This window comes from Bacillus sp. CR71 (assembly GCF_003429245.1).
GTDB lineage: Bacteria > Bacillota > Bacilli > Bacillales > Bacillaceae_G > Bacillus_A > Bacillus_A thuringiensis_S.
The window spans coordinates 902,143-959,813 of sequence record NZ_CP031748.1 but is presented as its reverse complement, the minus strand read 5'-3'; the positions used below and the strand labels follow the sequence as shown (position 1 = coordinate 959,813).

Here is a 57,671-nt window from a genome sequence, read left to right as displayed (position 1 = left end):
AACAAAACAAATGAAATTTTATATAGAAAATATGAGTTTATATTATTTTTATTCTCTTCACTTAAATTTTCTTTTTTAATGAAAAATGTTAAAAGGAATTTCCCCTAGTGTCTTCTTATATTTTATGTAATCTACATATTTGACCTTTTCTACGCTCTTTAATTACTTACTGAATATAGTCATACAGATTTTTCGCTAACAATAAACAAGTTACTGTAATGAAAAGAGCACGAACATACCCACTTCCTTTTTTTATAGCGAATTTGGAGCCGACAATTCCTCCAGCAATTTGAGCAATCCCCATTATGAAGCCATACACATAGTTTACTTGCCCTACGTACATAAACATCAACAATGCACCAACATTACTTCCTAAATTAAGAAACTTCGCAGTACCTGCTGCTTTTAAAAAATCATACCCAATAAATAAAAGAGAAAACATTAAAAACGAACCTGTGCCAGGCCCTAGAAATCCATCATAAAAACCAATAGCAAAAATAAAAAAGGTAAAAATAATGACGTGTCGACCAGACAATTTCTTATGAGTGGAAATACTTCCCCAATCCTTCTTGAATATCGTATAAATAGCGACCACACCAAGCATGATCAGCATTAATGGCTTCAGTACTTCTGGATTCATTAAATGAACGGTCCATGCCCCTATTATGGAACCTATGAAAGTGATTGGAAATAATTTAAACGCCGATTTCAAATCAAGATTACCAGAACGATAAAACACAATATTACTAGTTGCACTTCCCATTGTCGATGCTAGTTTATTCGTAGCTACTGCACTTGCTGGATTCAGTCCTGTAAATAATAAAGCTGGTAAAGCAATGAGTCCACCACCACCTACAACTGAATCAATAAATGCAGCTACAAATCCAAAAACAATCAAAATCATTAATACGGATGGGTCTAAATAAAAATCCATATTGTTAACCTCCCCTTTAGTCACTATTGTAATAGTAACTACCAATTTGCTAAATGTAAAGAGTTATTGTAACGTTGAACCAATCGGGCTTTTACGGGCAGTTGATTCCCACCTAACTTCTTTGCTTCCGCTGAATTTTGAGGTGGGGGTCTTACTGCCCGTTAAAGCGGGATAAAAGCAAACATCGGAGGACGAAAAAAGTGGACTACATAGTGCAACAGCTTAAAAAAATTGGTTTCAATGAATATGAAGCTAAATCTTATGTATCTCTTGTTAAACAAGGGCCTGTCACAGCCTACCAAGTGAGTAAGGATTCGGGTGTCCCAAGAGCGCGAATTTATGAGATTTTAGGTAACCTTGTAGAAAAAGGAATTGTCATGAAGGAAGAAATAAATGACACCACTCGCTATTCACCTCTACCTGTTGAAATCTTTTTACAGAAGGCGCAAACAGAATGGCAATCTACTTACGAAGGAATAAGTGATTCATTAAAAAAACTAGAAACTTCCGAGGAAAAAACGAATAATCGAGTAATTACTTTAAAAGACAATCAAACAATCATTAGCTACTGTCAGACATTAATAAAAAAAGCAGAACGACGTATTGTCATTTCAATGTGGGATGAGATGTATGAAGCGTTAAAAGAAGATCTATCTGAAGTAGCTGATAAAGTTACAATACAAGGTATTACCCTACATGTTGAAAATCCCATTAAAAATCTAGAAGCCCATCGCATAACACCTTATACAGAAACCTTGTCTACAGAACATTGGTTTATTTTATCGATAGATTCTAAAGAGATGATTTATGGACCATCACTTGAAGAGCGTAATATTGCTTTTTATACAGATGACCCCGTTCATATATACTTATTAGAGGATTATGTATGGCATGATGTTTTAGTAAATCGACTTGTCCGACGTAGCCAAGATGACTTGCAGCAATGGATTACTGCAGAGAGAAGATCTTTCTTTATGGGGAAATGAGGAATATATTCAAGAGCAAACCAAAAGATTTGCGTATTAAACCTAACAACTTCTCCGTACAAAAATAGCCGACTATTATATAATAAATATTCGGCTATTTTTGTATAAATTTATACAGACGCTGCCGTTACCCCAGCGATTAATGAGATAAACGCTTCTCCCACTCTTTCACCTTTTCAATTGTTACATCTAATTTTTTAGCTATTTCTTCTACACTCATTCCTTTAAAGAGCATTCCAGCTGCCGAAAGTGCTTTATCAATTTCTTCTTGCTTCTCTTGTTCATATAAACGACCCACTTTTGTCATCCGTAACCACTCCTTTACCTTTTTCGCGTAGTCTTCATCAATAAATTTATCTGTAGCTACAAGAATCCCAGCAATAACTTGAATTTGTTCTTGCTCATCGGAGATACACTTTGCTACTTCTATCGTTTTTTCAATTAAAATTTGTCTTTTCTCTCTACTATGCATAAGTGGTACAAGTATTAATTTCATGGTTTCTTCATCCGTCAAAGATTTTCCTTCTTCCATTTTTCTAATAATCTTTTGAAGAATGGCATCACCATTGTATTCATTTAGTAAGACCGCTTTAGAATTTAAACGTATACTACATACATCTATTTCTTCTATAGGATTCATTACCTCACTTGTATAAATAACTACGATTCGAATATCCGGTAACTCTTTCCTCTTATTATAGTAACGATACATAATTTGATTCGCATAATCCATATACTTCAAATGGTTTTCGAGGAAACGGGTATTACTTTCATACTCTAACATTAAAATTGAACCATCTTCCATTTCAAATAAAGTATCTGAGCGCCTTTGATCTGCACGAACTCTCGAAAATTCATTTAGCAACAATTCTTTTATTCTTGGATAACCTTTTAACCCATATGCTTCAAGCCCTTTATCCCTATAACATTCACTTAAAAACTTCATCAGAATATCTTTATTATGATAAGAAATATCATTCCCTGCCAATAGCTAATCCCCCTTAACTATTAGTTACCATTTTCTTTATTATATAACTTATAAAATTAGCGTTACAACTTTCGTTCACATGCAGATACTATTTTCAAAACAACTTGCCCTTTCACTACTTTACCCCCTCCACAAACTGCCCAAACTCCTTCAAAAATCTCAGCTTAAAACTACCAACAGGTCCGTTTCGATGCTTCGCCACATGAATCTCCGTCATCTCCTTCTGCTTCGTTTCCTTATCGTAATAATCCTCACGATACATAAGCATAATGACATCCGCATCTTGCTCAATTTGTCCCGTCTCTCTTAAATCAGATAAAAGAGGTCGCTTATCTTGTCGTGCTTCTACCGAACGAGATAATTGCGATAACGCTACTACACAAACATTTAATTCCCGTGCTAATACTTTAAGCTTACGAGAAATTTCACTAATCTCTTGAAATCGATTACCCTTATGCTTTGGATCACCCGTAATAAGCTGCAAATAATCTACAATGACTAAAAGCTTTTTATCACCGTGCTTCCTCTTTAACTTACGAGTTTGCATCCAAATATCTTGTACCGTAACGCCTGCATTGTCGTAAATCTCAAATGGCAACTCACCAATCTCCGCAAACGCCTTACTTACCTTCTCCCAATCTTCCATCGCAAAACGATGCTTCGGATTTTTCAGCCTACCCCCTGACACTTCACCTATGCAAGAAGCCATCCTTTTTAACAATTGCTTACTACTCATCTCTAACGAAAACAATCCAACCGCCACTCCAGACTTCGCCGCATGCAATCCAACATTAAGCGCAAACGCAGTCTTCCCCATAGAAGGACGCGCACCAAGAACGACAAAATCACCTTCCTGCAATCCGCACGTCATTTTATTTAACGATGTATAACCAGTCTCAATACCAGTAATCTCTTTCACATCTTGATGAAGCTCCTCATACAAATCAACTAACGCATCCTTCAAATCAAACTCACATACAGAGTCTTTCTCCTCTAATTCACAAAGTGCCGTAATCGTCTCACCGATAACTTTCTCACTCTTCTCCGCAATAAGACGCTCTCCCATCTTGTGCCCGAGAACACCAGCCTGATACATTTTCCACGCACCTCGAACAAGCCCCTCATAATAAGAGAAGTTGGCAGTAGTAGGCACACCATCCATTAACCCTATAAAATACGCCATTCCCCCGATCCCCTCTAAAAACTTCGGATCTACCCGAGAAATGAACGTCACAAGATCAATCGGTTGCCCCTCTGATTCCATCTTTCGCATTAACTGAAATATAGACTTATGTACTGGCATAGAAAAATACTGCTCCGTCAAACGGCACTCCTTAATAAGCTCTCCATCAATTAATAGAGAACCTAACACCGTCTTCTCCGCCTCCACATTTTGAATACTCATGGCCGCCACCCGCGCTCCGCTAAAAAGCGCTGCAACTCTTCCTCAGATGGCGCATTCTTCTCCCACTCCTCACACCTCGCCAAAAACTCCTCCGTCTCCCCCGTACTAACAGACGACTCCTTCTTCCTAAAGCACGCCGTATCCGCCTCAACCTCAGAAACTTTCGTAAAACCTTTCCCATGCCAACCTCTCAAAATGCCCTTCACATAAGCAATCGTTCGCTTATTATTCTCAAACGCAATTTGAAGAGCCTTCAGCACAAGCTCCTCCGACAAATCATCCATCCACGCACTCAGTTCCTCCACCGCAAAAGGAGACAAACTACCGAAATGTTGCTCATAAAAAGAAAACACACGACTTCCCGTCTCTTCCTCTATAACCTCTTCTTCCGCCTCTATCTCCTCACAAACTGGCTCAACATCATCCACAGCCAAATCACTCGGCATACCGAAATGCGCTAAAAGCATCGGAACATTCAGCTCTTCCTCAGCGCACTTCTGAAGAAACATATGTACAAACTCCTTATTCTTCACACCCTTAAGCTCACGAAGCACGCACTTCTCCACATTCGTATTCGTCACCGGATTATAACGAAGCCAATTCAAAACGAATAACTCCCGCGTATCCGCATCATAAAGAATCTTCCCATAATCAATGAAGCGCTGCACAAGCTTATCAACAGTCTCCCGATTATAACCAGTCTCCATCTCAGCTAACCGCTTTGGAAAAGGAAAAATCCCACACTGCGTCGTCTTCGAACAAGTTAACAAATACACATAAAAATACCGCTCCTCCGGCGTCAAATCCAAAACAAAATCATCCTGCCAAAAATTCACCTGCACCGTACGATACACCGCCATCCCAATTCCTCCCGTCTCCGTTCAAAAGTGAAAACCTCTTCATAATATATATGGGAGGATGGCCGGGTTTTTGGCGTGTTATTTCAAAAATTTTTTCGACTCCTACTACGGTGTTTGTTGGTGTTTTTGTTTTGTTGTGCTTTTTCTTAGTGATTTATTACTTGGTAGGGGCTTGTAAGGGGCTTAGGAGGGGCTAGTTATCGGTTACTTCGATTAGGAAGACTCGATCTGAGAAGCCGCCTCTTTCTCCTGCTTTCTTTTTACGGATGTTGTTTATTTCTTCTAGTACTCTCTGCCAAGTAGCTATTTTCGATTTCCTTAGATTTAAACCTCATAAATAAAAAAGAAGACTTTGACAAAATCACGTCTTCATGTCTTAGTCTTCTTAATTTTTTATTGAATTGGCGGTACTTTAATCATCTTTATAGTTTGTTTTGATAATTCTCCTGTTGGTAATAAGAATTTCCCTCGAACGAAGCATTCTCCTTTTCCTAAACCGTGGAGCAATACTTGATCTCGCCTTTCTAAATACAGCTTCTCCGAAACACCTTTAATATCACTATCAATTGGATGAAAATAAATCGAAGTCGTAGCGTTTTCAAGAGCACTCATTTCTGTTGGTTTGAAATTAACAAATGATTGTGTTGCAAACCAAGCTGTAATACCAAATTTGCGTCCTTCACGAAGGATTTTATCCGAAGGTGAACCTGATTTAAAACTTAAATTTTGTGCCTCATCTAGAACCACAGGCATTGGTTGCTCTTCGTTTCCACGCTGTGCGTAATACCAAATTTCCCAAAGTAATAACTCTGTCATTAACTTTTTAATATTATCCTGATCGAATCCATCAAACTGGATAATAGAGATTTGTCCTGCTTTTTTATAATAATTATCCCATGTAAATTGCTCATTATAGTCGAATGGATCAATATCAACAAATTGCTGGAGCTTGTTTACGATAGAAGCTAACGTTGAGCCAGAAACGTCTTCTATTTCTTTTAACTCCAACATGAGTTTCTTCATTGTAAAAGCCTCTTCGTATTTATCGATTCCTTCTTTGATAGCCGTATAAATTGCATTCGCTTGCTGTGGACCAAAGTTAAATACCGATTCAAAAATAGCAGCTATTCGCCCCGCTACCTCATACGATTTTTCAACACGAAAACCATGGTTTGTGTAAAATTCACGTCGTAGAAACGGATTAATTGGTAACTTGTCATCATACACAATTCTTTCGTGAATACGATCACCCAAAACCTTAATAAACTTCTCATCAAGCTTTGATTTGGTATAGCTCGCTGAATAGTCAATAATTACCGAAGATTGTCCTACTTTAGCTAATTGAAGCAGCATAGATTGAATAAAATACGTCTTCCCTTCTCCTGAACGCCCACCAATGATTAAATGACGATTATTTAATTGTGGATGACCAAACTCCCAATAAATAGGGTCTTCAGTAGATTGCAGATAACCAAATAAAGGTCTAATCTCTTGAACCTGATCTTTTATTACAACGGAGTGATTTACATTCTCATTTTTTATTTCTATTTTATTAACTGCATCCTTTTCTTCTATTTCATCTATACTGACAGCAATTTCAGTTGCAGTAGTCCCCCCAATCGTTTCAATTCCAATATTATTTTTTGCTACGTCACCAGAATCAATTGCTATTTTTTCTTTTTGAGTTTCATAGCAACCACCAATCACGTTAGATGAATGTATGAAATCTTTCTTTAGCTCATTTGTCCCCTCTGAATTAGGCATATTTCCAACTAGCAACTCTGGTGTCGGTAAATATTCTGGTAAATCCACAGTTTGTTTCTTTCCATCTTGAATTTGATCAATTAAGATTATATTACTGTAATCGTCCCTTTTCAGCTCTTCAATCGTCATCCCTATTGCTTTATAGGCAATTCTTTCTGGAATATCATAGACCATTACGTCATTATACTTTTCCTTACATTTAACGTGCGCATCCTTCCTAAACGAAACAACGGCTCCAATGTTGAATGTTGTCTGATGATCTTCCGTGACAACAAATTTATCATTTAGTAATAGTTCAATTGTTTTTTCATCTAACTTATAACTCTTTTCTGGCCAAAATGCATTCACTTCCATTTTACGTGCATTAACAATGAATAATTTAGCAAAGAAATTACGTAGGAATTTCGCTTCAAATCCTGTATTTATTATTAGTTCTTGGCTTAAAATTTTCGTTAAATTCGTTACTTGTTGTGTTCCCTTCCTAATTATTTCATTTGAGTTATTACCAATTTTCACTTCTATCGGATAAAAATACATATAAAGCTGATCCTCATATCGCTTGACACCAATCATTAATAAATCATCACTTAGTGATCCTTTTTGACCTATTAATTTGCTTGAAAAGATTCCTTCTTTTTTGTTTAATCGTATATTCCCAGCCACTCGGACAATTTCTTCCATTGAAATAGGGACCCATATAATCTCTTGCTGTTCGTCTAATTCAATCATCATAAACTTAATTGCTGCTACAATACTCATTTTTTCACGTTGATCATGTCCTACATCCTGTACTGCTCGTAATAGCCATTCCCCATTGAATGTGTTAAATGCCTTTATAACTTGATTTATGTTCTTTTTCGGGAAAGCAATTCCATGTCTCATAAAAAATTCTTCGATTACGTTATAGTATTGTATTGACTTATTTGTCACTGTAATGGCATCATAATGATTCGATGAAGATAATTGATCAGAATAATGTACAATCACTAAGTCTTCTGATGTTTCTTGAAAATATTCTAAATCAACCGCTGGATCAATAAAAACGAGCCAAATCGATTGATCATATAGATTCCTCAAAAAATTCTCATCATCTCGGTCAATATGAAGACAAAGCATTTCATCTTTATGATAAGCATTTGCCCCTTTGTTTCTACGATTTGCACTCAGTTCATTAACTTTTGTAGCAAATCTAGTAAGTTGTGAACGTTTCTCATTTGATCCACCTATACCAAATCCACTACGATATCCCCCCTGTTCTGTACGCTTGGATGTTGGCGTGACATACAGCCCATCTAAATTCAGTGAGTTCGGAGCTTGCCTTACATTTTGTGTTGAAATGGATTCTTTACTCAACATTTTATAAAATTTCAAATGACTATATTCAATTGGCTCGCTAACTAATTTTTTTATAAAAATTAATTTCCTTTGAATAACTTGAAATACATCAATTCTATCAAAATTCGCCGTTTTACAATCAATATCAAACTCTGTTTTAAGTTTTTCTGCGTCATTCATGATATTAAATGCTTCAAACGCTGTTAAATTATTCTCATCACCATAGTAACCAACGACCTTAATATATGGTAATCCCTGAAATGATTTTCGACGCTTTATTTCATGCTTAAACCACTGTATAATACCCCGTAAAATTTCAACATCATTTTCTATATTAATAATATCAATTACAATTTCCGGCTCATTTGTTAACGAGAATAAATAGTCATAATATTTGAAGAACTGCTTCAATTTTTCTTCTACCACTTGTGCAAGATATTTATTCGTCTCGCCAATGGACACTTGAGTTTTCGGACGAAATTCATGCCATTCTGCTTGTAAACCGTTGTTACTTGGCTTATACACCTCGTCTAATTCATTTATTAAATAAGGGATTAGATATGCTGCATTTAGTTTTGACAATATATGACGATCCACTTCACTACCTGCAAGTTCATTAGCTAACATTAATTGATAAACCACATTTAACGGAGAAAACGGTGTCATATATAACACATCAGAATCTTGTAACGTGCCTAGATATAAAATGTCTCGCACTTCTTGGGACATATTCTCAGCTTCTTGAATTGAATCAATTGCTTCTACAAACGCTTCCACATACTCATTTGCTAGTACTACAAGTTCTTCATTATAAAAAGAGAAAGACGGGATTGTGTTGTTAATTTTAAAGTATTCTAAAAATTTATAGTAACTTGCCGCTAAACGTTCAGGCATTGCAATTTCTTTTGCATGTAGTCCTAATAAGTTCTTCTCTATTGTATGCAACCCCTCCTTTACCCACTTCTCTTCTATTTCATACAAATAGCGGAATTCTTTTTTTATTACTAATGGCTGACCACCAATCATAATTCGCTGATCGAAAGTTGTATATTCCACATTTGTTTTTTTTGACATCTTTCGCTGCCAAATTTGGAAGGCAGTCGCAGGAAAAGAACTTAAACCTTCATCTTCAATTTCAACGATAAATTCTGCTGCCTCAATTCTGACTTTAAAAGCTAACTTAGATGTTTCTATATCTAATATGTCTGGTGCAAATCGTAGCTTAAGACCTTCTTCAGGAATCTCGACTATCTCGTCTTTATTTTGCAACTCAAATTCAACTTCAGGTTCTTCACCAAATACTAAAAATTCGTTTTTCAGCTCCAATATAAGATGCCCTTTTGTATTTAATGAAAAACTATTTTCATGTACCATTAAACTTCTCATAGTAGTTGGTAGTACTAGGAACCTAAAACTATAATCACCCTTTGTCAAATTCTCATGCTTATAGTCCGCTTTTACAAATGTTGAACCATCTTTCAGCTCAAGTAATACTTCAAGTGAATGTCCCATTTCCTTAGTGAACTTTTTAGATTTATCTTTTATATATTCTTGCCTTGTATTTGCAGTAAATGGCAACTTAACTTTAAGTTTTTGTCCAGCCTCCGCCTCTGGGATAAAAATAACAAAATCATGCGTGCGGATACGGCTTTCAATTTTCCAATATTCCTTTACTAAAACTTCCTTGCCGGCTTCTTCTACTCGCCAAACCTTTACCTCTTCCGGCTTATATGCAATCATTTTTAGCGACTCAACTTTTTCCTTTGCTTTGATAATCTCTTCAAAGGTAAGTGAATCGTCATCTTTGAAAAGCTTTCTCCCAATTGAAGAATCAAATTTCTCCTTCAATAAATCCTCACCATTTCCTAATTCACGTATGCGTGTAACGTCCTCGAATAGTATTTGATTATCATTTAAACGCTTCTGGATTATTCGTTCTTCAGCATTATAGTCCCTAGAATTTTCTTCATATATATCACGTTTATTAATTAATATTTCTAACTTTGGATCTTGAAAATAATTAATCATTTTAATATCTTCAGTAGTCATTTCTTCCTGATTCACCCAAGTTAATAATTCCTCAAAATCTAAAAATGAAACATTTTGAATATATTGTATATCCTCTCTTTGCTTTAAATAGTTGTACAGCATTTCTTTATTATGTTTAGGTAATTTACTATTAGTTATCATTGTTCGTATATTACCAACCATACTAGAACTATGTAGTGGGAATCCTTCTGCAGTTAAATTAACACTACCTCCGCGAATAGAATCTAACTTCTTATTTGAAATCATTATAATTGAGGCATTCTCCCAATCCCCTTGCTGTTCACTCATCTTATTTCTTAATGTTACAATAAAATCCACATGTGTATTATCTAGTGTAGAAGCAATTACAAATTTGGCATTGCCATAACGTAATGCAATCGTTTTGTATTCACTTTTACCATCAGGACTTTCATACGAATAAGCTGACGCCTCTTCCAATACTTGTAACGCATCCACAACTCTCTTTATATACTCTTCAGAAGGTAACTCTAAATAATAACGACCGACCTCTTTATTTAAAGCTTTATGTTTAAAAAATATTTGTAATTGTTCCGCAACTATTTTATAAAATGGACTTAACATATTGTGCATCCCCACTATCACTTTTTTTATCTAAATAATTCAATCTATCTAATAATTCCATTATTTCCTGCTTCGTATCATCATCAACTTTGACACCTCGCTTATCAAACTCAATCCACAATTGATTTAGCTCAATACGAGGCTTATTTCCAACAGCAACAGCTGTTAATAATAATAATTGCTTCAAATTAAGCGCTAAAATTGTCCCTAAGGACCCGCCATTTTTCCTATAAAACTTTGAAATAAAGGCTGTATAGGCCAATGCATAACGCGAGAAAATTTCCGCACTAATTTTACTACGGATTTTCTCAAACATATAGCGATATGCTGTATCTATATCCTGACCATTGTACGCTTCTAACTCACCTAATCCATGGTAGCGATTAAAAACTTCATTAATCCATTTATATAACGATTCTATATATTCAATTTCTGCATCTCTACCCACTTTAGATAAGATTTTTTTGTAATCATGATAGTAAAGGTTTTCATCTGTTGTAAATGTATTTAAAGCTAAAATATTTAGTAAATGTTCATGTGTATAAAAATTCAAAATCTGATCTCTCACACGTAAAAAACCTTCCTTATAACCAAGTCTCCACTTCGAAGCTTTTTCTTGATTCATTAAAAATGGTAAACTATGTAGTTTTATTTCATCGAAATTACTAAACTTGTTCAATTGAAAAATAATTTGTGTCATCGCTATAAAAGTATAATGAATAAATAAATCATCAATATGCTCAACCATAAAACCTGGATTTTTGACTAAAGCTTTTATATCCTCTAAAAATGTTTCTTGATACTGTTTAAATATTACAGGGAATTTCTGTTTTAAAGAATTTTGCACCTTAGGAATTTCAACATTCAAAATATCATACATTAATCCCTCCGGTTGTAATTCACTCAAAATATTTTGAATTTCATCTTGTTGATCACGAATATAAATATCATAGAAAAATTGAATAATTTGCATTTGTCCTTTATATTCTGCCTTTTCCTCAGGTAATGCAATATACTTCAAATTTTGAAAAGAGCTCACATTATTCGTATCTTCATTCCTCAATTCATACATTAAAAACTCTTCAAATACCGCTTTCGATTCAGCGGAGTCATATTCTCCTCCATCCAAAATGCTATTTAAAACATTCTCAGCTGTTGTAAATTCTAATGTTTCGTTATCTATTAAGCGTAATAATGCTGCAGTTATCGCTGAGAATCCGCCTTTATAGCCTGCTCTGTCACCTGTTCGTGAAGGCAGTGGTAAAACTCTAACATATTTTTTCCGTTCAAAACTATATTTATCATTTTTATCTGTCACAAAATTCTGTATACTATTAAAATCTAATGTGTATGTCATTATCTTACCTTCTCCACCTCAAATTTTACTGAACCAAAGCTGGGCTTCGTAATTAAATACTTTGATTTATCAGCACTTCTTACAATCATAACTTCCTCACTATCTCGCTCCGCAGTACTTAATAACTGCTTATAGAAATCTTCAAATTGAATTGCTATATTCATTTCATTTTTATTAGGGCGATAGCCACCTTTTACTTTTAACAACAGCTCATACAGCCTTAAATCTAAGTTGAATTCTGATTTACAAAAGCCCAAGGTTATATAGTTATCAAATTGGAAAATTACTTTATTTGATGCCTGTGCACCAAACGTTTTCCCCACATACTCCCTTAATTTCAATTGAAACGCTAAGCGATGTGATCGACTTAAATCATTCGATACAAAATAATAATTCGGTTGCGGTGATCCCTTCCATTTAATAAACGCTTCTTTTACAACAGTAAATAACTTCACCATTAACTTATTATCACCTGTATGGAAGCAGTATAGATACTTAACGAAATCATGGAATGTTTCATATACGGTAGATTCTGTTAAATCCTTCATTCTAATAATGAATTTAGATAGCTCTTGTAATTGATTTTTTTCAATTGCCTGCTGGTACATATTCCGGTAAATATCAGACTGCCAATCTATTTCACATTCATTAAAAATATTTTGAATAAACACTTGTTTTTCCGATAATATATATAAATTAGAAATTAACTCATCATTTTCTTTTACACGTATGTGTAATGGGTCTATTGTATAAATTTTTTCAAGTAAGGGTGAACGATCCGGATGATTAAATAAAAGATTTGGCAATGTATTCTCAATGCTAAAACCGGTCTTTTTTTGATTCAATTCTAACTCTGCTGGCACAATTATCGTGAAAATAAAGTTATAGAACGCTCGAGTAGATAGCATAATCTTATCCCGCAAAATTACATGGTAAATCTTCTCCAGTACACGAACACGAATTGTTTCATTTTGTAAAAGTTGATAGTTCGCATGTGCAATTGTCAAAATACCCTCCTCAACATCTTGTTTCCATGCCTTATAAATTGGATTCCCACTATTTCCCTGTACAATTTTTGTAAAAATTGATTCTAAAAAAGGAGACCTTGCTCCCTCAGATGTTAATGTAAAAACTCGTTCGGTCGCAAAATTGTACAATTGAAATCTTTTGTCGTAGTTCCTTCCAGTGAGTAATGCATTTTCATCAAACACACCATTATCATCAATAAACTTCCTTAATTGTACAAATTGACCTTTTTCCATTTGAGAAATATAAAAATTATGCATTACCCCAAGATTAATCGCTACTATTGTATGCTGAGTTGGAATATGTCCATCATTAAATCCTTTTAAAATTCTCTCTAATGTTTCAATAGAAGATTCATTTGGATTGTATGATTCCGTCGCATCATTATGTACAAAAACATTCGAAAATAGCGAAGGATATGCTGAATTTAAATATGAAAGCAAATGTGACTTTCCATCGCCAACAGACCCACACAGTAAAATTAACTGTTTTTCATCCTGCTTCTCCAGACTCTTTAATGCCTCAATGATTTTATCTTCAATCGTGCGCTTTGTATGCATATATTTTGCAAAAGATGAAAATGTATTCGTATGGATAACTGTCTCTTTTGATGAACTTTGTAACATTTTTATTTGATTTAAAAATTTCGATTCTGAACTCGGAACTATATTATTCATTACATCCTCCTTAATTTCATTTATGAATATTTTACCATTATTTGTTCGTTAAATAGCAACATAAAAACAATTCAATTCTGAATTTATTTGTCCAAAAGGATTTTCTATAAACTAATTCATTTTTATATTTAACCTTATTGATAATATGTTCAGATTGTAAACCCACATTATTAATAGATTAAATATGTGGCAATTAATTAACTATCCCCCTTTAAAGAGATTCGCCCTATAAAACTTATTTACAAAAAAACAACGCCTATTTCAGCGTTGCTGTCCTTCTTTCAAAATATGTATGAAGACGATATTCACATATCTCCTTCGTCCATTCGAATAAGATCTCTTCATCTTCTTTTCTAACATCCATATTTAGAGAAAAGAAGTTTTCATCAAATGATAATAAACCTTTCGAACTACCACTCCATTTTGTCATTGGCATTGTAGCGATTAGTTTACTAACTTTTTCTTCATCATATTCCCACATACGTTGTGCTTGCTTGTCACTAAAATCTATTTTCTTGCGGTATTCTTTTTCCATTAAAAACTGATAGAAGAATGGTGCAACTTCTTCTGATGAGATAGGATGGTACCATCTTTCTTTTCCACGTTGCAACATCGCCAACAATAATAGCATTTTATAACTTTTTGCCATTCCTGTTTTTTCAACTTCTTGCAACCACGCTTCACAATGTAAAAACACTGTTTTTTCAAGTTCTGTTAATTCATCATTCCATGCTAAAAAGCCAACATATGATTTAAACTCTTGGCGATATTCTTTACTCTCTTCTATACCAAGTTTATGTAATTCTAAATATGTAGGTCGACGTCCAAGATCCATTTTTACAGTTTGATAGCTATGCTGCAATTTTTCTTTTCTCGGCATTTTCTTTTTCAGTAATTCATCTAATAACTGCTTTGCTTCTAATTCAAATTCTACTGTACATCCATCTGGCAATATATTTTGTGTACCATTTCCTTTCGTCTTTCCATCATCCACTCGAAGCATTTGCATTTTTATATCTGCATTTCGATAATTTGCAATTAAATCAATTACAACACAATACTCCTTATGCTCATGCAATCGTAAACCACGACCAATTTGTTGCGTGAAAATTGTTAATGATTCTGTTGGGCGAACAAATAAAAGTGTATCGACAGATGGAATATCAACACCTTCGTTAAATAAATCTACTGTAAAAATAGCATCTAGTTCATTATTATCCAGCTGTTTAATCGCATCTTCTCTGGAAATATGTTTTGTTTCCGAATGAAGTGAAATTGTACTATAACCGCTCTCATTAAAATATATAGATAAAAAGACTGCTTGCCTAATACTAGAGCAAAAGACAATTGTTCTAGTTTTTTTATATTTCTTCCAAGCTTCTAAAATATTTAAGGCGAGTTCCTCTCTCAACTGCACTTGCGCAAGTTCCTCACGATCATACTTATTGCCTATCCAACGTATTTGTGAGTAGTCAGTATCATCATGTACTCCATAATAGTGAAATGGAGATAACCATCCACGCTGAATCGCTTCCATAAAATCAATTCGATATGCAACGTTCCCATCACAAATCGAATAAATATCACGAAAATCATTTCGATCTGGTGTTGCCGTTATTCCCAATAAGAAGTTAGGATCAAAATAATCTAGTACTCTTTGATAACTGTTAGCTGCAGCATGATGGAACTCGTCTACAATAATAAGGTCAAAATCATTAGGTGAGAAGTTTTCTAAGTGACGCTTTCTACTCAACGTTTGAATAGATGCAAAAACAACATCCTTCTCGCCTTCCTTTTTCTTTCCATTATAAATCCCCGTAGTCTTATTATCGATTACACGTAGAAAAGATTTTTCTGCTTGATTTAATATTTCTTCTAAATGCGCAATAAATAAAACTCGCTTAAAACGTTTTGCAAAAAAAGCAGCTAAATAAGTCTTACCAAGTCCAGTTGCCATAACAACCATCGCTTTGTTGTATCCTTCTTCCAATACATTCTCTAATTGTTCCAATGCAGGTAATTGTGCAAAGCGTGGTACAATCTTTGTTTCATATACAGCTGATTCCTCTAATTCAATTTCTACTCCTGATCTCGCAGTATAATCCTCTTGTCCCGAGGGAATCATCATTTCAATCTCTTCTTGCTTTGTCCAAGTTCGGACTAAACTTGAATGAGTTGTATGAAATTCTTCATACTCTTTACGATATTGTTTAATTGTTTCTATATTAATAGGCTGAGTTGCTTCATTCATATGAATATGTAAAAATTGATCAATCGCCTCCGAAAAAGCTCCCTCTCCAACACTCTCTTTCACAAGCAAGCTCCATTCCACACCACTTGTTAGCGCGGAACGAGACATATTAGAAGAACCAACAATCATAACTCCTTCGCTCTCATGCTCAAATAAATAAGCCTTCGGATGAAATGATTTTCCTGCACTCCTCCACAGTCGAATATCAATATCAGGATGAATTTCATACAATTTCTCTAAAGCATCTGGTTGCGTAATATACAAATAATCTCCTGTACAAATCTTAATATCTACATTCTTTTCTGCTGCTTTCCGCAAAAAAGAGGCTAAGATATCTACGCCTGATTTCATAACAAACGAAGTTAAAATATATATCGATTTTGCATCATCCATATAGCGCTCTAGCTTATGGATCAAATTATTCGTAACGAGCTGTACATTAGTCATCATGTACCTCAACTAAAAAAATTCTCTCCTGAAAACCACCACGTTTTTCAGCCTTCTGTTTACGTACCTGCTCAACAGCCTCTAACGTTACACCTTCATATTGTGCTAACGCATTCACTAGCTCTAATAAATCAGCTAATTCTTCTACTTTATGTTCTTTACTTTCAGCCTCTAAATACTCAGCTAACTCCTCTTGTGTTTTCTTACTCACTTCTTCTATATATTCTTTTTCATCTAGTATTCTAGTTGTGAATGTTTTTCCATTATTCTCGATAATTTCTGGTATGCGATCTCTTACTAATTTGTTGTAGGTTGGCATTTGAATTCCTCCATGGCTAATATTGTAACTTTTTGATTATATTATACAAGATTTAGTACTTTTCTTTCTATTTGCATACAATAAATATTTAAACAATATATTATAATTCAATAAATAAGGCCATATCAAAAACATACTCTGATGTTAGTTTGATACAGCCTTATCTTGCATATAGATATTACTTTAAAAACTCAAACTTCTTTTTATTATTTTAAAGTAATAATATTATTGAACTTTTAATCTACCTACAAAACATTACTATCCTTTAAATAATCATAGAGCTTATTATCCACCGATTTCTCCATAATCATATTCATCGTAACAACCGGCAGTTCTTTTCCATTTTTATCTTGCATTTCAGTTTGTTCTACACTTGTTTTATCAGGTCTCGCTTTTCCTAAATAGTAAAAGTCGCTTCCCTCGTCATCATCTTTTTTCACAAAAATATGGACGTCAATATTATTTTCTTTAGCATCAATAATTGTTTGAACTTCCTTCGATTTTAATGTTCTATTACTTCTTGTATACCATTTAAGAACATCTTGATTAAGGAATTCATCACCATAGTTCACACTCGATTCTACCTCATCGTTTTTATGATATGTGACAAATATTGGGCAAGTACCGTATTTGGTTTTATAGCCATACATAGTTGAAGTCTCATCAATGTGCCAATTTAAAAGTTTACATGCATCTTTTCTTGAATATTTTTTATATATAGTAAGGTTACTATCACACTCATAGTTTTTGTTTTTTTCTTTCGCACTTTTAATGATGTCCATTACCATGTACTTGAAGTATTCATTCTGTTCTAAACTTTCTCGGATTAGATCATTAAACATGTACTTATTATCTTCTTGTAACGCGAGAATTGGCTTTTCACCATATTTTTTCTGGTTATTCTGTGTGAAAAACGATAACTCAAAAACCCGCTGCACAGAAGTAATCGTAGCATCATCTGTTAAGCAATTAGATTCTTCAAGTTGTTTTATATACTCATCCTTATCAACTTTTTCTTGCTTTAATAATAAGTCTAACAAAACGATTTCGTTTTTACGTTTTCCATTTAATACTTCCAATGAAAACATCGTTAAAACTTTATTTTCGTACTCTGTTAATGCAGGGAGATCCTCTTTCATTTTCAATAAAAACTGATAATAGTTCGAATACCCTTCTACAAGTACAACTGGATCAATAGAATGGTTTACGATAAAGTCATATAGATACGGAATTCTTCCTATTCTATTTTTCAACTCACCAAAAGCTTCCTTTAATACTTTCATAGCTGTTAAATTGCTTTCGTTAATTGCTTTAAAGATCTGCTTTTTCGCTATCTCTTCAAAGTTAACTGTTGAAATACCTTTAATATAACTCGTGTCATTTGTATATCTACGTATATTATCTTTATTTTGTGATTTATCTCCGGAAAGGGCAATCGGAATTAAATAGTTGTTTTTATAGTTTCCAATAAAATCAATGATCGTAACAAAATCTTTTGAATCGTGTTTTCGAAGTCCACGCCCCAATTGCTGTATAAAGATAATACTCGATTGAGTTTGTCGTAACATAACAACTTGATTCACACTCGGAATATCAATTCCTTCATTAAATATATCCACCGTTAAAATATAATCAAGTACGCCATTTTCTAATTGATTCACGCGCAATTCTCTTTCCTCTTGGGAATGATCTCCTGTTAATGCAAATGTGCGAAAACCTCTATTATTTAAGGCATGTGATAATTGTTCTGCCTCATCTTTTCGGCTGCAAAACATTAGTCCTGTTACTTTCTTACCAGAAAAACCGTAATATTTTACTTTTTCAACTATATGATCCACTCGTTCTTCCGTAACAAGCTTAGATAAAACAGTAGTGTCATCTATCTTTTCACCATTATATTCAAAATCAGTAACTCCAAAATAATGAAAAGGACAAAGCATATCTTCTTCAAGTGCTTCTTGCAATCGAATTTCATAAGCAATGTTGTAATCAAATAGCTCATAAATATTAAAATTGTCTGTACGTTCAGGTGTAGCGGTCATTCCCATTAAAAATTTCGGTTTAAAATAATCAATGACTCTATGATAAGAACTAGCACCAGCTTTATGAACTTCATCTATTAAAATATAATCAAATAACCCAGGATCAAATTGATGTAAATTTTCTTCCTTTGAAATAGTCTGGATTGTCGCAAATAAATATTTAGCATTTATTTGCTTATTTGATCCTGATAAAACTCCAAAGTCCTCATCGGCTCCACCAAGAACCTTTTGAAAATCTGATTTTGCTTTATTTAATATTTGCTCCCGATGAACAATAAATAGCATCCGTTTAGGTGCAAAATTTCTAACATCAAATGCCGAAAGATATGTCTTACCCGTTCCTGTTGCGGAAATAACTAATCCTTTTGCTTCTCCAGCGTCTCGAATAGCTTGTATTTCTTGTAGCGCAGCTTGTTGCATTTTATTTGGCGTAATTTTCAACGCTTCTTCAATTGCATTATGATATTGACCAGGTAATTCTATAACTCGATCTAGCAACTTATTCTCTGCAACTTGTTCATATATTGTTTCGTAATTTGCAATCAACTCTTCAGTTAATACTTGAGAATGCTCCCAGACTTCTTCAAATTGATTTTTAAAATGCTGTACTATCTCTCCATCTTCATGCGATGTTAACTTAACATTCCATTCATAGTTTACCTTTAAAGCATGTGCAGTCAGGTTTGAACTACCAACAATTAATGAACAATTTGTTTTGTTATCAAATATGTATCCCTTTGAATGAAAACCAGATAAATTTGTTAATCTTACTTCTACATTTTCAAGTTTCATTAACTCTCTAAACACTTTTGGTGTATTAAAATTTAAGAATGTAGATGTTAATATACGTCCTTTAACTCCTTTTTGTTTAAGATCAAGGAAATGCGATTTTAAAGTCGCCAGCCCACTTTCCGTAATAAAAGCTACTGAGAAAATAAAGGATGTACTATTTTCTAGCTCCTCCAACAATGAACTTAAAACATTTTCATTTTTTTTCGTATTGTTTACTAGTAATTTAGGCTTATATATTCCAGGATGATTATGTTTTTGATCAATAAACCCTTTATATAAAGACCCTTCTAACTTTTGAATAAAATTCTCCATATGATCACCATTTATGACAAATTTTTATACTAATTGTATTACTCACTGATTTAAAGTGCAAATTTATTACAATAAAAAAACTATCCGCCTAAAACGGATAGTTTTATCAAATTACTTTATCAGCGATTCTTTTGATAACTTCTCAATAGTTGGGATATCCGCAGGTGCCCACTCTAAAGCTGCTAGTTCATTCGGATGTAACCATTTAATTGCTACGTGCTCAGTTAGAACCGGACTTCCTTCAACAAGTTTACAATAGAAAGTTTTCAAATGAACAATACCAAAATCATACTCATAGGCTGTATAATCAATTTGCTCACCAATCTGCACGCTACAATGCATTTCTTCATCAATTTCACGCTTTAACGCCTCTTGAGGTGTTTCTCCCTCTTCTATTTTCCCACCTGGAAATTCCCACATAAGGGGTAGCGATTTAGATGGTCCTCTTTGTGCACATAAAATTTTCTCATCTTGAACAATTACTGCTCCAACAACATAAATATTTTTCTTCATTATGTCCTCCTTAAATCTCACAGAAACTCTATACTTTATGTTTCCACACTTTATAGACTGAAAAATGCCTTTTATATCTTTTAACGACTAATATATTTTTAATCAGTAAGCTAGATTTTATCTATCCCTATCTAGCCCTTTTAATACAATTAGCCTAACACTCTCATCTCTTTTATATTATATAGAAGTAACTACAAAAATAAAGCCTGATTGAATACTTCCCTCTTAAGCCTCTTTTTTCACCATTTCCTCATACCTAAAATGACACTCCTCCAAAAACCCCATACTCTCCCCACTATCCTTATAAAAACTCTCCCAACCCCGCTCCCTCAAAATCCCCTTCCAACTATCACTCTCCACCATCCTCTTAATAACACTATCCCAATAAGCAACCTCTTCCTCCGTCATATCTTTCGGGCCCATAATTCCTTTCCAGTGCTGGAAGATGACGTTGATTCCTTGTTCTTTCCAGGTTGGGATTTCTGGTAGTCGGTCTAGGCGTTTTGGTGCGGATACGGCTAGTATTTTTATTTTGCCGGCTTTGTATTGTTTTTCGGCTTCGGATAGGGTCATGGTTGCGGCGCCTATTTGTTTGTTCGTTAGGGCGTTTATGATTTTTTCTTTGTTTTCGTAGACGAAGAATTGTAGTTCGGCTGGGTTTATGCCGAAGGCTTTGCTTACTTGTACGAATGATAGGTGATCGTCGTTTCCTAGGCCGGGGGCAACACCGATTTTGAAGTTTTTCTTGTCTTGTTTTAGTTGTTCCATTAGTTGTTTTGCGTTTTCTATGTTTGATTCTTTTGATACGACAACGACTTCCCAGTCCGATGCGAGTGTTGCGAGCGGTGTGAAGTCTTTATATGTTAGTTTACTGTGGCCTAGTAGGTTGTTCGTTATGAGTAAGCTTGAGTTAATTGCCAGTACGTGACCGCCTTTTTGTTTCGTATATTTCCATCCGACATCACCGCTGCCACCTACTTTGTTTGTGACTGTGATTGGTTTTGTGAAGATTTTTTCTTCTGTTAGCGTTTTTTGCATCGCTCGTGCCGTTAAGTCCCATCCTGCTCCTTGGACGTTCGGCGCAACGATTTCTACTTTGTCGATGTTCATTTTATTCGTATGGGATTTTTCTGAGGCACAACCAGCTATTACTCCTGTCATGATCCATATACATAGTAATAATCGTTTTTTCATAGTCCTCGTCCTATTCGATACTTTCGTTCTGGTCGTCCGATAATGCCGTATGTGTATTCTACTGTGCATTCGTTTGTTGCTACTAAGTATTCTAAATATCTTCTTGCGGTTGTTCGGGAAGCCCCCATTTGTTCTCCCATTTCTTCTATTGTAATTCCCTCTTCGAACCCTTTTATAATTCCTTTCACCTTTTGCAGTGTTAACGGATCAACACCTGTCGGTAAGTTTTTCATATGTTGTATTTGCGAAGTGCCGAAAAAGTTATCGATGAGTGCTTGATTCACTTCATTGTTACTATGTAATAATTGCTTCTTTCTCTTATAGTCTTCAATGGTACGAACAAATTTTTCTAACGTGACCGGTTTTATAAGGTAGTTGCTTACGCCGTTTCGAATTGCTTTTTCTAACATATGGTTTTCATTCGCCGCTGTAACCATAATTACGTCAACGTTTGGAAAGTCGGCATGGATTTGTGGTAATAAGTCGGTTCCAATTCCGTCTGGTAAGTAATTATCTAATAGAAGCAAATCGATTTCTTCCCTTTGTAGTAGTTCCATCGTTTCTTTTGCGTTCAACGCTTTTCCGATTACTTTTACGTCCTTTATTTTTGATAAAAACTCCTCTTGAATTTGCGCGACGCGGAAATCATCTTCTGCAATTGCAACCTTCAACATATGCCCATCCCCCTGTTTGTCATGTACTTTCTCTCAATGTTTTCGGAAGGTAAATTGTAAAAATAGCTCCCCCATTTTTCTCATTTTGAATTTCAATTGTTCCCTCTAGTAGATCTACCATTTCTTTCACATTCGCTAATCCGTAACCACGATCATTTCCTTTCGTTGAAAATCCTTTTTGAAAAATAGTCGTGATTTTTTCTGCCGGTATCCCTGCTCCACTATCTATTACTTCAAATACAATGTCATGTCCAATATCCGTAACGAAGAAGGAAACATTCTTCTCCTCTCGTTCACTAACCGCATCAAACGCATTGTCGATTATATTTCCAAGAATCGTAATAAGGTGCGAAACTTTTATATGGTCTGGTAACGGATGAAGCGCACTATCTCCTTCAATATGAAAATCGATTTTCTTCTCAGATGCTGTTCCGATTTTCCCTAATAAAATAGCTTGTACTTTCGCATCATGAATTTGATGGAATAAAATATGATTTTGGCTTTGATGAATGTTAGATTCTTGCTGGATAAATTCAATCGCTTCTTTGTAATGTCCTAACTGAAGTAATCCCGATAAGACGAACAGCTTATTTGTAAATTCATGTGTTTGAGCGCGTAAGTCCTCCGAATACTTTCTTACCTCAGATATTGTGTTCACTAAGTTTTGCAGTTCTGTTTTATCTCTAAAACTACATACAACGCCTACCGTACTGTTATTTTCAAGTATCGGTGTCCTATTTAAAATAAACACTTTATCTTGAAACGCGATTTCTTGATCGTTTTCTAGCACTCTCTCCATATTAAATTCTGGTAAAACTTTTGAAATGTGCTGCTGCATATAATCACCATTTACATGTAGCATCTCTTCTGCAGAGGTGTTCATCATCGTAATCAAACCATTTTGATCAATGGCGATAATCCCTTCTTTTATAGATAGTAGTATCGCGCTTCGTTCCCGGTATAACGCTGCGATTTCATTCGGCTCTAAACCGAGTGTATCTTTACGAATGCTACGCGCTAAAAGAATGCCACCAACAATTCCGGCTAATAATACCGCTACGGAGAAGAGTATAATTTCTTTCGTTCTGCTCAATATGTTAGATTCAATGCCTTTTATTAGAAACTCTACTGTCACAACGCCTACTACTTGATCGTAATCTCCGTTATGAACAATAATAGGTGCCTTCGCCATTAAAGCTGGACCATTTGTACCATTTCCTTCGATTGTATAATAGCCACCAAAAGTAAGTGCCTCATAGTTATACGGGTTGTTACTCTTTGTTCCAATCAACTCAGAATTAGAATGGGAATACATAACCCCATAGCGATCTTCTACAATGACGTAATCTGCACCAGCTTGCTCACGAACTTGTTCCGCAATGGATTGGATAGTACTTTTATGCTCGTTATATTGAAAAGCCTCTTTTATCGCTGGCATAAAAGAAAGAGATTTAGCCGTTTGCAGTGCTAACTGTTCTACTTGGCTCTTCGTATCAACGGACTGAATGTAAACAAATATTCCCGCTAATAGGAGAACGACAAATAAAATTAACGTAATAATTAAGCTTACTATTTTCGTTTGCAATGACACTTTGCGTGATTTCTTCATGCTTCATATCCTTTGATAAAATATTCAAAACTATCAATCTCCTTTTTCTATTATTATGACAAAACTAATAATGAAGCAACTATTAAAACTCTCCATGTACATAAAGTACAAAAAGAATAAAATTGTCATAATATTGAGATTTCATTCTATAAACAGTACAATTCAACTACAATGAACACGCTTTCATATATACCTTTTATTACTAAGCAAGAGGAGGAATGATTATGGCTCAAGCAAAATCTAATCGAGTCGCCGGCAATATTTTCAAAGGTTCTGTCGGCAATTTAATTGAATGGTACGACTGGTACGTTTACTCTGCTTTTGCTGTTTATTTTTCAGCAGAGTTCTTTCCTAAAGGTGATCCAACGAGTCAATTACTGAACACAGCAGCTATTTTCGCAGTTGGATTTTTAATGCGCCCTATCGGCAGTTTGCTAATGGGACGATATGCAGATCGGCACGGACGCCGGGCAGCATTAACTCTTTCCATTACGGTTATGGCCAGTGGTTCTTTAATTATCGCCTGTACACCTAGTTACGAAAGCATTGGGATTATGGCGCCGATCATCTTAGTTCTTGCCCGTTTATTACAAGGATTATCACTTGGCGGAGAGTATGGGACTTCCGCAACATATTTATCTGAAATGGCTAGTAGTGGCCGCCGTGGTTTTTATTCAAGTTTTCAATATGTAACGCTCGTTGCTGGACAAATGGTTGCGTTAGGCGTTCAAATTGTTCTTCAACAATTACTAAGCGAACCAGATATGAAAGCTTGGGGATGGCGTATTCCGTTCATTATTGGAGCAATGGGCGCAGTAGCTGTATTATGGCTTCGCCGCACGATGGATGAGTCGGAGCAATTCTCAAACATAAAATCACAAAAACGCGAAAGCGCAGGAACCATTAGCGCTCTTATGAAACATCCGAAAGCTGTATTAACAGTAGTCGGCCTAACATTAGGCGGCACTGTCGCATTTTATACGTACACAACATATTTACAAAAGTTCATGGTAAACACAGTCGGCCTTCCGAAAGAAGTTGTAAGCTGGATTAACTTTGTCGCACTACTTATATTCGTCGTACTTCAACCGATTGCAGGACTACTATCCGATAAAATCGGACGCCGTCCACTATTAATGGCTTTCGGTATTCTCGGAACGTTACTAACAGCACCGATCTTCTTCTTCATGGAAAAAACGACAGAACCAATCGTAGCATTTTTACTCATGATGGTCGGCCTCATTATCGTTACTGGTTACACATCAATTAACGCAATTGTAAAAGCCGAACTCTTCCCAACTGAAATTCGCGCACTTGGCGTAGGTTTACCATATGCACTAACAGTTGCGATATTCGGTGGAACAGCTGAGTTCATCGCATTATGGCTAAAGAGTATCGGAATGGAATCACTATTCTACTTCTACGTAGCTGGATGTATTGCAATCAGCTTTATTACGTATTGGCGTATGGATGAGTCATCGAAGACTTCGCAGATTGAGGCGGAGCTTGGTGGTGGGGATACACTAGCTAGTAATAAATCTAGTTAAAATTATGTATTCTATGTTCTTCGTTTATCTGAACTCGATTTGCTTTATATAAAAAGCATAATTCATTCATATATAATTTAAAAACCTCTACTTATATGTAGAGGTTTTTGTATGACGAAAAAACACGTAGTTCCATTGTTATTTTACAAACCCAAAATTCTCCCTCCTCATTAAAGTGGACAAATTTATTACTTAGAGTGTCTAATAAGTGTATTCCTAATTTGAAAGTAAAAGTTGACTTCCCACCAATTCCCCTAATATCCTCAAAATACACAACAAAAGTATACATTCAAGATATTGAAAATAAAGAGATAAAAGATATGAAGTAAACCCTCAAACGTCATTGTTCCGAACGGGACTATATTCTGTTCCTATCTACTCCTCTCATAATTAAGTATGAGAATTATTCATTTTAACTATTGAATTTAATAAAAAATCCTCTATGAATGATAATTCATAGAGGATAACATAACACACAATTATCAATATTTTTATTTATCTTCTATATTTTTAAGATAATTATCTAAAAACTTTTTATCAATTTCATTATCGGGAGTAATACCAAGATATTTGTATTTCCATATTATCTCCCTTTCTGTAGGATTATGTTCAGGGGATAACACATCTGTATAATCATATTCTATTTTGAATTTTCCTGAATCATGTAGAATTAATGTTAAGTTTGTCCATAATTCTTGTTCATTTTCCTTAAATTCTTCACGTAATTTCTCTAATGCGTCATATAGTTCGAATAATAAGTCATCATAAATCTCCTCATCTACATCATATACTTTTGGAATATTATTCGAATAAATAAAACCATCTTTTTTAGGAGTAGTAAAGAAGAAGTACGCTTCTGTTGAATCCTCTAATAATTCAGCATATAGATAAATTTCGTTCCATTCCCCTGGTATAATTTCATCTATTTTTGTACCTATTTCTTGATAAACTATTTCCATTTTTTCAGTTTCCATACTTATCCTCCAGATTGATTTTTTATCCTAATTTTTTTAATTTCTCCATTAATCTCATAAGCTATTTTAAATTGAGAAGGTCTTATACTATCATCCGAATATATAGGCTCTATTTTTACTTTCACCGTTTTTCCATCCGCTAAAGCTTGCGACCACTTTTGTTCAAGACTATACCATTTACCTCCAGAACGATTTATTTGTGAATTCATTGCCACCAAATTATCAATATCACCAGATCCCTCAAACATACTTGCGATTAAATGACCTCCATCATCATCTTTTAATCTATCATTTCTTCCATTCGGTCCATTTTGTCCAGCTTTTCGTTGTGCATAAGGATTTCTTTTAGCATCTCCTATTTTTAATTCTCCTTCTACACTAGTAATTCGCCTCTCACTATCAGTTTTATATGTATGACCTGATGGTGATTTATACTCTACATCTGGTGCAAGTACTTTTCTGCGTTTAACTCTTTCATAATGAGCTCCATATTATACTTTAGCGGATAAAAGCGTATCCTTTGCTTGATTAAACTCAGGTATATTAAACCTGGATTGTCCACCACTTCCGCCAGCAAAAGCAAATTGGTCTTTCAATGGTATTTGATTCGAAACGGAAGAGATACCTTCTAGACTTTTGCTAGATTCGCGCCTTCACCGAGTGTAGTTATTTTCCCTACTCAGCCTATCCCTTTATCCCCAATCCATCCTATCTCAACTTCCATAAAAATACTTGTTCCCGATTTTGCACGACTTTCTGCATCACCATGCCAAAAATCATTCACAAATGAATTAGAAAAAGTATTATACGCAGTAGATGCTGTCTCTAGGGGATGACCTATAGCATACTTAATATTTTCTTTTGTTACTGTATCATCTAGTGAATTGAATCCTTCTACAATCCCTCCGATAACTTGCCCAGAACCAACGTATATACCGTCCCAAACTTTTCGAAGCATAGATTTTTCAGGGGGGGTATCATACATTGTACCTTCTTCGATATTATCATCTGATAAATTGCTATTTACAAAATTGTCCGCTTCGTGTGCCTTAGCTTCTGTCATTTTTTGAATGGAAGTCGTCCAGTCCATATTCAACCCCTGTGTACTAAATGTACCACTTACGGGACTAAACCCTTTCCCACTTTGAACTTCCGCAAGACCTGCAGCAATGCTAGTTGCTAATTGAATTGCTGTACTATAATTATTACTAGAGGTCTGATTGAATTGATACAAATGATCCGGCTTTTCTTGCAGTTTTTGCCTCATAACAATAAAAAGATTTACCATGGCATCCATACCCGGGATTGGCATAGCTTGATTAACAGCTTCCATACTTGTTTTCATTCGGTCAATTTCTCGAATTTGTTCTAATATCTCGTGTTCAATTACATCTCCCTGAGCTACCTGTGATTGAAATTGACTTGGAAAGGCATTGTTTTGTCGGATTAGCTCTTCACATAAGTAAATGATTCCTTGCGCTAAAGGACGAAAGGTTTATACAAAAAATGCTTTTGCACTGCTATATGTTTGCCCTTGTAAAACAACCACTAAGAACTACTAAACATAAAACAAATAAAATTGTATTTTTAAAAATTTTCAACATCATTCTCCTTTCTATTCACAATAAAAAATTCACCACTAAACTTATAAAACAACTATAATAAGGGGTAGCATCAACATAGACTTATATTCTCTATAAAACCTGCTATAATAGGTTTTTACACCCTTAGCATACAATTTTTCACTTTCGGTAATGTGCCCCCTATTTGAAGGGTAATTGAAATATTAAGACCAACTGATAGAGGTGTTTATGTGGAATTATTTGAGTATTATAAAAAGAAAGGGAAGTTTAAATTTTTTATTGGAATTGGTGTTTTTATTTTGGCACTATGTGCTGTATATGAAAAGTGGGGACATATTAATTGGGGACAGGTTATTTTTATTGTTATAGTTTCGTTTGTTTTTTTAGGAATTGGTTTTTTGCAATTAAGAAAAGGGAAGTTATTAGAAAAAAATATTGTTAAAAATAGTATAACACTTTGGGATACTAATACTTTTGTATTATTAGAATTACCAGAAGGTAATAAACATTTTGGATTATATACTCCTGATGGAGCTTATGTAGCAGGAACAAAGCTAATTTCAACTGATATGATGACAGTATCTTCTTTAAAAAATAAACACGTTGTTGGATTGGAAGCAAGTGATGGAGAAATTCTTGCATACTTTCATAGTGAAGTTGAAAATTATGATTGGGCTATTTATGATTCGAATTATAATTGTGTAGGTATGTTTAAAGAAAATATGATACAAGGATTTGGAATGGTACGTGGTTCTTTGATGAATGAAAAAGAGATAAAAATTTCTGAGATAGAAGTGGAATTTGATTTTTTCGAAACGTCTTTTCGTACAATGGATGATCGTATATTAATAAACTGCAAGAGGGGATATATGCCTTTAGAATGGAGTGAAAGATTTGGCTTAAATGTACCTATTATTAAATTAGGTAATAATATTTCTAATACTGAAAAAATATTTGGTTTAGGTATTCTTCTTTATATTTTAGAAACAATTAAAGTAAGAAAAAGTAGGATTTTTAATGATTAGAATTAAATATTTACATTATAAAATTTATTGAATCTTTTATTAGGGATTACATCGCTGAAAGTAAAATATTGTATACTTCTGAATTACTTTACGTTCACTTCTTGAAATTGATGAGCATTTGTTATGCCAGAACCAACTGGAAATGGAAACGGCAAGCGAGTATACTCCGCTTGCCGTTTTTTCATAGCTTCGTATGTATTTGAATTCCTTTCGCTTTCTCTTCTTCACCCTTCACACGTACAATTAAATCATATGATCCGGATTTTGGCGCTTCAAAAGAAAGCAAACCTTCTTTTTGAGAAGTGACTTCTTCTTCATAAATGACCTTATCGTCTTTTGTGACTTGCAATAAAATCGTACCTTCTTCAACTGCTGCCTCATAAGGAATTTCCACATTTCCTTTTTCAGCTTTAAGCGTTTGTACATCGTAATACCCCTGCAAAGAACCAATTGTTAAAGTCGTTTCGCCATTTTTTTGAACCTTTGTGACTTTTGTTGCTGTATTACATGCGCTTAACAATACAACAAGAGTGAAAATGAGAAATGAGCGAAGTAATTTCATAGAGAGTCCCCTTCCTTTAAATATATATGTATTAACATTCATCCATTAACTATTTCAAAAACACTAACAGCTTAAAAGAATCACCGTTTTTCTTCAACTTCTTTTTTAAATAATTTTTGAAACTCTAATTCTGTTTCATTAATAAAACCAAGATGTAAAACACTAGAAATATCTTCATGATTCAAAAAGAAATTATACTCCGAAGAAATATTACCATGAGGAAAATAACAACATACATAATCCCATGTTCTTTTCGTTTCAGAATCCATCTGTTTTCTTCCATAAACCATTAATGGATGTTCCCAATCTTTAAACATTACAACAGAACCTATTGGAAGTAATTCTAACTCTAAATTTTGTACCATCTTAGTTTCCCCTTCTTAAAATAGCCTTTTTTATAATGAAATAAGTGACAGAAAACAACAAACAAGTACCAATTGTACCAAAAACTGCAACCGAAATGTTACCTGCTAATGTTTCATTTGGATCCAATGCATTAGGTAAAATTGTACCAAAAATTGCAATACAAGCTAATATAATCATAAGATATTTAAAATTTTTCACTTTTTTATTCATACTAATTATCTCCTTTATTCCTTAACACTAACTTCTAAACCAAATCCCCATAAACCTACACCAGGACCAAATGGTGCATGGAATTTGAATCCACTTTTTCCAGCTTCAAAAGATCCCCCGAGTGTTCCAAGCGATGCAGATCCCCCAATTTGTAACTTTTTATCCATAAATGGAATAGGAATTTTTATAGCACTCTCATATTTTACTAGAGTAGCTTCAGCTCCTATATGTAAATTTCCATTTTCCACATGAGCACCTAACTCTGCAGAAGCAAGCGCTACTTTAGCTTCAGCTCCAGCTCCAAAAACAATATCCTCTTGTTCTATTCCAGCTTGAGCTACTGTAAACCCAACTTTAGGTCCATAAGTTTGTTCCCTCTTTTCTTTATCTTTTACATTAAATTGATCATAAGTACGAGAACTTACAAATGGCTCTGCTTCAAGTGTAAGACCTTTAATAAATATACCACCATATCCCTTTTCCTCAGTAAATGATTTTTCATACTTTTTACCATTTATTATACTACCAATTCCTTTTACAACTACTCCAGTAACTGTTGCTACTCCATTAGCTGTTTCCTTTACCTCTTTTGAATCCATCAAAAACCAATCATTTTTAACAGCTTCTTTTTCAATTTGAACAGCATGAACTTTATCTTCTGATTTTTTTTGAATAGCTACTGTCCATTCCATATTTAATTCTTTCACACTAAATATCCCTGTTAAAGCATTAAAACCTTTTCCACTTTGGACTTCCGCAAGACCTGCAGCAATACTCGCTGCTAATTGAATTGCTGTACTATAATTATTACTAGAGGTCTGATTGAATTGATACAAATGATCCAGCTTTTCTTGCAGTTTTTTCCTCATAACAATAAAAAGATTTACCATGGCATCCATACCCGGAATTGGCATAGCTTGATTGACAGCTTCCATACTTGTTTTCATTCGGTCAATTTCTCGAATTTGTTCTAACACTTCTTGTTCAATAACATCAGTTGAAGCTACCTGTGATTGAAATTGACTTGGAAAGGCATTATTCTGACGGATTAGTTCTTCACATAAGTAAATAATTCCTTGTGCTAGAGGACGAAAAGTTTGTACAAAAAATGATTTTGCACTGCTATACGTTTGCCCTTGTAACACAGTATCAATTGCAAAAGCATCAATCGACTGAATCGCTTGTTCCATACCTTGAATGGTGGCCGTACATACAGCATTCATACTTTGAGTTTGGTTCTGTACTTCTCCCAAATACATATTTAAACTCATGAATTAGCCTCCTTTACTAATTGTTGTTGCTGATATGAAAGGGCGTTTTCTAAATCACTAAGATCTCGTTTCTCTTTAAACAATGTTTCTTTTTTGTTTTCCAATTCAAATGTGACTTTTCGTTCAATATGTTGTGCATCTTGATACGTATTCATAAAAAACTGGGACATTTCTCTATCACCATGCCAAGTTCCTAAAATTCGTTCAAACAAACGACGATTTCGACTCCTACATTCATAAAAATCTGCTTCCGCTTGTTCCTGAGCTTGAATCGCGAATTGATTTCGGTCCTGTTCTTCAAATACATTTCGTAACTTTAGATTTAACTCTTTAATTTTATTTTCAATATCTCGACCCATCTTTTTCCTCCTACTATTTTACTTTACGTAGGTTGTCACATCAGCGAAAAGTATTGTGAAGTTCGTTATCCATTCTCTCAAATTCTTTAGCTACCGAATGAATATTATCAACCGCTTGCTGGAAGGCAGCGGAAAATTGTTTCGTCAAGTCTAAAACTTGCTGATTCGCTTCTTGTGATTTGAAATTAACAGACAACGTTGTACGCGCCGCCTTTGTTATAGAACGACTGGTTGCACTTTGAATCCTATCAGAGGCTGATCCCATTTTCGTAGCAATTTGCGTTGCTGTTTGTAAATTACTTTGAAATTGTCCCATTCTTTCAAACCCTTTCTATAAGTTTTCCAAACGCATCAAAGAAATCTCATTAAATATATATCCCTATCAATCGCTCGCTAGGCATGCAATCAAATGAGCCATACAATATAAGCTGTATGGCTCATTTGAAATGCTTGTTATATAGAATAAAGCGTTTTTAATTCAAACCGAAATTACGTGATAATTCTTCATCATGAGAAGCAACAGCCTCTGCAGTTTTATTAAGCTGCATATTAATTTCTTGTAATAGCTGTGCAAAGTTTTGTACCTTTGGCTTTAATTGATTGAACTGTTGGTCAAAACCTTCAAAAGCACGTCCTTCCCATTCTCCTCTTAATTCATTTTGTAAGTTTTGTAGTTGACTTAAAATGTCCTCAATTTGATTTGCACCTTGTCCATATCGAGCCGCTTTCGATTTAAGCTCCTCTGGTGACATACGAATTTGTCCAGCCATTTTCATTTCCCCTTTAATACATAATGAGCAAAATATATATTGGTTAATTTTACTAAACATATTATAATCTATTATTCTGAACTTTTAAACGTTTTATCTTTCTATTGAATATTAGAATATGAATATTCAATTCTAATCATTAAATATCCTACTTTTTCTTGCTTTACAAGATTTTATAAAAAAATACCATCAAAAGGCAGTCTCTCAAAACTCAATCCCATCCCGCGCTCCACTACTTTCTCATACAAATAATTCGCAACGATAATATCTACTACAGCCAAACCAATTGATTTGAAAATAGTAATCTCTTCATCATTTTCGTGACCAGCTTTTCCCTCCTTATAATTCAACCAATTTCGGCGTGGAGATTGCTAGTTTTATCAAAATTTGAAAATCACCTGTTTCTAGATCCTATTCAATTAAGCTATCCTATAAATGCCTCTTCTTCCTCATCTATAAAACCTACAAATATAATTCCTTCAATATCCTCATGATTAAATACACATGTATAATCAGGATCAATATATCCTTCTGGATAAAAACAGCCAATTTAGTCATACATAACAGGTTCTTCAACCATAAGTAGTTGGTTTCTCCCGTAAATTACAACCTTTTTTGTCCCTCCTATTTTTTCTATCCTTTAACCAACTATAAGAAGAATGCGATTATATACTTGAAATGCAACAAATCCTCTTTAAAAGCCTATACGTATTTTCCCTCCATCTTCTATATGCTTACGTAAATAATAATACTTATGGAGTTCTATAATCATATAAAACAAAGCAAACGAAAACACTGTGCATGCAGACATAAATACAATTGCCCCCATCTGTTGTGTTGCAATGCTAAGAATTATATTAGCAATTAACTGCCCCAATCCCGCTGCAATAGCTGCTACTTTTACACCACCAGTTCCTTTCGATGATTTTGATTTTTTTCTTGGTTCCTGAAGCTTTTCAATATGATTTTTATAAAAATGATACAAAGCGAAACTATACAAACCAAATGAAAGAATAAAATAGATGGGAGTTTGTAATTGTAATACTTCATAAGCATATTTTTGAGTTATAACTAATAATCCGACTGAACATATGGCGCCATATACTCCTCGAAATAGAGTGTATTGTAACTGTCGTTTCCGAGGATTGATAGCAATCCATATCGCCCACAAATTTAAAAAAATAACTGGAGGAGTTACTATATATACATAGAGTAATCGAAAAGGATTCGCAAAAGCAGGCAAAAGAACAAACACATCTGCCCCCAAAAGGACAAGACCAATTACGTGGACTCTTATTTCATTTACAGGATAAAGAGCCATATAATGTGCAAAAGCTTTCTTATTAAAATCTAGACTTTTTTTCATGTTAATTAAACCACCCCGCTACTGTTCCAATCAGTAAAAGTTTCATAACTATTCATTCTCTCCCCCTAAATTTATCCATAATATTATGAGCAACTATATTCCATAGTAAAGAAAGTACGGTAACAAAAAGTACAGCTAAAGAAAAATAAATCCTATCCTTCCATGTATCATGTACAATCATGCCTAGTATAATCATTATTAACGCACCAACACATATAACTATTTTTGAAAATTTTCGCATTCTATTATCTCGCTTCCTTCTCAAACTTAAATGAAACTCCTGCGGAATCTATAACCATACCCACCTATTACAATCTCACCTTTGGAACTTATATCATAATCACCTAATACAGGTATATAATTAGGTATCTTAATTTTAGTAATTTCCGCTTCATATGTTTGCAACACTATCAACGTTTCAAATGTCCTTTATACATTCCTTATTTAACCCCAAAACATTAAAATATGAATATTATAAAAATTAACTATCTACTTCCCATCAAAATTACGGTAATCCTATTAAGCCTGGGATTACTCCTTCTACCTTCGCCCATTCAAACGAGCACTCAACTAACATTTGATTCTTACACTTAATTCTTAATAAACCTTCTTCTATCGTATTTATTTCAAAATAATCAATTATATTTTCTGTCCCTAAACCTTTTATTGTTAAATTATGAATAGTAAAGAAAGATATCTCTACATAAATTACATCCCACTTATCCCATCTTTTTGGCTTGTTTTCAACATTTTCCTTTGTCATCAATTGAATAACTAAAGTAGGACCATCTCTTTTAAGACGCACATCTAATAACTCTGATTCTTCAAACTTTGGTATTTTCCCAAAAATACTAATTAACGCTTGTGGATTTAAAAATTTAAATTGATCAATCATTTTTATACTTCCTATTTTCTATTTCTCTTCTCAAAATAATAATGATCCTCCATACGATCTACCTGTCCTGTTCGTGTATTGTATTCAGGTCTTACATTATGATGCGGTGACTGATCTCCAATTCCACCTTCTCCAAACTTATGACCCTCTGAATGATCTTGATTGACCTTTTACTTCATATGTAAATTCTCGAGTTATAATAGGCTGTTTATTATCATTTAATATCCTTTTACCATTACTATCTGTTAATGGTACCATTTTTTTACTAATCGGGTGTTGAAATCTAGGTATATTTAATTGTCTTTTAATTTCTTTTAAACTAGCCCCCCTAGATTCATGAGAATTTCCCCCCTCAATCTTTTTAACTTTGAGATAATATTAAAAAGACTTATGCGTAATTCACATAAGTCTTACTTTTGTTACTCATAATTAATTATTCGTCCTCGTCTTCAAACTCATATAAGCTATCAAGTAATTCTGCAAAAGATGAACAAACAGGATAGATTGATTCTTCCATTTCTTCTTCCTCATGGTCCCAAAATACGACTGTTGGTGACTGAGGATTATTTCGGTAATCAAAGCATAGAAGGTTACCAAACGGGTCTCTAGCAAAAGGATATACTTTATCTACCAATCTATCTTTTATACTATTATATGTTTGCAGCATAGAAATTTTTCTCTCAGAGTCTAAGGATAAAAGGTTATTAAGTGAATCTTCATCCCGATTAGGAATATTGAATGTATCTGGAGTAGGATAGCCACCATCATATTTCTTTACACACTCAATAAAATCATTAGGAAATTTAATACCAAAGTACTCTTCTAATTGTTCAATTTGTTCATCTGTAACTTTTTTCTCACTTACATTAATCCATGTAATGTTGTTCATAATTATAAACCGCCCTATCTTTTCCTCAAATTTTATATCCACCTGTATGACCAGTATCGTGATGTATCTGATAATCTACAAGTTGTATTCGACCAGGTTCCTGATTATGAAAGATTTAAAATTAATTCTGCTAAACTATCACAGATTACTTCGAAGCTTCGGCTTTCATAATCTTCTAATTTTACTTGTCCATTTTCATTATCTACAACTACCAAGAGACCATTGAATTCCATACCAATAGGAATATTATTCAGTTGATTATCATGTGCGCCTTGGTACCCTTGTAAAGATACATAAAAATCATGCAGTTCAATTCCTGGTATAACAGAATTTAATTCAAAATCATAACCTAAATAATTACCTCCTAAGTCTAAAAACCAATAAGAATTATAATATTCTTTAATTGAATTATATAATTGTATCCCCAAATCTTTTTCTATATTAGAAAAATCATGAATTATATTTTTTTCTAACGGTTTCCAGAATACGTATCCCTCTATATCTGGTTCTCCTTCATAGATAAAAGCCTCTGCTTCTTCTATCCATAAAGATTTTGGCAATGAATTATTACAATCTTGCCACTCTCTAATTATTTTATCAAAACAATTTTTCATTTCATTTTTCATTTTTTTATTTACCGCCTAATGTATGATGTTCAATAAATTTCTGAAGCATTTCTACATATCCTGCATCTTTTCCCCCATGCTCCAATCGATTTTTCTGCGTTATGAATCCCTCCAAAACCAGGATGTAGTGGCAGCGGAACACCAACAGCTTGACCACCACCAATATGGTGATGGACTAATTTAGTTCCACGTAATCCAGTAAAATCATCTTGTAGAAATTCCCCTCTAAATCATTAAGGATTTAGAGGGGAATTTCTTTATCACATAAGTAATATCATTTCTTATTAAATTTACTGTGTATCAGTTCAAAGAATTTATTTGTACCAAGTGAAATTGCGCCAATAATAAGAACACCAATAATAAAATAAATCTTTTTAAATAAGTTGTAAGGAGATAAAATAGCAACTACAAGAAGTATTATAATTGCAACGAATGTGACTAATTTCCCAACTTTAAATGCTTGCATATCAGCTTTCCTCCTTCTGGATAAAAACAGCCAATATAGTCATACATCACAGGTTCTTTAACCATAAGTTTTGTTTCCTTCCATAAATCACAATACTTAAAATTCAATAAACCTCTTTAAAAGGTTTCATGTGTTCTACCCCCATCTTCTATATGCTTCCTTAAATAATAATACCTATGGAGTTCCATAATGAAATGAAACAACATAAACGAAAGCATGGAATATACACACATTAATACAATTGCTACCATCTTTTGTGTTGCAAAACCAAGACTGATATTAGCAATGAGTTGACCCAATCCTACAAAAACCACTACTCCAAAACTAGAGTTTTTTTTCGATGATTTTGATTTTTTGATTGATTCCTGAAGTTTTTTAATATGATTTTTATAATAATAATGCAAAGCAAAAATATACAAACCAACCGAAAAAATAAAATAGATAGGAGTTTGTAATCCTAACATTCCATATGCAAACTTTTGGGTTATAATTAATAATCCTACTGAACATACGATGCCAAATACCCCACGAAATAGAGTGTATTGTAATTGCCGCTTCCTAGGATTTATAACAATCCATATTGCCCATACATTTAAAAAAGCAACTGGTGGAACTATTATGTACATATATATCGGTTGAACAGGATTCGCAAAAGCAGGTAAAAGCACAAATATATCTGCTATCCCAATCACAAGAGTAATTATAGTCGATCTTATATCATTTACAGCATAAAGAGCCATATAATATTCAAAAGCTTTCTTATTAAAATCTATACTTTTTTTCATGTTAATTAAACCACCCTGCTACTGTTGACCAAGTTTTTTTCATTTCCCCTTTAATACATAATGAGTAAAATATGAATCGGTTAATTTTACTAAACATATTATGAGATTTTGTCGCGAATTTTCAAACATCAAATCTTTCTATTGAATATTAGCATATAATCAATTCTAGTCATGAAACATTCTACCTTTTATAATGATTTTGGATAAGTTATAAATAGTCTCTACCTATTAATATTGTATAATTCAATAAATTTGTTAAGACTATCTTCTAATCTCTTAATTGTGTTTGGATACTTTTTTGAATAATCCTCACACATTTTTTTAAAATAATGATAAAATGTTTGATAATCAATTATTACCTCATCACCACTGTATAATACAAATTCTACCCCTTCAAATGAATCTCCATTGGCAATATCATACTCATCCAAATCTCCTGGAAAAGTACATGCGCCATATTCCTCTCCAAATCCTACTCCTTCACAAACTGAATTGATTACCTTTAAAAATCTTTCATCATCTACCATATTAAACACTGCTTGTATAGGAAAATGGGTTAAATCTAGTAAATCCTCATCTTTTAATCTAAATTCTCTTTGCATACATATCTCTCCTCGTATATCTTTAATTTATTCTGGAAAAAAAGAAGAGATTTCTCCACCTTTATGGTATCCTCTCCAAGTTATTTCTTTACCGTCAACACCCGCCCCTTCTCTCGAAAGAACTCCATCACTGGTTTTTAATTTAGCGTCATTAGCTGCTTCAATTCCACGGTTAATAAATTCCTTATCACTTATAATTTTAGGATCATAAATGTTGTTTGTGAATACTTTATTTCCATACTCTCCTGTAGGGGTGCCATCCATATTTAACTTAGGCATATTGTATTCTACTGTTTTTACACCTAGAATTTTTGAAGGTGATTCACTGACTATTTTTAATATTGTTTTTAAAGAACTCTTCACTGTTGTGTGCTCCATCAATACCTCTCCCTCTCCCTCTCCTTCTTGGAACAGAGGGATCTATATTTTTAATATGATTTTCTAATTTAGGAGTCGCTTTAAACTTTCAAGTGATTTAATGGTGAATGTTTTTGATACTTTTTACCTATTATGGACATTAAAAAAGCTTATGCAGGTTATACATAAGCTTTTTTACTCATGATTAGATATTTTTCAAATGCTACACCTTAATGCAAGTCTTAAAAAGATTAAATATAATAGTCAGGATTTTCATCCATTTTAATTAAAAATTCTTCTAAAGAATCCGCTATTTTCTCATCTTCAGAGTAAGTAGGACATTGACCTAATTCATTTTCCTCTTTAAATTTAATTGTTAAAAAGTTAAGTTCTGTTACTTCAAAAAACACTAATGAATCATCATCTAGGTTTGGATTATATTCATAAATATCTTGCCTTAAACGGAAATCTGCAACTGAAATCGGGTCCATAAATCTGTTGAAAAACGTTCTTGTATCAGACTTAAAAAAACCACAACCTATTTCTTGATAAAAGCGTTTCAGTTCTTTTGGAAGTTCCATTTGTAATAAGCTTTCTGCCTCATCTATCTCATCTTGATATATAGGATAGAAAATAGGTTTTTGTTTAGAACGGACACTTCTGTCTGCTACAACATATTCTTTTAAAAAATTAAACATAATTTTTAATACCCCCTATTAAAGAAGGGTTATTTTTAACGCTTCCTCAAGCATTGTATTAAAATCATTATATGTGTTCATTACCGTACCAGATGGTTTATCAAGTTCTAAATAAGTACCGTCTGATAAGCTCTTACAAAACCACGCAATATTTGAATCGCCAAAGAAAAGATACTCTTTTTGAAATTCATTTTCATACCAAATCTCATTGGTTTCTATAAGCCCGCAAATTGATTCGTCCCTTTCTGTATCTAACAAATAAGAGTCAACTCCATAAAGTACTAGCCCGTTAAAATCTAATCCATCTACAGTTTTAAGAAACTCCTCATATTCACTCGGTAGGTCAACATTATAACTCTCTTTCATGCGTTCTCTTAATTTCTGAACTTCACTATCTGTTGCTGGTGTATTCAGTTTATCATTAAAACTTTTCTCTATTTTTTCAATTTCTAAAACCATATTTTTCCACATATAAATTTCACCATTGCTTCAGCTTGAATCAGTTCAAAAATTTCTTTTTCATTTCCCTCATAATTGTTTAACATTCTTAGAATTTTTAAATCCTTTACATCCATGTCACTAACTCCTATCAATTATTTTAGGACTTTCTTTTACATGTTTGCTTCTGAATCCCATACCTCGATAAATTCAAAACCTTTTAAATCACTTTCTAACACTGTATTTCTAAATTCATCTGATACAAAAACGGAAGGAATATGTAATATTTCATTTAAGTAAACTTTAAATATTGTTTGGTTCTTAACCATATTAGGTAAGAATGCGTATTTTTTGAAATCTATTACTAAGCCAGAACGTAGTTTCTTTAGTATAGCTTTCTCATAGTTAATAGCATCTAGTGCATTTAAAACGTTAATTATATAATACACTTCTCCCGTCACATCATGAATTAGGGGAAGAAATTCTACATTATCACCAAGTATAGACTCTAAAAATTTTTTAGCTTTCCCACTAACCATTGGCGTACCAACTTCTCCCCAAAAATGAGGCAAATCACTTTGATTTCCTTCTTCTACACATTTAATACGTATTTCTCCCCATGAATCAGATGCTTTTACTGCCGAGTCAATTTTCCCTTCAAAATACTTTTTAGAATCTTCTTCTAAGTTCAATAGTTGAAAGGATTCATAGTCATCAAATGAACTCTTTAATTCCCAAATTTTCATTTTTACTCTCCTTTGTTATAGAACGACTGGTTGCACTTTGAATCCTATCAGAGGCTGATCCCATTTTCGTAGCAATTTTCGTTGCTGTTTGTAAATTACTTTGAAATTGTCTCATTCTTTCAAAAAGTTAAACATAATTTTTACTACCTCCTTACTAAAGAAGAGTTGGTTTCAATGCTTCCTCAAGCATTGTATTGAAATCATTATATGTTTCCATCACTGTACCAGATGGTTTATCAAGTTCTAAGTAAGTACCTTCAGATATGTTTTTACAAAACCATGCTATATCTGAATCTCCAAGGAAAAGGTACTCTTGTTGCCACTCATTCTCATACCAAATCTTATTATTTTCTAAAAGTCCATAAACTGTTTCATCTCTTTCTGTTTCTAGTAAAGAAGGGTCAACTCCATAAATTATCAGACCATCAAATTCGAAGCCATTTACAATTCTAAGAAATTCCTCATACTCATTAGGCAAATCAATATTAAAGCTTTCTTTAACACGTTCTCTTAATCTTTGAACTTCAGTATCTTTTGCTGGTTTATTCAGTTTGAGGTTAAAACTTTTCATTGTTTTTTCAACTTCTAAAAGCGTATCTTTCCACATATAAAAACCTTCTTTCTCAATTTATTCCCCTTTAGGATAAATATTATATTTTGGTATAGGCCAATCTATATCAATACTATCTCCATGAGTCAAGTCTTTAGTTAGTGTTTTTTGTGTATTAGTAATAGCCTTATGATATGGATGATTTTGTATTAAAGTTAAATTTTCAAAGTCATTTGTCCCCCCATCATCTAAGGGGAGGTTATGATGTACTTGCCACCCTGATGGATTTTTTCCTTTTTTCATATTTTCTATTTCAAAATCTGGTATACCCGCTTTCTTAAGTTCAAGAATCTTCTCAGGATTAGTTGCCAAACTGTAAAGGAATTCCTTTTTTACAGTATTTTGAAAAACCCTTCTAAGTTTTGCAGCTTCTTCTCGAGTTCTCTTAGAGTAAGTAATTTCATCAACTTTAACATCTTTAAGAATTACATCTTCTCCATATAATTTACCAACAAAAATGTCACCATCCGTAGTCCTTTTAGTATATTGATAAGGTGATAGCTTATCCTTAGCTGTTTGATAAGCATCAATAAAGCTAGATTTTAAAGAACTTCCCCCAATACCAGCATAAGCAAAACGGTTTCCAATGTTTAAATTAAAATTATTTAATACGTTTATTGCATTTCTATATGTAGCAGAATTAGTTACTCTGGACATACCTTTTGTTAGATTTGCAGTAGTTGCTACCTTCGATACTTTACTTAATCCTTTATCACCAATAAGTCCTAATCCAACTTGTGTTAAAGCATAACTTCCCCACTTTGCCCGACTTTCTGCATCTCCATTTATTACATCATTAATAAATGAATCTGACAATGCATTATACATGGTACTAAGGGTATCAATAGGGTGCAAAGCAGCGTTCCCCATGTTTTCCCACGTTTCCCAATCCCCTAAAGCTTTTATTCCGTCTATTGTATCGCTAACTGCTTGTCCCGTGCCATCTACAATACCGTCCCAAATTTTTTCACCAGTAGATTTTTCAGGTAGCTTACCACATATTTCACCTTCTTCAATTGAATTGGTAGCTTGTCGTGCCCTCTCTTCTGTAATCGCTTGAATTGAAGTTGTCCATTCCATATTCAACCCTTGCATACTAAATGTACCACTTGCAGGACTAAACCCTTTCCCACTTTGGACTTCCGCAAGACCTGCAGCAATACTCGCTGCTAATTGAATTGCTGTACTATAATTATTACTAGAGGTCTGATTGAATTGATACAAATGATCCAGCTTTTCTTGCAGTTTTTTCCTCATAACAATAAAAAGATTTACCATGGCATCCATACCCGGCATTGGCATAGCTTGATTGACAGCTTCCATACTTGTTTTCATTCGGTCAATTTCCCGAATTTGTTCTAATATCTCGTGTTCAATTACATCTGCCTGAGCTACCTGTGATTGAAAGTCACTTGGAAAAGCATCATTTTGACGGATTAATTCTTCACACAAATAAATGATTCCTTGTGCCAAAGGTCGAAAGGTTTGTACAAAAAATGCTTTTGCACTACTATATGTTTGCCCTTGTAAAACAGTATCAACTGCAAAAGCGTCAATCGACTGAATGGCTTGTTCCATACCTTGAATAGTAGCGGTACATACAGCATTCATGCTTTGAGTTTGGCTTCGTACCTCTCCCAAATACATATTTAAACTCATGCATTGACCTCCCTTGTTAATTGTTGTTGTTGATAGGAAAGGGCGTTTTCTAAATCATTAAGGTCTCGTCTTTCTTTAAGCAACGTTTCTTTTTTGTTTTCCAATTCAAATGTGACTTTTCGTTCAATATGTTGTGCATCTTGATACGTATTCATAAAAAACTGGGACATTTCTCTATCACCATGCCAAGTTCCTAAAATTCGATCAAACAAACGACGATTTCGACTTCTACATTCATAAAAATCTGCTTCCGCTTGTTCTTGAGCTTGAATCGCAGATTGATTTCGGTCTTGTTCTTCAAATACACTTCGTAACTTTTGATTTACTTGATTAATTTGTTTTTCAATATCTTGACTCATCTTTTTCCTCCTACTATTTTACTTTACGTAGGTTGTCACATTAGCGAAAAGTATTGTGAAGTTCGTTATCCATTCTCTCAAATTCATTAGATACCGAATGAATATTATCAACCGCTTGTTGAAAGGCAGCGGAAAATTGTTTCGTCAAGTCTAATATTTGTTGATTCGCTTCTTGTGCTTTGAAGTTAACAGATAATGTTGTACGCGTCGCCTTTGTTATAGAACGAGTTGTTACACTTTGAATCCTATCAGAGGCTGATTCCATTTTCGTAGCAATTTGCGTTGCTGTTTGTAAATTACTTTGAAATTGTCCCATTCTTTCAAACCCTTTCTATAAGTTTTCCAAACGCATCAAAGAAATCTCATAAAATATATATCCCTATCAATATCACTCGCTCTAGGCATGCAATCAAATGAGCCATACAATATAAGCTGTATGGCTCATTTGAAATGCTTGTTATATAGAGTATGACAATTTTTATTTCAAACCGAAATTACGTGATAATTCTTCATCATGAGAAGCAACAGCTTCTGCAGTTTTATTCAGCTGCATATTAATTTCTTGTAATAGCTGTGCAAAGTTTTGTACTTTTGGCTTTAATTCATTGAACTGTTGATCAAAACCTTCGAAAGCACGACCTTCCCATTCTCCTCTTAATTCATTTTGCAAGTTTTGTAGTTGACTTAAAATGTCCTCAATTTGATTTGCACCTTGTCCATATTGAGCCGCTTTTGATTTAAGCTCCTCTGGTGACATACGAATTTGTCCAGCCATTTTCATTTCCCCTTTAATACATAATAAGCAAAATATATTTTGGTTAATTTTACTAAATAGATTATAATGTATTATTTTGAACTTTTAAACACTTTATCTTTCTATTGAATATTAGAATATTAATATTCTACTTTTTCTTGCTTTACAAGATTTTATGCAAAAAAGACCACCAAAAGGCAGTCCCTCAAAACTCAATCCCATCCCTGAACTGACCCCATAAAGTTAGACAGGTCGTTTCATTAGGCAGCCTTTAGGGCATGAGTTCGATATTGTACCGGACTCATGCCTTTTAGTTTTGCCTTAATTCTTTTGTGATTATAATAATCGATATATTTTTCAAATTCTTGTTTAAAGTGTTCTATGCTTTCAAAATCTTTTAGATAAAGAAATTCAGTTTTCATAATACCAAAGAAACTTTCAATAACCGCATTATCGTAACAGTTCCCTTTACGAGATATACTTTGCGTAATCTTGCGTTCCTTTAGGGCGTGACGATACTTCTTCATTTGATAATGCCAGCCTTGATCAGAGTGAATAAGGAGTTCGTCTTCTTCTGTCAATTGTTGAAAAGACTTCTCCAACATCTTCGATACAAGTGAATAGGTTGGTCTTGAATCAATTGTATAAGCGATTATCTCTCCATTAAATAGATCTAACATCGGTGATAAGTAGAGCTTCTCGCCACATAATTTAAATTCTGTTATGTCTGTAACCCATTTTTCGTTCGGCTTTTCAGCTTTAAAATTACGTTCTAAAATATTTGGCGCAATCTTACCTACTTGTCCTTTATACGAGCGATATTTTTTCATACGAACTAGACTCTTTAAACCTAACTCTTTCATAATTCGTTGAACTTTTTTATGGTTGATTTTGTGTCCTTGGTTCATTAACTCATCGCGAATACGGCGATATCCATAACGACCTTGGTGTTCATCGTAAATGTTTTGAATTAAGGATCTTTAGCTCTTTATCTTTATCTGGTCGATTAGAATTCTGTATCCAGTAATAATATGTACTTCGTGGGAGTTCTGCTAATTTTAAAAGTGCCTGCACCGGAAATGCTTTCCTTAGTTCATAGATTACTTGCGCCTTATCTTGTTTGGTGATTTTTCCTTGTTTTGAACTAAGGCATTCAACTTTTTTAAATAAGCATTCTCCATACGCAAACGCTCCAATTCAGCTTGTAATGTTTCTACTGACTCTTCTGTTTGTGTTTGTTTCTTAATTGATTTTTGATTGTCCTTAGTCATAGATTGACGCCCCTTTTTCTTCGATTTAAGGGCGTCTACTCCTTTTTGATGTAGCTGAATACGCCATTTTCTAATAAGTCCAGGTGAAGAAATATTAAAAATGACTGCCGTTTCGTTTGGAGACGTCCCATTTTCGAACATATAATTTAGTACGTCTAGTTTATACTGTGCAGAATACGTTGTATAGCCTTTTTCAAAGGCCAGGATTCCATGATATTCAAATTGTTTTATCCACATGCGAACCACTTCGTGATTCGCTCCCAATGATTTCGCAATATCTTTTATACTCTCACTTCCATCTTGATAATGTATTACTGCATTCATTTTGTCTTCTGAAGTAAATTTAGTCATAAAAAAACTACACCTCCAATTGTTAGACTGTGTCTAACAATTGGGGTGCAGTTTTTTTATTGTTTCTTGCAAGTAAATTATTTATATTCCTGTCTATATAATTTAAACGAATAAATAGCTCCAATAAAAAATACAAAAGCTTCAAATAATATAAAGATTTGACGGAAATTCTCAATATCTTTACCAACTAAAGAAATAAATATAGCATTCATTAGAATTTGAGTAGTAAACATACGAGAAGTAATTTTTAAATAAATAGCATTTGTGCTTTCATCTGGTTTACCAATTTTTTTGTAAATAATAATAAGTGCAATTACTGAACCCAAAAATAGAAGTGCTGTAATTCCTACAACGATATTGAAATTGCCTGTACTTTCTAACATCCATTTATTTAATAGATCAATCATTATTATCTTCCTTTCCTACATAAGAGAATATTTCGTCCTTCTTTTTCACTATAATAAAAAAAGAAAAAGGAAAACATCGAACTTTCTTACAAACATTCGTGTATTCTTACAGTTTTGTCATTTTGTAAATGTATTCATCGCCTTGCCTTTCACTATTTTCTTTGGAAAACATAGTGAATTACGAGAAAGAGCGCTACAAGATCAACTTCCAAGGAGTAGTGCACTAAAACTCTTAATTAATGCAATTAGTTTGTTTTAAAGTAGTAAGTGGACACAATACTTCTTAGTTGTAGAAAGTATCGAGATCCCTGTGCCAATTCCAGCGTTTGCTGCAGCTCTATTAATTGGTTTAGGAATAATCCCGCTTTGTTCTTAATTTAAGGAACTCCAAACAGCCCTACCTTTCAATTGATAAACCCTCAAGTGTATGAATGCTTGGAGGTTTCTTATAAAAAAAAGACGCCATAAGGCGCCCCCACAATTGGGTAGATAAGACTTTAGTTTTCCAATCTAAAGAAGTTTTGTATCAGCTCTTTGAGAGTATATCATAATATTCGGTTCATTTATTATGTATTTTTACATACCTATAAAAATCCCTCTATTTTCCACTTAATAAAATGAATTACCAATATTAATAAGATTCAAATAAACATTTCTACAAATTCAAAACATTTACAAAATAAGAAAAGTGATATATTTAAGGTGCAAGTTATAAAAAATATTAAGGGGGATTTATTATGTTCAAGAAATTAGTAGTTGGAGCATTAGCAACTGGTATTAGCTTAATTGTTAGTGCATTTGGAACACCGTTTAATAATAGGATGCAGGTGTTAGCCATGTTACATAGTAAATTCGTTGAAGATTCGGTTCTGGTGCAAAAATGTTAGTTGGAAACATAGAATAGCAATTTTCTCTTCATTTCTATCTTATGAAGCTAAGCCAAACCATTTAGGAATAAATTCTTTCTGATTTTGGACAGACTTGTCCGGTAAAACAAGTTGCCCGTTTTTTATCATATGCATAGATTCGACACCACTCAATATAGAGATTGCTGTTTTAAATGACTTGAATCTCTACAGGATAGGCAGGGTTCTTATCTACTGTTATCACACGAGGTTTAGAAACATGCGAAAAAGCCAAGGCTTTCTTGAAAAAGCGCTTGACTGCTGGTTTATCTCTTGATTTACTTAGATAAAAATCAATTGTATTACCCTCTGAATCAACTGCACAATATAACTATATCCATTGACCTTTTACTTTTCTTTCAACTTAGGTCTTATATCTTTCTGTAACGTTTGTGAGGGATTTAAGTGTCAATTCTTTGTACGATAAATTTCAATGTTAAAATCCGCTTTTTTCTTTTTTCTTTTCTTCAGACCCTCTTATTGATTCTTCTAAACACTTCAATAATACGTCTTCACTTTTGCATCGAATAGCTTCATAAATTTTAGGTCCAATGTTCTCAGGCAATTGCCTAACTGCAACATAGAATCCACTAAACAACATTTCTAATTCACTTGCTGTAAACTCATACTTCTTTAACTCGCCTTCCGATTTGCGTACAGATTCATTCACCAGAGCATTCTGTGTTATATCTAACAAACATATTAAATAATCGTATAAACTTGCATTTTCTTATATATATTCAATAACTTGCAAACGTTCATTAGGAAATCTTCTCAACGCTTCCATTTTTATCTGTCTATAACTCGGAGTGTGCTCATGAATATCTGTTAAAAACTCTTCAGTGCTCATAACTCTTCCCCCTACATACTCATGTTATATATTTTAACATGTATAACTCGTCAGAAATAGAAACATTTATTTAGAATGCTAACGGATAACCATTTTTAATTTAATCCCATAGATGAGGTCTTTTTAAACCTAAAGCCCTCATATCTCTTAATAATTGCCCTGTATGTACGGCTTCATGATACGCCATTCTCATTAACATATCTCCAAGGTTTCTAGTATATCCTACATCTGAGCGATCTATTTTTATATTTTCAAGATCTTCCTCATTTAATCCCATTATAAAATCTAAGAAATTTTTTCGATAAGGTTTTGCAAAATCAACCTCATCTTGAATGGTTGTAAAATCGCGTGTATTGAAAGGATTTGGTTCATCATCGCTATAGGGCAAACTTTTTCTAGTCTTTAAAATTTCAAGATATAAATATTCAGCTTCTAAAACATGCCGTACTTGTTCTAATATAGTCATTGAAGATGAATCAACCCTATGAAATAAAACCTCACTGGGAATAGAACTCCATAAATTTAAACTTCTCCGGCGTACTTCATTAGAATTCATAATTATTAGTTCAATTTTGTTCATAAAATAACTCCCTTTACACTTAACTAATTACAATGCTGTATCATTTTGAATCTTATCTAATCTTTTTCTATCAAATAAACCAAGACTTACACCTACGATTGATGATACTATCGCGAAAGCACCTGCAACTAAGAAGATTGACAAAACATTTATTGACTCAGCCAAAAAGCCAGCTATCATAGCACTAAAAGGTAAAGCTAAAAATGCTACCATTCTAGTAGAACTGATAACTCTTCCGAGCAACTTGCTAGGTACAGTCTCTTGTCGCAATGTAAACCAATTAATAGCTAATAAAGTAACTGATCCTTTAATAAAAATTTGACAGAATACTAAAATTACTAAGCTGAATTGAGAGAAGTACAGGAGCATCTGGGCAAGTCCTATAACAATCCCTGAATAAATAATAACATTTCCTCTTGGAATATGTTTAAATTTACTTGCAAAATAAACAGCCAAAATTGGTCCAATTGCCTGTAATGAAAAAATTAATCCAATATTTATAGGACTCAAGCCTAGATAATCTTTCAAGTAATACATAAAAAGAGATTCTACAGCTCCAAATCCTATATTAATACCAAAAATAACTAGAGAACCAACTAAGATAATTTTCGTTCCAAAGACATATCTTAGTCCTTCAACAATAGGTTTTACTAATTCAGGGCGTTTCTTCTCTTCTTCAGCAAAATCTCTAAATTTTAAAAATAAAAATATTGTTCCTGATAAAAAGAAGGCCACACTTGTTATTAATAAAACATTCGAATTCCCAAAAAGCGCTATTGCAATCCCCGCTACGGCGGGTCCCAAGAATGTGATAATCGTTTCGCTTAGTCTAAAGAATGAGTTACCTTGAATAAGATCCTCTTTAGATAAGATTTCAGGAACTGCAGATTCAAAACTAGGATGATGAAAAGCTGCTAAAGCAGATAAGGTAAAAGCGGCAATATATATAACTATTATGCTGTTATAACCACTTAAAAAAAGTATAGGAACTACGAGTACAAAAAGCGCTGAAGCATAGTCTCCTATTATCATTATCTTCTTTTTAGACATTTGGTCTGCTAATGCCCCACCTATTAAACTAAAAATAACTTGGGCTCCAAGCTCTAATGCTAGTACGAAGGCCATTTTACTTGGAGAATGGGTTAAATCATAAACAATTAATGGAATTGCTATAGTGAAGAACCACATTCCTAATTTACTTATTGTCATCCCAGAAAAAAGTATTACATAATTCTTATTAAAAAAAACTTTAGGTAGCATATCAAATCACTTCACTTCACTTTTAACTACTTGACCACAGAGAGGACAATCTAACATTTTTTCCCACGAAGAAACAGTATTAGTTTCTAGGGTTAAAAAGTCCACTTCCATAACTTTCCCTAAAGAAATAGGTTGTGCAATCTGCGTTAAAATTTTTAATGCTTCATTAACAATTGTTCCAGCTACAATAGCTACGTTTGGACTTATAGCAGCATTGTTTCTAGTAAACTCCATGTTATTCATAGCTTCTAATTGCTCGTCTTGTTTATCGTTTAATTGTCTTGCATAATTAATGTGACATTGTACACAACCTGTCTTAGAAGGAATCATAGAAAAGAATCTACCACGAGTATTTAATACTCCACCATAAACCATTGGCAGATTACATTTAACCACACCTTCGTTTACCCAGTTTGCAATATGTAATGTTGGCTTATCTGCAACACATATCACAAGCTCAGTTCCTTCAATATGTTCAATCACATCTTGAGGTGACTCTATTTTCTTATTTATAATTTGAAGATCCACATTAGGGTTGAATTGGGATATTCGCTTTTTAGCCATTTCAACCTTACTATTCCCTATATCTGATTCCGAATAAAGCAACTGTCTATTAAAATTACTTAATTCAATATTATCAAAGTCCAGAGCTTTTATATTATGAAATCCTAATGCTGCCAAATGATACAGTACTTGTGTTCCAAGTCCTCCTACACCAAGAAGTGCAATAGGCGTTTCTAAAATCTTTTCTTGAATTTTATATTTATCTTCTCCGAATTTCGTGAATAGTGAAAAATAATTTATATTCGCTTTATATCTTTCTAAGGTGTAATCATTGAGTTCTGGTACAATTGAATTATCTTCTAAATAACCTTCATTTCCTAAAACTTTTATAGCCTCAATAATTTCATTTGAACTAATATCAGGAAATTCTTTTTGTACTTCTTGAACGATGTTTGGAATGTTTCTCTGGCCATCTAATTTATTTATTAGAAATGAGATGCTACCAGTAGGGTCTGGAATTATACCTGCTAAACCTTCTTCTTCACCAATTTGAATTTCTTTATTTAGGAAAAAATAAGGGATAGTTTCTTTAAATTTTGGTTTCATTTTATAACATCTCCTTAATTAATTGATTAATTAAAAAATTAAGAAGAACCGGAAATCCGGTTCTTCTTAATGACTTAACCTGGTACATTAGTAAGTGCATTAGCAGCAACTACTTTTTTAGAAGCTTTTTTTACTTTAACGATCATATGTAATCACCTCCTACATTTGATAAATCTAGCATAACACACAAAAAAGAGAAATTACATAATAGTCTGATAGTTTCAGGTTGAGAAACTTTTTTTTGAAAATTATAGAAATAACTATTTTTAGTAGTTTATTCACCTGTAAAAAATCAATCCATAAGCAAGTTTAAGTCTTGATAGGTTAAGTTTCCATTTGAATGTAATAATTTCCCCTGTTTAAAGGTGCTGCTTATCTTATCAAGGTTTGTTAGAATATTCCTAAAAGCTGAAGATCCAAGACTCACTCTCTCAATTTTTAGTGTCTTTATGTTTTGCATGGAATTTAAGTTTTCACTTTGAAGCAAATTTATAGGTAACTCTATATTTTCTCTAAGTACTTTTATTGTCTCAATATCCTTAACTCCAGGAATAAAAATACAATCTGCTCCGGATTTTTTATATTCTTCTGCACGAACGATTACATCCTTAATACGATCTTTTAAATCGCCAATATCTAGCCAAAAACTATCAATTCTTGCATTTATGAAAAGATGAGGCGAATAAGCTTTAATAAAGTCTAAAATGACCTTTTGCTCATTAATTTCTCTTAAATACGTACCTCTCCCATCCTCTATATTTATACCTACCACTTCAAATTTTTCTAACTCATTTAATATTTTTCGTAAATCAAAAATATTAGCGGCATATCCTCCTTCAATATCAGCTGAAACAGGAAGTTTGGTATTTTTCGAGATATTACTAATGGAATTTAACATTAACTCTAAAGGAATCTTCTCGCCATCTGGATAACCTAAGGTTGCTGCGATACCAGCACTAGTAGTCCCAATCGCTTGAAAATCGTTTCTCTCAAAAATCTTAGCACTTGATGCATCCCATGCATTTGGAAGCATTAATGGATTGTTTTGATCATGTAACGTTCGAAATAACTTAATTTTCTCTTTAAATTCCAATTTAAACACCCTTTAGTAAATTATTTTTTTAGTTTTACACTTGACTTTTTTTGCACCTACTAGTTATGTTGTTTTACATAACGGATTAAATTAGATCTTGCAGAAAGGATAGGTGTGAGTATATGAAAATTGCGATAGTAGGTTTAGGACCAAGAGGTATATCAGTATTTGAAAGAATAGTCTCTAATATTTTATCTGAATTAAAATCAGAATCTTATGAAATTTCCTTGGTTGATCCACATCCTCCAGGTGGAGCTGTATGGAGAACAGACCAGTCACCTCAACTTTTAATGAATACAGTGGCTTCGCAAATAACTTTATTTACTGATGATAGCGTCCAGTGTCGGGGTCCTATCGTTAATGGGCCTAGTCTATTAGAATGGGCAAATGAATTAAGGGATAAAATTGACACTTTGGATATGCCCACCGTTATTACAGAAGAAATTTATTCCTTAGAACCTAACTCTTACCCTACAAGAGCTCTATACGGCTATTATCTTAAAGATTCATTTAATACTATTCTTGAAGAATTACCCTCAAATATTAAGATTAACTTAATTCAAGACACATTAATTAATCTCTATCCGAACAATGAAGATTATACTTTATTTCTTAATAAGTCTTTAACACCAATTAAAGCTGAAAAGGTTATCTTTACAACTGGGCACTCAGATCAGAAATTAACTTCAGCTGAAGAACATTTCTTTGAGTTTGCTAATAGTAACAACCTAAATTACTTCCCACCATCCAATCCAGCAGATGTTAATTTAGATTCAATAGAACCTAAAACTCCCGTAATAATAAGGGGATTAGGCCTTAATTTTTTTGATTACATGTCACTTTTAACAAGTGGGAGAGATGGAAAGTTTGAAGAAATTAATGACAAATTAAATTACATTCCCTCTGGTAAAGAACCTTTATTAATTGCAGGTTCTAGGCGAGGCTTACCTTATCACTCTAGGGGACAAAATCAAAAAGGTTCTTCAGAAAGACATATCCCACTATTTCTAAAAAATGAAGTTATCGAGCAGTTAAAACATAAAAATAACCTAAGCTTTAAAAAAGAGATATGGCCTTTCGTAAAATTGGAAGTTGAAAGTATCTATTATACAACTTTAATTCGCAATCTCTATGGAATAGAAAAATCTTGTCAGTTCCTTTACGAGTTTGTTAATTGTGCCATAGAATACCATAAGGATCTTTTAATCAACTTTGGAGTAAAATCAGAACTATTTTTTGATTGGCACAAAATTAGTTGTCCTTATGGTGATAAAAAATTTAATTCAATAACAGACTTTCATAATTGGTTAGATACTTACTTACATAATGATATTAACGAAGCAAACCTGGGTAATAAAAACAGTCCACTAAAAGCCGCATTAGATGTTTTAAGGGATATCCGAAACGAAATAAGAATACTTGTTGATCATGGAGGAATAAATGCTGAATCTTATAAAGAAGAGTTACGCAATTGGTATACACCTTTAAACGCATTTCTTTCAATTGGCCCTCCTGTTCAAAGAATCAAAGAATTGAGGGCATTAATAAGAGCCGGAATTTTAGTTTTAGTTGGACCTGAAGCAACTGTAGCTACTTCACCTATAAATAAAGATTTTAAAATTAGCTCTAACCGTGTTAAGGATTCGATATTTCATGCAAAGAACCTAATTGATGCTAGACTACCCTCAGTTAATATAAATCAAAGTAAAAATATTTTAATCTCAAATATGTTAAAAGCAGGTCTAGCCTCAGAATTTAAGATTGCAACGAACAATAATTATATTTTTGAAAGTGGAGGTTTAGCAGTGACTCCCCCCCCAAATAGATTAATAGATAAAAACGGTAAAGTTAATCCTAATTTATACTCCTTTGGAATTCCAACAGAAGGCGTTCATTGGGTAACTGCTGCGGGAGCGCGACCAGGGGTTAATTCTGTAACACTCCTTGAATCCGATTCAATTGCAAGAGATGTTCTAGGCTGCAATATTACAATTAATAATGTGTATAAGCAGACCATTAGCTGAGGAATTATTCCTCAGCTAATGGTCTTAAATTGGTTTTATGTATAACTCAACCACTTGTTATAAACATCATCAACAAACTTTTCACTCAACCCTGTGTATGATTCTGGATTAGTAAGGGAATTTATCTCTTCATCGCTAAAATACTTCTTAATTTCATTGTCTTCTAATAAAATATCTTTTAAATCTTTGTCTTCTTCAAAAGCTCTCATTGTTAATTCGTACAATAAATCATGGGCAGTAGTTCTACCAATTATCTTCCCCAATTCTAACATTACGTTCTCAGATACTATTAAACCTTTGGTAAGAAAAAGATTCTTTTTCATTTGTTCTTCATTTACTATTAAGTTTGTTAAGACATTTTTAAGTTGTTCTAATGCGCCGCTTAAAGTTATGCAAATTTCCGAAATATAAGACCATTCAGATTGCCAAAATGTAACATCTCTTTCGTGTTTCTGAATCATACTGTCAATAGCTAAAGTTGATTTTCTATTGACTATTTTAGTTAATCCCACAATATAAGAGCAAGTCATAGGATTTCTTTTATGCGGCATAGTGCTACTTCCTACTTTACCAGAATGGTACCCCTCTTCTACTTCTCTAATCTCTGTTCCTTGAAGGCTTATTATTTCTTCTGCAACTTTAGCTGTAGTTGCTCCAATCATATTTAAAATCATGCTAAATTCTGCAAATCGGTCTCTAGACGTGTGCCAAGATACTAAGGGTTCAATTAGGTTTAAATTTTTTACATACTCTTTTCTAACAGATAACCCTTGCGCTCCTAATGAAGCTAAAGTACCAACTGCACCTCCCAGTTGCCCCACTAAATATCGGTCTGCACCTTGTTGTAACCTTTCTAAGTGACGACCAAGTTCATCTGACCATATAGATATCTTATATCCAAAAGTAATCGGTAAGGCATGCTGACCTAACGTTCTGCCTGGCATTACTGTTGACTTATATTGCTGGCTTAATCTCAAACATATCTTTAATATTTCTTGAGTTTGATTATAAATAAGTTCATGAGCACCTTTAATTTGCAGGGTAAGTCCCGTGTCAATTATATCTTGTGTTGTTGCTCCCCAATGAATGTACTTACGTGATTCTTCATCACATAAACTCTCGAACTCATGTAGGAATGCTACAAAGGGGTGTCCAGTTTTTTTCATTCCTTCTCTAATCTTATTAAAATCAAGTTTATTTTGGTCAGCTGCATTTGCAATATTAGTCGCTGCATTTTGAGGTATAATACCTAATTTAGCTTCAGCTTTTGCTAAGGCAACTTCTGAATTAAGCCACAATTGTATTAAATTCTCGTCTGAAAAATTTGTTCTCATTTGTTTTGTACCAAACTGGTCCTTAAAGATTTCAGAATCAATTGGTGTCGAATTCATTAGTATCACCTTTCTTTTTCATTAATTTAAGATAAAATATCTACTATTGATATTAGCATATTAATGTAAGTAATTTGTCTTAAAATTGATTTTATATATTTTTGAAACCTAAAATGAAAAGGAATACGGGAACAAAAGAACAAAAAAACACAACAGATAAAAGATTCTTTTCGTAACAAACGAAGGGATCTTTTATCTGTTGTAAGAACCATGGGTTCCCAAGAATACTTCACCTATCATTTATTCATTTCCTGTTCCCAATTATCAACTTAAATATCCGCTACTCCCTGTTCCAATGGCTACACATCTCCTTTTGTTACTGTAGCTTGTTCATATAACGTGTTTAACGATGTTATTCCCCATAAAGAAAAAGATAATCCACTTAAAATTGTAATCTCGATGACAGTTTTCCCCTTACCTTATATAACGTAGAAAGCTGAAAAAGTACTTGTTATATTGTTATTATTCCTTCATACTCGTCTCTACATAGTCTAAATTCAATTCATTAAATTCTTCTAATGTATCTAACGCTCTAACGTATTCTATGGGGGTATTTCTTTCTTTGTTGGATAATAGCTTGTTGTATTTTCCCATCTGTTTGCAATTTTTCGACAGCAATGTCTCATACGATATGAAAAACTCTACTAGGGTGTCTTTTACCCAATATTCAAAAGGTTACATGTGTTTGCTGATTAAAAATTATTTCCTTATAAAGGATAGAATCACAATAATTATGCATATAATTCCGCCTAAAAGCTTGTCCTATTTCAGTGATTTTGTCTAAAAAATTTTGCGTATTTTTTTAACTGTGTTCCTTTAAAATTTCTCATTTCTCATGAGTCTGTTCAGTTTTTTAAAGTGTAACTTTGTTTAAAAAGCTTTGCAACAGAATTACTACCAGTAACACTCGTCATATAATTAATAATTTGTTGTATATATTCACTATTAATAATAGGCCATTGAATACCTAATAATTTTAGTGTTTTTTGAGTTTCAGTCGAATCAAGATTTATTGGTTTATAACAATTATCTTTTGGTTCTTCAAATGTCATGAGGTTTTGAATATCTTCCTGTTTCTTTTTATCTTTAGAAAGTTCTAAAATAAATTGTTGATACTCTGTTTCAGAAATTACTTTAATTGGATATCCCATTGAATTTAGTAATTTTACAAGTACATTTAAATTTAACGTAAGATGATTGTATATATGATTTACGCAATTTTTGCTATTTTCATGTATTTCATTTGAAGTTACAAACCCTGTGATAATTTTGCTGCAATAATCTACAGGTGTAAACTCAACTTCACTTGATAATAATACATCTGTCACGATACCATATTGTAATATAAATTTTAATTTGCTCATAAATGCATTTTCGGTGAAGTTATATTGATGTTGTCCATCGATATATCTATTTGTAAGATTTCCTACTCTATAAATAGTAGCATCTGTTTCCGTTAATATTGCCTTGAATATTTCATATTCCGCCAAAAATTTACTTTTCACATATACATTATCTTTGTAATTTTGTTTTACATAAAAATCGCTTTCTTTAAATATTGTTTCCGTTTCATTTAATGCAAATTGTCCGGCTACACCAGTTGTAGATATATGATGTAAATCCTTAGTATCACCAACAAATGCAAGAAGTTCTTTTACCGCCTGGACATTTGCTCTTTCAAATTCACTATACTCGCCAAAATGTTTTGTTAAAGCTGCAGCATGAATAACAGTTGATATTTGTTGATGAAGCTCCTTATATAATTCGTTTTCTAATCCCATATTTTGTTTAGCTAAATCACCTTGTACAATAAAGATACGTTGATTTACTAAAGATTGATAGCTTACAAATTTATTTTTAAAATAAAATTTTAACATGTGTAATAAACGATTATTTGCCTCTTGTTTATTTTCCCCACGAACTAAACAATATATCTTACATTCTGTAGTATCCAATAGTTGTTCTAGTAGGTGAATACCTAAGAATCCTGTAGCACCTGTTAAAAGTATTTTGCTATTATTACTAAATTCGTGTCTTTTTGTTTTCTTTAGCTTCTTTGGAGGAGTTGTCAATTTAATATCTAATGTATCTGAATGTGAATTTACTTTATATCCATATTGAATTTTTTTAGCTATATTATTAATTGTTTTTAATTCAAAGTAATCTTTAATAGTTACATTCCAACCTTCAGAAAATGTTTTTACTAAAGTACTCATAATTTTTAAAGAGTGCCCACCTAGATCAAAAAAATTATCATTTATCCCAATGACAGAGGAGTCAATCCCTAATACCTCTGACCAAATTTCTACCATTTTTTGCTCTACTCTATTCCGAGGTGCTATATATCCCTCGTTCGTTTGTATAATAGAGGCCCATGCAGGTAAAGCATCTTTATC

55 protein-coding genes and 11 pseudogenes are annotated in these 57,671 nt (G+C 33.3%); 6 read left to right on the top strand and 60 right to left on the bottom strand.

Annotation, left to right across the window (positions count from 1 at the left end; all coding sequences use genetic code 11):
* Window positions 1-166 precede the first annotated feature (166 nt).
* On the bottom strand, window positions 167-934 hold the full coding sequence (locus DOS87_RS04930; protein ID WP_000348437.1) for a TSUP family transporter: 768 nt from the start codon (window positions 932-934) through the stop codon (window positions 167-169).
* Between the two features lie 200 nt (window positions 935-1,134).
* Between DOS87_RS04930 and DOS87_RS04925 the strand changes: the two genes are divergently transcribed.
* Window positions 1,135-1,920: a TrmB family transcriptional regulator gene (locus DOS87_RS04925; RefSeq protein ID WP_098578205.1), complete on the top strand. Its 786-nt coding sequence runs from the start codon at window positions 1,135-1,137 to the stop codon at window positions 1,918-1,920.
* Window positions 1,921-2,059: 139 nt separating this feature from the next.
* Here the strand turns inward: DOS87_RS04925 and DOS87_RS04920 are convergent, their stop codons facing one another.
* The 14 genes and pseudogenes from DOS87_RS04920 to DOS87_RS04860 all read right to left on the bottom strand — a co-directional run bounded on the left by DOS87_RS04920 (window position 2,060) and on the right by DOS87_RS04860 (window position 24,116).
* Window positions 2,060-2,908 carry an RpnC/YadD family protein gene (locus DOS87_RS04920; RefSeq protein WP_000908110.1) on the bottom strand — a complete coding sequence of 283 codons (849 nt, stop codon included), beginning with the start codon at window positions 2,906-2,908 and terminating at the stop codon, window positions 2,060-2,062.
* Window positions 2,909-3,023: 115 nt separating this feature from the next.
* Window positions 3,024-4,313 (bottom strand): replicative DNA helicase, encoded by a 1,290-nt coding sequence (gene dnaB, locus DOS87_RS04915; RefSeq protein WP_142330517.1) that lies wholly within the window; start codon window positions 4,311-4,313, stop codon window positions 3,024-3,026.
* Window positions 4,310-5,173 carry a DnaD domain-containing protein gene (locus tag DOS87_RS04910; protein WP_086398407.1) on the bottom strand — a complete coding sequence of 288 codons (864 nt, stop codon included), beginning with the start codon at window positions 5,171-5,173 and terminating at the stop codon, window positions 4,310-4,312. Before DOS87_RS04910 ends, dnaB begins: the two co-directional genes overlap by 4 nt.
* Before the next feature lie 193 nt (window positions 5,174-5,366).
* A pseudogene (locus tag DOS87_RS30015) lies at window positions 5,367-5,459 on the bottom strand (phosphoribosyl-ATP pyrophosphohydrolase); the annotation flags it as partial.
* A gap of 107 nt (window positions 5,460-5,566) precedes the next feature.
* Window positions 5,567-10,903 carry a DNA phosphorothioation-dependent restriction protein DptH gene (dptH, locus tag DOS87_RS04905; RefSeq protein WP_086398406.1) on the bottom strand — a complete coding sequence of 1,779 codons (5,337 nt, stop codon included), beginning with the start codon at window positions 10,901-10,903 and terminating at the stop codon, window positions 5,567-5,569.
* Window positions 10,884-12,221 carry a DNA phosphorothioation-dependent restriction protein DptG gene (dptG, locus tag DOS87_RS04900; protein ID WP_086398474.1) on the bottom strand — a complete coding sequence of 446 codons (1,338 nt, stop codon included), beginning with the start codon at window positions 12,219-12,221 and terminating at the stop codon, window positions 10,884-10,886. Before dptG ends, dptH begins: the two co-directional genes overlap by 20 nt.
* Window positions 12,222-12,259: 38 nt before the next feature.
* Window positions 12,260-13,963, bottom strand: coding sequence for a DNA phosphorothioation-dependent restriction protein DptF (gene dptF / locus DOS87_RS04895; RefSeq protein ID WP_256942096.1), 1,704 nt, complete (start codon window positions 13,961-13,963; stop codon window positions 12,260-12,262).
* A 256-nt stretch (window positions 13,964-14,219) separates the two neighbouring features.
* A complete protein-coding gene (locus DOS87_RS04890; RefSeq protein ID WP_086398405.1) occupies window positions 14,220-16,661 on the bottom strand; it encodes a DEAD/DEAH box helicase family protein in 2,442 nt (813 codons plus the stop codon).
* Window positions 16,654-16,980, bottom strand: a complete 327-nt coding sequence (locus DOS87_RS04885; RefSeq protein ID WP_001143692.1) for a nucleoside triphosphate pyrophosphohydrolase — start codon at window positions 16,978-16,980, stop codon at window positions 16,654-16,656. Before DOS87_RS04885 ends, DOS87_RS04890 begins: the two co-directional genes overlap by 8 nt.
* 245 nt (window positions 16,981-17,225) lie before the next feature.
* A complete protein-coding gene (locus DOS87_RS04880) occupies window positions 17,226-20,126 on the bottom strand; it encodes a DEAD/DEAH box helicase (protein WP_086398404.1) in 2,901 nt (966 codons plus the stop codon).
* A 111-nt stretch (window positions 20,127-20,237) separates the two neighbouring features.
* On the bottom strand, window positions 20,238-20,639 hold the full coding sequence (locus tag DOS87_RS04875; RefSeq protein ID WP_000739607.1) for a (deoxy)nucleoside triphosphate pyrophosphohydrolase: 402 nt from the start codon (window positions 20,637-20,639) through the stop codon (window positions 20,238-20,240).
* Window positions 20,640-20,864: 225 nt separating this feature from the next.
* Window positions 20,865-21,833 (bottom strand): tripartite tricarboxylate transporter substrate binding protein, encoded by a 969-nt coding sequence (locus DOS87_RS04870; RefSeq protein WP_208730217.1) that lies wholly within the window; start codon window positions 21,831-21,833, stop codon window positions 20,865-20,867.
* Window positions 21,830-22,507, bottom strand: a complete 678-nt coding sequence (locus tag DOS87_RS04865; RefSeq protein ID WP_150158495.1) for a response regulator — start codon at window positions 22,505-22,507, stop codon at window positions 21,830-21,832. Before DOS87_RS04865 ends, DOS87_RS04870 begins: the two co-directional genes overlap by 4 nt.
* A gap of 19 nt (window positions 22,508-22,526) precedes the next feature.
* Window positions 22,527-24,116 carry an ATP-binding protein gene (locus DOS87_RS04860; protein WP_208730216.1) on the bottom strand — a complete coding sequence of 530 codons (1,590 nt, stop codon included), beginning with the start codon at window positions 24,114-24,116 and terminating at the stop codon, window positions 22,527-22,529.
* A gap of 224 nt (window positions 24,117-24,340) precedes the next feature.
* Here DOS87_RS04860 and DOS87_RS04855 point away from each other — a divergent pair, with 224 nt between their 5' ends.
* Window positions 24,341-25,663, top strand: coding sequence for an MFS transporter (locus DOS87_RS04855; protein ID WP_208730215.1), 1,323 nt, complete (start codon window positions 24,341-24,343; stop codon window positions 25,661-25,663).
* 491 nt (window positions 25,664-26,154) lie between these two features.
* Here DOS87_RS04855 and DOS87_RS04850 read toward each other — a convergent pair whose 3' ends face one another.
* From DOS87_RS04850 to DOS87_RS04845, 3 genes and pseudogenes are all read right to left on the bottom strand, one after another.
* The gene (locus DOS87_RS04850; protein WP_000447112.1) at window positions 26,155-26,637 is read right to left on the bottom strand and encodes an antitoxin YezG family protein; all 483 of its coding nucleotides are present in this window, start codon (window positions 26,635-26,637) and stop codon (window positions 26,155-26,157) included.
* A 2-nt stretch (window positions 26,638-26,639) separates the two neighbouring features.
* The gene (locus tag DOS87_RS30010) at window positions 26,640-27,023 is read right to left on the bottom strand and encodes a DNA/RNA non-specific endonuclease (protein ID WP_225986872.1); all 384 of its coding nucleotides are present in this window, start codon (window positions 27,021-27,023) and stop codon (window positions 26,640-26,642) included.
* Window positions 27,024-27,143: 120 nt separating this feature from the next.
* A pseudogene (locus DOS87_RS04845) lies at window positions 27,144-28,180 on the bottom strand (cytoplasmic protein); the annotation flags it as partial.
* A gap of 270 nt (window positions 28,181-28,450) precedes the next feature.
* Here DOS87_RS04845 and DOS87_RS04840 point away from each other — a divergent pair.
* Complete coding sequence (locus DOS87_RS04840) at window positions 28,451-29,245, top strand: hypothetical protein (protein ID WP_000418489.1); 795 nt, start codon at window positions 28,451-28,453, stop codon at window positions 29,243-29,245.
* Window positions 29,246-29,426: 181 nt separating this feature from the next.
* On the opposite strand, the gene DOS87_RS04835 is transcribed toward DOS87_RS04840, so the two are convergent.
* The 34 genes and pseudogenes from DOS87_RS04835 to DOS87_RS04685 all read right to left on the bottom strand — a co-directional run bounded on the left by DOS87_RS04835 (window position 29,427) and on the right by DOS87_RS04685 (window position 46,062).
* Entirely contained in the window at window positions 29,427-29,807 is a 381-nt protein-coding gene (locus DOS87_RS04835; protein WP_000771854.1) for a BA_1872 family lipoprotein, read from the bottom strand.
* 80 nt (window positions 29,808-29,887) lie between these two features.
* Window positions 29,888-30,172: a DUF4176 domain-containing protein gene (locus DOS87_RS04830; RefSeq protein ID WP_000250499.1), complete on the bottom strand. Its 285-nt coding sequence runs from the start codon at window positions 30,170-30,172 to the stop codon at window positions 29,888-29,890.
* A gap of 1 nt (window position 30,173) precedes the next feature.
* Window positions 30,174-30,383, bottom strand: coding sequence for a hypothetical protein (locus tag DOS87_RS04825; protein ID WP_001036918.1), 210 nt, complete (start codon window positions 30,381-30,383; stop codon window positions 30,174-30,176).
* Window positions 30,384-30,397: 14 nt separating this feature from the next.
* Window positions 30,398-31,654 (bottom strand): T7SS effector LXG polymorphic toxin, encoded by a 1,257-nt coding sequence (locus DOS87_RS04820; RefSeq protein ID WP_098578210.1) that lies wholly within the window; start codon window positions 31,652-31,654, stop codon window positions 30,398-30,400.
* Complete coding sequence (locus DOS87_RS04815) at window positions 31,651-32,013, bottom strand: DUF3958 family protein (RefSeq protein ID WP_044783270.1); 363 nt, start codon at window positions 32,011-32,013, stop codon at window positions 31,651-31,653. The genes DOS87_RS04820 and DOS87_RS04815 overlap by 4 nt, the downstream gene beginning before the upstream one ends.
* 40 nt (window positions 32,014-32,053) lie before the next feature.
* A complete protein-coding gene (locus DOS87_RS04810) occupies window positions 32,054-32,329 on the bottom strand; it encodes a TIGR04197 family type VII secretion effector (RefSeq protein WP_000529664.1) in 276 nt (91 codons plus the stop codon).
* Between the two features lie 157 nt (window positions 32,330-32,486).
* A complete protein-coding gene (locus DOS87_RS04805) occupies window positions 32,487-32,783 on the bottom strand; it encodes a WXG100 family type VII secretion target (RefSeq protein WP_000918592.1) in 297 nt (98 codons plus the stop codon).
* 173 nt (window positions 32,784-32,956) lie between these two features.
* Window positions 32,957-33,162: pseudogene (locus DOS87_RS04800) on the bottom strand (hypothetical protein); the annotation flags it as partial.
* Window positions 33,163-33,207: 45 nt separating this feature from the next.
* Window positions 33,208-33,420: pseudogene (locus DOS87_RS04795) on the bottom strand (DUF4176 domain-containing protein).
* Between the two features lie 57 nt (window positions 33,421-33,477).
* On the bottom strand, window positions 33,478-34,149 hold the full coding sequence (locus DOS87_RS04790) for a hypothetical protein (protein ID WP_042597218.1): 672 nt from the start codon (window positions 34,147-34,149) through the stop codon (window positions 33,478-33,480).
* A 505-nt stretch (window positions 34,150-34,654) separates the two neighbouring features.
* Window positions 34,655-35,044, bottom strand: coding sequence for an immunity 50 family protein (locus DOS87_RS04785; RefSeq protein ID WP_016078029.1), 390 nt, complete (start codon window positions 35,042-35,044; stop codon window positions 34,655-34,657).
* A gap of 11 nt (window positions 35,045-35,055) precedes the next feature.
* Window positions 35,056-35,166 (bottom strand): HNH/endonuclease VII fold putative polymorphic toxin, encoded by a 111-nt coding sequence (locus DOS87_RS30005; protein ID WP_223840603.1) that lies wholly within the window; start codon window positions 35,164-35,166, stop codon window positions 35,056-35,058.
* A 311-nt stretch (window positions 35,167-35,477) separates the two neighbouring features.
* Window positions 35,478-35,933: an SMI1/KNR4 family protein gene (locus tag DOS87_RS04775; protein ID WP_016078030.1), complete on the bottom strand. Its 456-nt coding sequence runs from the start codon at window positions 35,931-35,933 to the stop codon at window positions 35,478-35,480.
* Between the two features lie 25 nt (window positions 35,934-35,958).
* Window positions 35,959-36,042: pseudogene (locus DOS87_RS04770) on the bottom strand (HNH endonuclease); the annotation flags it as partial.
* Window positions 36,038-36,559, bottom strand: a complete 522-nt coding sequence (locus tag DOS87_RS04765; protein WP_098578398.1) for a SecY-interacting protein Syd — start codon at window positions 36,557-36,559, stop codon at window positions 36,038-36,040. The gene DOS87_RS04765 and the pseudogene DOS87_RS04770, both read right to left, overlap by 5 nt.
* 29 nt (window positions 36,560-36,588) lie before the next feature.
* Window positions 36,589-36,723 (bottom strand): hypothetical protein, encoded by a 135-nt coding sequence (locus DOS87_RS04760; RefSeq protein ID WP_229189016.1) that lies wholly within the window; start codon window positions 36,721-36,723, stop codon window positions 36,589-36,591.
* Window positions 36,724-36,833: 110 nt separating this feature from the next.
* Window positions 36,834-37,025 carry a hypothetical protein gene (locus tag DOS87_RS04755; protein ID WP_001147554.1) on the bottom strand — a complete coding sequence of 64 codons (192 nt, stop codon included), beginning with the start codon at window positions 37,023-37,025 and terminating at the stop codon, window positions 36,834-36,836.
* A gap of 11 nt (window positions 37,026-37,036) precedes the next feature.
* Window positions 37,037-37,128 (bottom strand): annotated as a pseudogene (locus DOS87_RS04750) (DUF4176 domain-containing protein); the annotation flags it as partial.
* Window positions 37,129-37,141: 13 nt separating this feature from the next.
* Window positions 37,142-37,810: a hypothetical protein gene (locus DOS87_RS04745; RefSeq protein ID WP_150158499.1), complete on the bottom strand. Its 669-nt coding sequence runs from the start codon at window positions 37,808-37,810 to the stop codon at window positions 37,142-37,144.
* Window positions 37,811-38,031: 221 nt separating this feature from the next.
* The gene (cdiI, locus tag DOS87_RS04740; protein ID WP_098578397.1) at window positions 38,032-38,412 is read right to left on the bottom strand and encodes a ribonuclease toxin immunity protein CdiI; all 381 of its coding nucleotides are present in this window, start codon (window positions 38,410-38,412) and stop codon (window positions 38,032-38,034) included.
* A gap of 27 nt (window positions 38,413-38,439) precedes the next feature.
* Window positions 38,440-38,790 carry a CdiA family toxin C-terminal domain-containing protein gene (locus DOS87_RS04735; protein ID WP_001999206.1) on the bottom strand — a complete coding sequence of 117 codons (351 nt, stop codon included), beginning with the start codon at window positions 38,788-38,790 and terminating at the stop codon, window positions 38,440-38,442.
* 230 nt (window positions 38,791-39,020) lie between these two features.
* Window positions 39,021-39,467, bottom strand: a complete 447-nt coding sequence (locus DOS87_RS04730; RefSeq protein WP_000481679.1) for an SMI1/KNR4 family protein — start codon at window positions 39,465-39,467, stop codon at window positions 39,021-39,023.
* Between the two features lie 18 nt (window positions 39,468-39,485).
* Entirely contained in the window at window positions 39,486-39,938 is a 453-nt protein-coding gene (locus tag DOS87_RS04725; RefSeq protein ID WP_151618684.1) for a YrhA family protein, read from the bottom strand.
* The gene (locus tag DOS87_RS30000; RefSeq protein WP_000382634.1) at window positions 39,917-40,042 is read right to left on the bottom strand and encodes a hypothetical protein; all 126 of its coding nucleotides are present in this window, start codon (window positions 40,040-40,042) and stop codon (window positions 39,917-39,919) included. Before DOS87_RS30000 ends, DOS87_RS04725 begins: the two co-directional genes overlap by 22 nt.
* A 36-nt stretch (window positions 40,043-40,078) precedes the next feature.
* Entirely contained in the window at window positions 40,079-40,651 is a 573-nt protein-coding gene (locus DOS87_RS04720) for an imm11 family protein (protein WP_000707085.1), read from the bottom strand.
* Between the two features lies 1 nt (window position 40,652).
* A pseudogene (locus tag DOS87_RS29995) lies at window positions 40,653-40,766 on the bottom strand (TIGR04197 family type VII secretion effector); the annotation flags it as partial.
* A 39-nt stretch (window positions 40,767-40,805) separates the two neighbouring features.
* Window positions 40,806-41,258, bottom strand: coding sequence for a YrhA family protein (locus DOS87_RS04715; protein ID WP_000265345.1), 453 nt, complete (start codon window positions 41,256-41,258; stop codon window positions 40,806-40,808).
* A gap of 21 nt (window positions 41,259-41,279) precedes the next feature.
* Window positions 41,280-42,920, bottom strand: coding sequence for a T7SS effector LXG polymorphic toxin (locus tag DOS87_RS04710; RefSeq protein ID WP_208730214.1), 1,641 nt, complete (start codon window positions 42,918-42,920; stop codon window positions 41,280-41,282).
* Window positions 42,917-43,279, bottom strand: a complete 363-nt coding sequence (locus tag DOS87_RS04705; protein ID WP_000076127.1) for a DUF3958 family protein — start codon at window positions 43,277-43,279, stop codon at window positions 42,917-42,919. Before DOS87_RS04705 ends, DOS87_RS04710 begins: the two co-directional genes overlap by 4 nt.
* A 40-nt stretch (window positions 43,280-43,319) precedes the next feature.
* Entirely contained in the window at window positions 43,320-43,595 is a 276-nt protein-coding gene (locus tag DOS87_RS04700) for a TIGR04197 family type VII secretion effector (RefSeq protein ID WP_086413383.1), read from the bottom strand.
* Window positions 43,596-43,757: 162 nt separating this feature from the next.
* A complete protein-coding gene (locus DOS87_RS04695) occupies window positions 43,758-44,054 on the bottom strand; it encodes a WXG100 family type VII secretion target (RefSeq protein WP_086413382.1) in 297 nt (98 codons plus the stop codon).
* Between the two features lie 111 nt (window positions 44,055-44,165).
* Window positions 44,166-44,267, bottom strand: a pseudogene (locus tag DOS87_RS30455) (ornithine cyclodeaminase); the annotation flags it as partial.
* Between the two features lie 26 nt (window positions 44,268-44,293).
* Window positions 44,294-45,655: pseudogene (locus DOS87_RS04690) on the bottom strand (IS3 family transposase).
* Window positions 45,656-45,732: 77 nt separating this feature from the next.
* Entirely contained in the window at window positions 45,733-46,062 is a 330-nt protein-coding gene (locus DOS87_RS04685) for a hypothetical protein (RefSeq protein ID WP_000566275.1), read from the bottom strand.
* 139 nt (window positions 46,063-46,201) lie between these two features.
* Here DOS87_RS04685 and DOS87_RS30580 point away from each other — a divergent pair.
* A pseudogene (locus DOS87_RS30580) lies at window positions 46,202-46,318 on the top strand (transposase); the annotation flags it as partial.
* 481 nt (window positions 46,319-46,799) lie between these two features.
* The gene (locus DOS87_RS04680; protein ID WP_000473828.1) at window positions 46,800-46,949 is read left to right on the top strand and encodes a hypothetical protein; all 150 of its coding nucleotides are present in this window, start codon (window positions 46,800-46,802) and stop codon (window positions 46,947-46,949) included.
* A gap of 39 nt (window positions 46,950-46,988) precedes the next feature.
* Here the strand turns inward: DOS87_RS04680 and DOS87_RS04675 are convergent.
* The 6 genes and pseudogenes from DOS87_RS04675 to DOS87_RS04650 form a co-directional block, all read right to left on the bottom strand.
* Window positions 46,989-47,322: pseudogene (locus DOS87_RS04675) on the bottom strand (DDE-type integrase/transposase/recombinase); the annotation flags it as partial.
* Window positions 47,323-47,403: 81 nt separating this feature from the next.
* Window positions 47,404-47,637, bottom strand: a complete 234-nt coding sequence (locus DOS87_RS04670) for a hypothetical protein (RefSeq protein WP_001005923.1) — start codon at window positions 47,635-47,637, stop codon at window positions 47,404-47,406.
* A 280-nt stretch (window positions 47,638-47,917) separates the two neighbouring features.
* Complete coding sequence (locus tag DOS87_RS04665) at window positions 47,918-48,397, bottom strand: DinB family protein (RefSeq protein WP_001033113.1); 480 nt, start codon at window positions 48,395-48,397, stop codon at window positions 47,918-47,920.
* Window positions 48,398-48,424: 27 nt separating this feature from the next.
* Window positions 48,425-49,657: an MFS transporter gene (locus DOS87_RS04660; RefSeq protein ID WP_000937088.1), complete on the bottom strand. Its 1,233-nt coding sequence runs from the start codon at window positions 49,655-49,657 to the stop codon at window positions 48,425-48,427.
* A gap of 6 nt (window positions 49,658-49,663) precedes the next feature.
* Entirely contained in the window at window positions 49,664-50,767 is a 1,104-nt protein-coding gene (locus DOS87_RS04655; protein ID WP_098829685.1) for a HesA/MoeB/ThiF family protein, read from the bottom strand.
* Window positions 50,768-51,059: 292 nt separating this feature from the next.
* The gene (locus DOS87_RS04650; protein ID WP_223838112.1) at window positions 51,060-51,869 is read right to left on the bottom strand and encodes an isocitrate lyase/PEP mutase family protein; all 810 of its coding nucleotides are present in this window, start codon (window positions 51,867-51,869) and stop codon (window positions 51,060-51,062) included.
* 113 nt (window positions 51,870-51,982) lie between these two features.
* Here DOS87_RS04650 and DOS87_RS04645 point away from each other — a divergent pair, with 113 nt between their 5' ends.
* On the top strand, window positions 51,983-53,884 hold the full coding sequence (locus tag DOS87_RS04645) for an FAD/NAD(P)-binding protein (RefSeq protein ID WP_000684560.1): 1,902 nt from the start codon (window positions 51,983-51,985) through the stop codon (window positions 53,882-53,884).
* Between the two features lie 35 nt (window positions 53,885-53,919).
* Here the strand turns inward: DOS87_RS04645 and purB are convergent, their stop codons facing one another.
* A complete protein-coding gene (gene purB, locus DOS87_RS04640) occupies window positions 53,920-55,275 on the bottom strand; it encodes an adenylosuccinate lyase (RefSeq protein WP_151618676.1) in 1,356 nt (451 codons plus the stop codon).
* Between the two features lie 845 nt (window positions 55,276-56,120).
* Window positions 56,121-57,671: SDR family oxidoreductase (locus tag DOS87_RS04635; protein ID WP_261795619.1), on the bottom strand; the 1,551-nt coding region annotated here is incomplete at its 5' end.

Excerpts from the sequence above, each read along its gene's own strand:
- DOS87_RS04930 (WP_000348437.1), bottom strand. The coding sequence starts at position 934 with ATGGATTTTTATTTAGACCCATCCGTATTAATGATTTTGATTGTTTTT.
- dnaB (WP_142330517.1), bottom strand. The coding sequence starts at position 4,313 with ATGAGTATTCAAAATGTGGAGGCGGAGAAGACGGTGTTAGGTTCTCTA.
- DOS87_RS04910 (WP_086398407.1), bottom strand. The coding sequence starts at position 5,173 with ATGGCGGTGTATCGTACGGTGCAGGTGAATTTTTGGCAGGATGATTTT.
- dptH (WP_086398406.1), bottom strand. The coding sequence starts at position 10,903 with ATGTTAAGTCCATTTTATAAAATAGTTGCGGAACAATTACAAATATTT.
- dptF (WP_256942096.1), bottom strand. The coding sequence starts at position 13,963 with ATGAATAATATAGTTCCGAGTTCAGAATCGAAATTTTTAAATCAAATA.
- DOS87_RS04890 (WP_086398405.1), bottom strand. The coding sequence starts at position 16,661 with ATGACTAATGTACAGCTCGTTACGAATAATTTGATCCATAAGCTAGAG.
- DOS87_RS04885 (WP_001143692.1), bottom strand. The coding sequence starts at position 16,980 with ATGCCAACCTACAACAAATTAGTAAGAGATCGCATACCAGAAATTATC.
- DOS87_RS04880 (WP_086398404.1), bottom strand. The coding sequence starts at position 20,126 with ATGGAGAATTTTATTCAAAAGTTAGAAGGGTCTTTATATAAAGGGTTT.
- DOS87_RS04875 (WP_000739607.1), bottom strand. The coding sequence starts at position 20,639 with ATGAAGAAAAATATTTATGTTGTTGGAGCAGTAATTGTTCAAGATGAG.
- DOS87_RS04870 (WP_208730217.1), bottom strand. The coding sequence starts at position 21,833 with ATGAAAAAACGATTATTACTATGTATATGGATCATGACAGGAGTAATA.
- DOS87_RS04865 (WP_150158495.1), bottom strand. The coding sequence starts at position 22,507 with ATGTTGAAGGTTGCAATTGCAGAAGATGATTTCCGCGTCGCGCAAATT.
- DOS87_RS04860 (WP_208730216.1), bottom strand. The coding sequence starts at position 24,116 with ATGAAGAAATCACGCAAAGTGTCATTGCAAACGAAAATAGTAAGCTTA.
- DOS87_RS04855 (WP_208730215.1), top strand. The coding sequence starts at position 24,341 with ATGGCTCAAGCAAAATCTAATCGAGTCGCCGGCAATATTTTCAAAGGT.
- DOS87_RS04850 (WP_000447112.1), bottom strand. The coding sequence starts at position 26,637 with ATGGAAACTGAAAAAATGGAAATAGTTTATCAAGAAATAGGTACAAAA.
- DOS87_RS04835 (WP_000771854.1), bottom strand. The coding sequence starts at position 29,807 with ATGAAATTACTTCGCTCATTTCTCATTTTCACTCTTGTTGTATTGTTA.
- DOS87_RS04830 (WP_000250499.1), bottom strand. The coding sequence starts at position 30,172 with ATGGTACAAAATTTAGAGTTAGAATTACTTCCAATAGGTTCTGTTGTA.
- DOS87_RS04825 (WP_001036918.1), bottom strand. The coding sequence starts at position 30,383 with ATGAATAAAAAAGTGAAAAATTTTAAATATCTTATGATTATATTAGCT.
- DOS87_RS04820 (WP_098578210.1), bottom strand. The coding sequence starts at position 31,654 with ATGAGTTTAAATATGTATTTGGGAGAAGTACAGAACCAAACTCAAAGT.
- DOS87_RS04815 (WP_044783270.1), bottom strand. The coding sequence starts at position 32,013 with ATGGGTCGAGATATTGAAAATAAAATTAAAGAGTTAAATCTAAAGTTA.
- DOS87_RS04810 (WP_000529664.1), bottom strand. The coding sequence starts at position 32,329 with ATGGGACAATTTCAAAGTAATTTACAAACAGCAACGCAAATTGCTACG.
- DOS87_RS04805 (WP_000918592.1), bottom strand. The coding sequence starts at position 32,783 with ATGGCTGGACAAATTCGTATGTCACCAGAGGAGCTTAAATCGAAAGCG.
- DOS87_RS04790 (WP_042597218.1), bottom strand. The coding sequence starts at position 34,149 with ATGAAAAAAAGTCTAGATTTTAATAAGAAAGCTTTTGCACATTATATG.
- DOS87_RS04785 (WP_016078029.1), bottom strand. The coding sequence starts at position 35,044 with ATGATTGATCAATTTAAATTTTTAAATCCACAAGCGTTAATTAGTATT.
- DOS87_RS04775 (WP_016078030.1), bottom strand. The coding sequence starts at position 35,933 with ATGAACAACATTACATGGATTAATGTAAGTGAGAAAAAAGTTACAGAT.
- DOS87_RS04765 (WP_098578398.1), bottom strand. The coding sequence starts at position 36,559 with ATGAAAAATGAAATGAAAAATTGTTTTGATAAAATAATTAGAGAGTGG.
- DOS87_RS04755 (WP_001147554.1), bottom strand. The coding sequence starts at position 37,025 with ATGCAAGCATTTAAAGTTGGGAAATTAGTCACATTCGTTGCAATTATA.
- DOS87_RS04745 (WP_150158499.1), bottom strand. The coding sequence starts at position 37,810 with ATGAAAAAAAGTATAGATTTTAATAAGAAAGCTTTTGAATATTATATG.
- cdiI (WP_098578397.1), bottom strand. The coding sequence starts at position 38,412 with ATGCAAAGAGAATTTAGATTAAAAGATGAGGATTTACTAGATTTAACC.
- DOS87_RS04735 (WP_001999206.1), bottom strand. The coding sequence starts at position 38,790 with ATGGAGCACACAACAGTGAAGAGTTCTTTAAAAACAATATTAAAAATA.
- DOS87_RS04730 (WP_000481679.1), bottom strand. The coding sequence starts at position 39,467 with ATGTTTAATTTTTTAAAAGAATATGTTGTAGCAGACAGAAGTGTCCGT.
- DOS87_RS04725 (WP_151618684.1), bottom strand. The coding sequence starts at position 39,938 with ATGTGGAAAAATATGGTTTTAGAAATTGAAAAAATAGAGAAAAGTTTT.
- DOS87_RS30000 (WP_000382634.1), bottom strand. The coding sequence starts at position 40,042 with ATGGATGTAAAGGATTTAAAAATTCTAAGAATGTTAAACAATTATGAG.
- DOS87_RS04720 (WP_000707085.1), bottom strand. The coding sequence starts at position 40,651 with ATGAAAATTTGGGAATTAAAGAGTTCATTTGATGACTATGAATCCTTT.
- DOS87_RS04715 (WP_000265345.1), bottom strand. The coding sequence starts at position 41,258 with ATGTGGAAAGATACGCTTTTAGAAGTTGAAAAAACAATGAAAAGTTTT.
- DOS87_RS04710 (WP_208730214.1), bottom strand. The coding sequence starts at position 42,920 with ATGAGTTTAAATATGTATTTGGGAGAGGTACGAAGCCAAACTCAAAGC.
- DOS87_RS04705 (WP_000076127.1), bottom strand. The coding sequence starts at position 43,279 with ATGAGTCAAGATATTGAAAAACAAATTAATCAAGTAAATCAAAAGTTA.
- DOS87_RS04700 (WP_086413383.1), bottom strand. The coding sequence starts at position 43,595 with ATGGGACAATTTCAAAGTAATTTACAAACAGCAACGCAAATTGCTACG.
- DOS87_RS04695 (WP_086413382.1), bottom strand. The coding sequence starts at position 44,054 with ATGGCTGGACAAATTCGTATGTCACCAGAGGAGCTTAAATCAAAAGCG.
- DOS87_RS04685 (WP_000566275.1), bottom strand. The coding sequence starts at position 46,062 with ATGATTGATCTATTAAATAAATGGATGTTAGAAAGTACAGGCAATTTC.
- DOS87_RS04680 (WP_000473828.1), top strand. The coding sequence starts at position 46,800 with ATGTTCAAGAAATTAGTAGTTGGAGCATTAGCAACTGGTATTAGCTTA.
- DOS87_RS04665 (WP_001033113.1), bottom strand. The coding sequence starts at position 48,397 with ATGAACAAAATTGAACTAATAATTATGAATTCTAATGAAGTACGCCGG.
- DOS87_RS04660 (WP_000937088.1), bottom strand. The coding sequence starts at position 49,657 with ATGCTACCTAAAGTTTTTTTTAATAAGAATTATGTAATACTTTTTTCT.
- DOS87_RS04655 (WP_098829685.1), bottom strand. The coding sequence starts at position 50,767 with ATGAAACCAAAATTTAAAGAAACTATCCCTTATTTTTTCCTAAATAAA.
- DOS87_RS04645 (WP_000684560.1), top strand. The coding sequence starts at position 51,983 with ATGAAAATTGCGATAGTAGGTTTAGGACCAAGAGGTATATCAGTATTT.
- purB (WP_151618676.1), bottom strand. The coding sequence starts at position 55,275 with ATGAATTCGACACCAATTGATTCTGAAATCTTTAAGGACCAGTTTGGT.